At 67.1% G+C, this 55,482-nt stretch carries 54 protein-coding genes and 1 pseudogene (2 of these 55 running past the window's edge); 32 read left to right on the top strand and 23 right to left on the bottom strand.

Going from position 1 to position 55,482, the window contains the following annotated elements; translation table 11 throughout:
• From sufC to AC0IXR_RS08290, 4 genes are all read left to right on the top strand, one after another.
• Positions 1–608: the 3' portion of a Fe-S cluster assembly ATPase SufC gene (sufC, locus tag AC0IXR_RS08305; protein WP_056423930.1), read on the top strand. Its footprint begins 145 nt before the window's first position; only the last 608 of its 753 coding nucleotides appear in the window; the start codon falls outside the window, past its left edge; its stop codon occupies positions 606–608.
• A gap of 2 nt (positions 609–610) precedes the next feature.
• Positions 611–1,933: a Fe-S cluster assembly protein SufD gene (sufD, locus tag AC0IXR_RS08300; RefSeq protein ID WP_056423931.1), complete on the top strand. Its 1,323-nt coding sequence runs from the start codon at positions 611–613 to the stop codon at positions 1,931–1,933.
• A gap of 75 nt (positions 1,934–2,008) precedes the next feature.
• Complete coding sequence (locus tag AC0IXR_RS08295; protein ID WP_461223287.1) at positions 2,009–3,253, top strand: cysteine desulfurase; 1,245 nt, start codon at positions 2,009–2,011, stop codon at positions 3,251–3,253.
• A gap of 109 nt (positions 3,254–3,362) precedes the next feature.
• The gene (locus tag AC0IXR_RS08290) at positions 3,363–3,743 is read left to right on the top strand and encodes an SUF system Fe-S cluster assembly protein (protein WP_056423936.1); all 381 of its coding nucleotides are present in this window, start codon (positions 3,363–3,365) and stop codon (positions 3,741–3,743) included.
• Positions 3,744–3,749: 6 nt separating this feature from the next.
• On the opposite strand, the gene AC0IXR_RS08285 is transcribed toward AC0IXR_RS08290, so the two are convergent.
• Positions 3,750–4,331: a Uma2 family endonuclease gene (locus AC0IXR_RS08285; RefSeq protein ID WP_471760387.1), complete on the bottom strand. Its 582-nt coding sequence runs from the start codon at positions 4,329–4,331 to the stop codon at positions 3,750–3,752.
• A 178-nt stretch (positions 4,332–4,509) separates the two neighbouring features.
• On the opposite strand from AC0IXR_RS08285, the gene AC0IXR_RS08280 reads away from it, so the two are divergent.
• On the top strand, positions 4,510–4,887 hold the full coding sequence (locus tag AC0IXR_RS08280; RefSeq protein WP_056423941.1) for a HesB/IscA family protein: 378 nt from the start codon (positions 4,510–4,512) through the stop codon (positions 4,885–4,887).
• A 51-nt stretch (positions 4,888–4,938) separates the two neighbouring features.
• Here the strand turns inward: AC0IXR_RS08280 and AC0IXR_RS08275 are convergent, their stop codons facing one another.
• Positions 4,939–6,006 carry a GGDEF domain-containing protein gene (locus tag AC0IXR_RS08275; RefSeq protein WP_207412044.1) on the bottom strand — a complete coding sequence of 356 codons (1,068 nt, stop codon included), beginning with the start codon at positions 6,004–6,006 and terminating at the stop codon, positions 4,939–4,941.
• Between the two features lie 117 nt (positions 6,007–6,123).
• Positions 6,124–7,743, bottom strand: coding sequence for a DEAD/DEAH box helicase (locus tag AC0IXR_RS08270; protein WP_471760386.1), 1,620 nt, complete (start codon positions 7,741–7,743; stop codon positions 6,124–6,126).
• A 319-nt stretch (positions 7,744–8,062) separates the two neighbouring features.
• Between AC0IXR_RS08270 and AC0IXR_RS08265 the strand changes: the two genes are divergently transcribed.
• From AC0IXR_RS08265 to AC0IXR_RS08245, 5 genes are all read left to right on the top strand, one after another.
• A complete protein-coding gene (locus AC0IXR_RS08265; RefSeq protein ID WP_471760385.1) occupies positions 8,063–9,565 on the top strand; it encodes an NCS1 family nucleobase:cation symporter-1 in 1,503 nt (500 codons plus the stop codon).
• Between the two features lie 17 nt (positions 9,566–9,582).
• Positions 9,583–10,311 carry an aspartate/glutamate racemase family protein gene (locus AC0IXR_RS08260; protein ID WP_311275259.1) on the top strand — a complete coding sequence of 243 codons (729 nt, stop codon included), beginning with the start codon at positions 9,583–9,585 and terminating at the stop codon, positions 10,309–10,311.
• 99 nt (positions 10,312–10,410) lie between these two features.
• Positions 10,411–11,022 (top strand): hypothetical protein, encoded by a 612-nt coding sequence (locus tag AC0IXR_RS08255; protein ID WP_471760384.1) that lies wholly within the window; start codon positions 10,411–10,413, stop codon positions 11,020–11,022.
• On the top strand, positions 11,015–11,395 hold the full coding sequence (locus AC0IXR_RS08250; RefSeq protein WP_056423950.1) for a transcriptional regulator: 381 nt from the start codon (positions 11,015–11,017) through the stop codon (positions 11,393–11,395). The genes AC0IXR_RS08255 and AC0IXR_RS08250 overlap by 8 nt, the downstream gene beginning before the upstream one ends.
• Before the next feature lie 38 nt (positions 11,396–11,433).
• Positions 11,434–12,144, top strand: coding sequence for a di-trans,poly-cis-decaprenylcistransferase (locus AC0IXR_RS08245; RefSeq protein WP_471760383.1), 711 nt, complete (start codon positions 11,434–11,436; stop codon positions 12,142–12,144).
• A 172-nt stretch (positions 12,145–12,316) separates the two neighbouring features.
• Here the strand turns inward: AC0IXR_RS08245 and AC0IXR_RS08240 are convergent, their stop codons facing one another.
• Positions 12,317–12,514 carry a hypothetical protein gene (locus AC0IXR_RS08240; RefSeq protein ID WP_471760381.1) on the bottom strand — a complete coding sequence of 66 codons (198 nt, stop codon included), beginning with the start codon at positions 12,512–12,514 and terminating at the stop codon, positions 12,317–12,319.
• Between the two features lie 132 nt (positions 12,515–12,646).
• On the opposite strand from AC0IXR_RS08240, the gene AC0IXR_RS08235 reads away from it, so the two are divergent.
• Both AC0IXR_RS08235 and parE read left to right on the top strand, forming a co-directional pair.
• Entirely contained in the window at positions 12,647–14,635 is a 1,989-nt protein-coding gene (locus AC0IXR_RS08235; protein WP_311275255.1) for a PhoX family protein, read from the top strand.
• A gap of 298 nt (positions 14,636–14,933) precedes the next feature.
• Positions 14,934–17,024, top strand: coding sequence for a DNA topoisomerase IV subunit B (parE, locus tag AC0IXR_RS08230; protein WP_471760380.1), 2,091 nt, complete (start codon positions 14,934–14,936; stop codon positions 17,022–17,024).
• Positions 17,025–17,212: 188 nt separating this feature from the next.
• Here parE and AC0IXR_RS08225 read toward each other — a convergent pair whose 3' ends face one another.
• The 5 genes from AC0IXR_RS08225 to AC0IXR_RS08205 all read right to left on the bottom strand — a co-directional run bounded on the left by AC0IXR_RS08225 (position 17,213) and on the right by AC0IXR_RS08205 (position 23,268).
• Positions 17,213–18,043 carry an outer membrane protein gene (locus tag AC0IXR_RS08225; protein ID WP_056423958.1) on the bottom strand — a complete coding sequence of 277 codons (831 nt, stop codon included), beginning with the start codon at positions 18,041–18,043 and terminating at the stop codon, positions 17,213–17,215.
• Positions 18,044–18,748: 705 nt separating this feature from the next.
• A complete protein-coding gene (locus AC0IXR_RS08220; RefSeq protein WP_311275253.1) occupies positions 18,749–19,546 on the bottom strand; it encodes a formylmethanofuran dehydrogenase subunit C in 798 nt (265 codons plus the stop codon).
• Positions 19,543–20,499: a formylmethanofuran--tetrahydromethanopterin N-formyltransferase gene (gene fhcD, locus AC0IXR_RS08215; RefSeq protein WP_419952569.1), complete on the bottom strand. Its 957-nt coding sequence runs from the start codon at positions 20,497–20,499 to the stop codon at positions 19,543–19,545. The genes AC0IXR_RS08220 and fhcD overlap by 4 nt, the downstream gene beginning before the upstream one ends.
• 52 nt (positions 20,500–20,551) lie before the next feature.
• Positions 20,552–22,195 carry a formylmethanofuran dehydrogenase subunit A gene (locus tag AC0IXR_RS08210; protein WP_056423966.1) on the bottom strand — a complete coding sequence of 548 codons (1,644 nt, stop codon included), beginning with the start codon at positions 22,193–22,195 and terminating at the stop codon, positions 20,552–20,554.
• Positions 22,189–23,268 carry a formyltransferase gene (locus AC0IXR_RS08205; RefSeq protein WP_471760379.1) on the bottom strand — a complete coding sequence of 360 codons (1,080 nt, stop codon included), beginning with the start codon at positions 23,266–23,268 and terminating at the stop codon, positions 22,189–22,191. Before AC0IXR_RS08205 ends, AC0IXR_RS08210 begins: the two co-directional genes overlap by 7 nt.
• 330 nt (positions 23,269–23,598) lie before the next feature.
• Between AC0IXR_RS08205 and AC0IXR_RS08200 the strand changes: the two genes are divergently transcribed.
• The 7 genes from AC0IXR_RS08200 to fae all read left to right on the top strand — a co-directional run bounded on the left by AC0IXR_RS08200 (position 23,599) and on the right by fae (position 30,643).
• Entirely contained in the window at positions 23,599–24,585 is a 987-nt protein-coding gene (locus tag AC0IXR_RS08200; RefSeq protein WP_471760378.1) for a beta-ribofuranosylaminobenzene 5'-phosphate synthase family protein, read from the top strand.
• A 125-nt stretch (positions 24,586–24,710) separates the two neighbouring features.
• Positions 24,711–25,604: an NAD(P)-dependent methylenetetrahydromethanopterin dehydrogenase gene (locus AC0IXR_RS08195; RefSeq protein WP_471760377.1), complete on the top strand. Its 894-nt coding sequence runs from the start codon at positions 24,711–24,713 to the stop codon at positions 25,602–25,604.
• A 194-nt stretch (positions 25,605–25,798) separates the two neighbouring features.
• Complete coding sequence (locus AC0IXR_RS08190; protein ID WP_471760376.1) at positions 25,799–26,968, top strand: ATP-grasp domain-containing protein; 1,170 nt, start codon at positions 25,799–25,801, stop codon at positions 26,966–26,968.
• Complete coding sequence (gene mch / locus AC0IXR_RS08185) at positions 26,965–27,951, top strand: methenyltetrahydromethanopterin cyclohydrolase (RefSeq protein WP_056423976.1); 987 nt, start codon at positions 26,965–26,967, stop codon at positions 27,949–27,951. The genes AC0IXR_RS08190 and mch overlap by 4 nt, the downstream gene beginning before the upstream one ends.
• Positions 27,952–28,114: 163 nt before the next feature.
• A complete protein-coding gene (locus tag AC0IXR_RS08180; protein WP_056423978.1) occupies positions 28,115–29,029 on the top strand; it encodes an ATP-grasp domain-containing protein in 915 nt (304 codons plus the stop codon).
• Positions 29,026–29,871: a triphosphoribosyl-dephospho-CoA synthase gene (locus AC0IXR_RS08175; RefSeq protein ID WP_471760375.1), complete on the top strand. Its 846-nt coding sequence runs from the start codon at positions 29,026–29,028 to the stop codon at positions 29,869–29,871. The genes AC0IXR_RS08180 and AC0IXR_RS08175 overlap by 4 nt, the downstream gene beginning before the upstream one ends.
• A 259-nt stretch (positions 29,872–30,130) precedes the next feature.
• Positions 30,131–30,643 (top strand): formaldehyde-activating enzyme, encoded by a 513-nt coding sequence (gene fae / locus AC0IXR_RS08170; protein ID WP_018043473.1) that lies wholly within the window; start codon positions 30,131–30,133, stop codon positions 30,641–30,643.
• Positions 30,644–30,796: 153 nt separating this feature from the next.
• Here the strand turns inward: fae and AC0IXR_RS08165 are convergent, their stop codons facing one another.
• Entirely contained in the window at positions 30,797–31,480 is a 684-nt protein-coding gene (locus AC0IXR_RS08165) for a HisA/HisF-related TIM barrel protein (RefSeq protein WP_471760374.1), read from the bottom strand.
• Positions 31,481–31,507: 27 nt separating this feature from the next.
• On the opposite strand from AC0IXR_RS08165, the gene AC0IXR_RS08160 reads away from it, so the two are divergent.
• Together AC0IXR_RS08160 and AC0IXR_RS08155 are read left to right on the top strand one after the other, a co-directional pair.
• Positions 31,508–32,569 (top strand): hydantoinase/oxoprolinase family protein, encoded by a 1,062-nt coding sequence (locus AC0IXR_RS08160; protein WP_471760373.1) that lies wholly within the window; start codon positions 31,508–31,510, stop codon positions 32,567–32,569.
• Between the two features lie 18 nt (positions 32,570–32,587).
• On the top strand, positions 32,588–32,788 hold the full coding sequence (locus tag AC0IXR_RS08155) for a hypothetical protein (RefSeq protein WP_018043476.1): 201 nt from the start codon (positions 32,588–32,590) through the stop codon (positions 32,786–32,788).
• Between the two features lie 13 nt (positions 32,789–32,801).
• On the opposite strand, the gene ruvX is transcribed toward AC0IXR_RS08155, so the two are convergent.
• The 4 genes from ruvX to AC0IXR_RS08135 form a co-directional block, all read right to left on the bottom strand.
• Positions 32,802–33,302, bottom strand: coding sequence for a Holliday junction resolvase RuvX (gene ruvX, locus AC0IXR_RS08150; RefSeq protein WP_018043477.1), 501 nt, complete (start codon positions 33,300–33,302; stop codon positions 32,802–32,804).
• Positions 33,299–33,838, bottom strand: a complete 540-nt coding sequence (locus AC0IXR_RS08145; protein WP_471760372.1) for an SMI1/KNR4 family protein — start codon at positions 33,836–33,838, stop codon at positions 33,299–33,301. Before AC0IXR_RS08145 ends, ruvX begins: the two co-directional genes overlap by 4 nt.
• Positions 33,839–34,015: 177 nt before the next feature.
• Positions 34,016–34,894 (bottom strand): SphA family protein, encoded by an 879-nt coding sequence (locus AC0IXR_RS08140; protein WP_471760371.1) that lies wholly within the window; start codon positions 34,892–34,894, stop codon positions 34,016–34,018.
• A 101-nt stretch (positions 34,895–34,995) separates the two neighbouring features.
• Positions 34,996–36,477: an APC family permease gene (locus AC0IXR_RS08135; protein WP_471760370.1), complete on the bottom strand. Its 1,482-nt coding sequence runs from the start codon at positions 36,475–36,477 to the stop codon at positions 34,996–34,998.
• Between the two features lie 602 nt (positions 36,478–37,079).
• Between AC0IXR_RS08135 and AC0IXR_RS08130 the strand changes: the two are divergent.
• The 7 genes and pseudogenes from AC0IXR_RS08130 to AC0IXR_RS08100 all read left to right on the top strand — a co-directional run.
• Positions 37,080–37,274, top strand: a pseudogene (locus tag AC0IXR_RS08130) (winged helix-turn-helix transcriptional regulator); the annotation flags it as partial.
• Positions 37,275–37,480: 206 nt separating this feature from the next.
• Complete coding sequence (locus AC0IXR_RS08125; protein WP_471760369.1) at positions 37,481–39,169, top strand: methyl-accepting chemotaxis protein; 1,689 nt, start codon at positions 37,481–37,483, stop codon at positions 39,167–39,169.
• A gap of 638 nt (positions 39,170–39,807) precedes the next feature.
• Positions 39,808–40,095 carry an Asp-tRNA(Asn)/Glu-tRNA(Gln) amidotransferase subunit GatC gene (gatC, locus tag AC0IXR_RS08120; protein WP_056424141.1) on the top strand — a complete coding sequence of 96 codons (288 nt, stop codon included), beginning with the start codon at positions 39,808–39,810 and terminating at the stop codon, positions 40,093–40,095.
• Positions 40,096–40,188: 93 nt separating this feature from the next.
• The gene (gene gatA, locus AC0IXR_RS08115) at positions 40,189–41,670 is read left to right on the top strand and encodes an Asp-tRNA(Asn)/Glu-tRNA(Gln) amidotransferase subunit GatA (protein WP_419952501.1); all 1,482 of its coding nucleotides are present in this window, start codon (positions 40,189–40,191) and stop codon (positions 41,668–41,670) included.
• Positions 41,671–41,680: 10 nt separating this feature from the next.
• A complete protein-coding gene (locus tag AC0IXR_RS08110) occupies positions 41,681–41,980 on the top strand; it encodes a hypothetical protein (RefSeq protein WP_027173654.1) in 300 nt (99 codons plus the stop codon).
• A gap of 68 nt (positions 41,981–42,048) precedes the next feature.
• Positions 42,049–43,521, top strand: coding sequence for an Asp-tRNA(Asn)/Glu-tRNA(Gln) amidotransferase subunit GatB (gene gatB, locus AC0IXR_RS08105; protein WP_056424146.1), 1,473 nt, complete (start codon positions 42,049–42,051; stop codon positions 43,519–43,521).
• Positions 43,522–43,603: 82 nt separating this feature from the next.
• Positions 43,604–43,939, top strand: a complete 336-nt coding sequence (locus tag AC0IXR_RS08100; protein ID WP_471760368.1) for a hypothetical protein — start codon at positions 43,604–43,606, stop codon at positions 43,937–43,939.
• A gap of 655 nt (positions 43,940–44,594) precedes the next feature.
• On the opposite strand, the gene AC0IXR_RS08095 is transcribed toward AC0IXR_RS08100, so the two are convergent.
• The 6 genes from AC0IXR_RS08095 to AC0IXR_RS08070 form a co-directional block, all read right to left on the bottom strand.
• Positions 44,595–46,400: a methyl-accepting chemotaxis protein gene (locus tag AC0IXR_RS08095; protein WP_471760367.1), complete on the bottom strand. Its 1,806-nt coding sequence runs from the start codon at positions 46,398–46,400 to the stop codon at positions 44,595–44,597.
• A gap of 138 nt (positions 46,401–46,538) precedes the next feature.
• Complete coding sequence (locus AC0IXR_RS08090) at positions 46,539–47,564, bottom strand: efflux RND transporter periplasmic adaptor subunit (protein ID WP_471760366.1); 1,026 nt, start codon at positions 47,562–47,564, stop codon at positions 46,539–46,541.
• 35 nt (positions 47,565–47,599) lie between these two features.
• Complete coding sequence (locus AC0IXR_RS08085; RefSeq protein WP_471760365.1) at positions 47,600–47,794, bottom strand: DUF1656 domain-containing protein; 195 nt, start codon at positions 47,792–47,794, stop codon at positions 47,600–47,602.
• A 12-nt stretch (positions 47,795–47,806) separates the two neighbouring features.
• Positions 47,807–49,831 (bottom strand): FUSC family protein, encoded by a 2,025-nt coding sequence (locus AC0IXR_RS08080; protein ID WP_471760364.1) that lies wholly within the window; start codon positions 49,829–49,831, stop codon positions 47,807–47,809.
• A gap of 31 nt (positions 49,832–49,862) precedes the next feature.
• Positions 49,863–50,279: a DUF4345 domain-containing protein gene (locus AC0IXR_RS08075; protein ID WP_419952495.1), complete on the bottom strand. Its 417-nt coding sequence runs from the start codon at positions 50,277–50,279 to the stop codon at positions 49,863–49,865.
• A 65-nt stretch (positions 50,280–50,344) separates the two neighbouring features.
• Positions 50,345–50,572 carry a hypothetical protein gene (locus tag AC0IXR_RS08070; protein WP_348271046.1) on the bottom strand — a complete coding sequence of 76 codons (228 nt, stop codon included), beginning with the start codon at positions 50,570–50,572 and terminating at the stop codon, positions 50,345–50,347.
• Positions 50,573–50,826: 254 nt separating this feature from the next.
• Here AC0IXR_RS08070 and AC0IXR_RS08065 point away from each other — a divergent pair, with 254 nt between their 5' ends.
• Positions 50,827–51,462, top strand: a complete 636-nt coding sequence (locus AC0IXR_RS08065) for a glutathione S-transferase N-terminal domain-containing protein (RefSeq protein ID WP_471760363.1) — start codon at positions 50,827–50,829, stop codon at positions 51,460–51,462.
• 4 nt (positions 51,463–51,466) lie between these two features.
• Here the strand turns inward: AC0IXR_RS08065 and AC0IXR_RS08060 are convergent, their stop codons facing one another.
• Positions 51,467–52,006 (bottom strand): DUF2147 domain-containing protein, encoded by a 540-nt coding sequence (locus tag AC0IXR_RS08060; RefSeq protein ID WP_461233638.1) that lies wholly within the window; start codon positions 52,004–52,006, stop codon positions 51,467–51,469.
• 313 nt (positions 52,007–52,319) lie between these two features.
• On the opposite strand from AC0IXR_RS08060, the gene ndk reads away from it, so the two are divergent.
• Complete coding sequence (gene ndk / locus AC0IXR_RS08055; RefSeq protein WP_018043493.1) at positions 52,320–52,742, top strand: nucleoside-diphosphate kinase; 423 nt, start codon at positions 52,320–52,322, stop codon at positions 52,740–52,742.
• Between the two features lie 170 nt (positions 52,743–52,912).
• Positions 52,913–53,290, top strand: a complete 378-nt coding sequence (locus tag AC0IXR_RS08050; RefSeq protein WP_471760361.1) for a hypothetical protein — start codon at positions 52,913–52,915, stop codon at positions 53,288–53,290.
• Positions 53,291–53,338: 48 nt separating this feature from the next.
• Here AC0IXR_RS08050 and purN read toward each other — a convergent pair whose 3' ends face one another.
• A complete protein-coding gene (gene purN, locus AC0IXR_RS08045; protein ID WP_461223319.1) occupies positions 53,339–54,007 on the bottom strand; it encodes a phosphoribosylglycinamide formyltransferase in 669 nt (222 codons plus the stop codon).
• Positions 54,007–55,089, bottom strand: coding sequence for a phosphoribosylformylglycinamidine cyclo-ligase (gene purM, locus AC0IXR_RS08040; RefSeq protein WP_207412016.1), 1,083 nt, complete (start codon positions 55,087–55,089; stop codon positions 54,007–54,009). Before purM ends, purN begins: the two co-directional genes overlap by 1 nt.
• Before the next feature lie 246 nt (positions 55,090–55,335).
• Here purM and AC0IXR_RS08035 point away from each other — a divergent pair, with 246 nt between their 5' ends.
• On the top strand, positions 55,336–55,482 hold the 5' end (the start) of the coding sequence (locus AC0IXR_RS08035) for an AI-2E family transporter (protein WP_207412065.1). Its footprint extends 945 nt past the window's final position; 147 of the gene's 1,092 nt are visible here — the first part of the coding sequence; it begins with the start codon at positions 55,336–55,338; its stop codon lies off the right edge, out of view.

Raw genomic sequence — 55,482 nt, 5'->3', positions numbered from 1 at the left:
GTAAGGAGGATTATGAGGTCCTTGACGGCGAGATCCTGCTCGATGGCGTGAACATCCTAGAGATGAGCCCCGACGAGCGCGCCGCCTCGGGCGTGTTCCTGGCCTTCCAGTACCCGCTGGAAATCCCCGGCGTCGGCACCATGACCTTCCTCAAGGCGACGCTCAACGCCCAGCGCCGAGCGCGCGGCGAGGGTGAGCTCTCCACCCCCGACTTCATCCGCAAGGTGAACGGCGCGGCGGAGAAGCTTGAGATCAACAAGGAGATGCTCAAGCGCGCCCTCAATGTCGGCTTCTCCGGCGGCGAGAAGAAGCGCATGGAGATCCTGCAGATGGCTCTGCTGGAGCCGAAATTCTGCGTGCTCGACGAGACCGATTCCGGCCTCGACATCGACGCCCTTCGCATCGTCTCCGGCGGCGTGAACGCGCTGCGCGCACAAGGCCGCTCGTTCCTCGTCATCACCCACTACCAGCGCCTGCTCGACTACATCGTGCCGGACGTGGTCCACGTGATGTCGCAGGGCCAGATCGTGAAGTCGGGCGACAAGGACCTCGCCAAGGCGCTCGAGGCTTCCGGCTACGCCGAGTACCGCACGGGCGAGGCCGCCTGATCATGGCCGACATCACCCCGCTCCGCACGGCGGCCGAGACCGCACTGTCGAAACTCTTCGAAGCCACGAAGATGAAATACCCCACGGGCGTGTCCATCGCTCGCGAGGAGGCCTTCCGCTATTTCGAGGCGGTGGGCCTGCCGACCCGCCGGGTCGAGGCGTTCAAATACACCGATCTGCGCTCGGCGTTCCGCGATGCCGCTCACCCGGCCGAGATGCCCTCATCCGACACCGCCAAGGCGGCGGTCGAAGAGGCGAAGGGCTTTGCCGGGATCGAGGCCGTGCGCCTCACCTTCGTGAACGGCCACCTGATCGCAGACCAGTCGGATCTCGGCCGCATCCCGGCCGGCATCACCGTGACTCCGCTCAACGAGGCGCTGACCGTTGGGAACGCGCTTCTGGAGAAACTGACGCCCGTTCGTCAGGCCTCCGAGAACCCGATCTACCAGCTCAACACCGCCTTCCTGGCGGATGGCGCGCTGATCAGCGTGGAGGCCGGCGCCAAGGTCGAGACGCCGCTGCACCTGCGCTTCATCGGCACCGGCACGGAAGCCTACTCGACCGCCACCCGCGTGCTGGTGACACTGGGCGAGGGCGCGGAAGCGCTCGTGCTGGAGAGCCATGAGGGGCCGGACGGTATCTCCTACCAGCCCAACGATGCCATGGACGTGGTGGTGGCCGATAACGCCACCTTCCGGCATGCGCGCCTGAACGCGGAGGGCCGCGACGCCGTGGCCTTGTCGACGCTATCCGTGAAGCTCGGGGCCGAGGCCGCGGTGGAAACCGTGAACGTCGTGGTGGGCGCGGTGCTCTCCCGGCATCAGGTCTACCTGAACTTCGCCGGGGCCGATGCCCGCGCGGTGGTGAACGGCGCGGCCATGCTCAACGGCAAGCAACTCGCGGACACCACCTTCCTGGCCGACCATGCCGCCACCGGCGGCGTCAGCCGCGAGCTGTTCAAGACCGTGGTGGATGGCGAGGCCACGGGCGTGTTCCAAGGCAAGATCATCGTCCAGCAGGCGGCCCAGCAGACCGACGGCAAGATGATGTCGGCCTGTCTCATCCTGTCCGACGAGGGCCAGATGATGAACAAGCCCGAGCTCGAGATCTTCGCCGACGACGTCGCCTGCGGTCACGGTGCCACCTGCGGCGCGCTCGATGAAGATCTGCTGTTCTACCTGATGCAGCGCGGACTGCCGAAGGCCCAGGCCGAGAGCCTGCTGGTCCAGGCCTTCCTGGGAGCCGCCATCGAGTCGGTCAGCCACGAGGGCGCGCGAGAGGCTCTGGTCGGAACCGTCGAGGCGTGGCTCGCGGCGCGCGGCTGATCGCATTCCGACAGGCCCCTTCCCCTCGCACCGGGGGGAAGGGTTGCGCGCGCCGGACACCCAACAGGTATCGCCATGAACGCACCCGTCCTGAATACTCCCTACGACGTCGAGGCGATCCGGGCCGAATTCCCGATTCTGGCCCAAAAAGTCTACGGCCGGCCGCTGGTCTATCTCGACAACGCGGCCTCGTCGCAGAAGCCGCGCGCAGTCATCGACGCCATGGTGAATTGCATGGAGACCGGCTACGCCAACGTCCATCGCGGCCTGCATTTCATGGCGAATGCCGCGACCGAAGGGTTCGAAGGCGCGCGCGAGACCACGCGGCAATTCCTCAACGCCGACTCCACCGATGAGATCATCTTCACCCGCAACGCCACGGAAGCCTACAACCTCGTGGCCTCGTCCATGGGGCTACTCGGCCAGATCGGGGAGGGGGACGAGATCATCCTCTCGATCATGGAGCACCATTCCAACATCGTGCCCTGGCACTTTCTGCGCGAGCGGCGCGGTGCGGTGATCAAATGGGCGCCGGTGGACGACGAGGGCAACTTCCTCGTCGAGGAATACGAGAAGCTGTTCACGCCCCGCACCAGGATGGTGGCGATCACCCAGATGTCGAACGTACTCGGCACGGTGACGCCTGCGGCCGAGATCGTCCGCATCGCCCACGCGCACGGGGTGCCGGTGCTCCTCGACGGGGCGCAGAGCGCGGTCCACCAGCCCATCGACGTGAAGGCGCTCGATTGCGACTTCTTCGTCTTCACCGGTCACAAGGTCTACGGACCCACCGGTATCGGCGTGCTCTACGGCAAGAAGGAATGGCTGGAGCGCCTGCCCCCCTATCAGGGTGGCGGCGAGATGATCCGCACGGTGAGCCAGGACGCGATCACCTATAACGATCCGCCGCATCGCTTCGAGGCTGGAACCCCCGCGATCATCGAGGCGGTGGGCCTCGGCGCCGCGTTGGAATTCATGATGGGGGTCGGGCGCGACCGGATCGCGGCGCACGAAGCGTCCCTCCTGGCCTATGCCCAGGAGCGCCTCGGCGCGATGAACTCACTGCGGATGATCGGCACCGCCAAGGGCAAGGGCGGCGTCATCGCCTTCGAGATGAAGGGGGCCCATGCCCACGACATCGCCACGGTGATCGACCGCTACGGCGTCGCCATCCGGGCCGGCACCCATTGCGCCATGCCGTTGCTGACGCGATTCGGCGCGACCTCCACCTGTCGCGCGTCGTTCGGCCTGTATAATACCCGTGACGAAGTGGATGCGCTTGCCGAGGCCTTGGCCAAGGCCGAGATGATGTTCACCTGAGACGAGATCCGGCGGCGAAGCCGCCGCGAGTGCGATTGCGCGCCGCCGCGCCTGCGGCGGTCGTCGCGAGTCGGAGACGATCCGCGGCACTCACCATGAGGACGACACCATGAGCGACGCAGCCATCACCGGAGGGGCCAATACCCCCGCCATCGCCAGCGCCTCGGCGATCCCGCCGGAGGAACTCGACCGCCTGACCGACGATATCGTCGCCGCTTTGAAGAGCGTCTACGATCCCGAGATCCCGGCGGACATCTACGAGCTCGGCCTGATCTACAAGGTCGACATCGCCGATGACCGCACGGTCGCCATCGACATGACCCTGACGGCCCCCGGCTGTCCGGTGGCCGGCGAGATGCCGGGCTGGGTCGAGACGGCGGTCGCCGCCGTGCCGGGTATCCAGTCCTGCAGCGTCACGATGGTGTTCGATCCGCCGTGGGACCAGAGCCGGATGTCCGACGAGGCCCGCGTCGCCCTCGATATGTGGTAGCGCGGTTCAGAGGGGCGGCTCTTCGGCGGCGAGATCCCGGCGCCGCGGGAAGCTCAGCCCGTCATAGATGTCTGGCAGTGCCAATGCGGCACCGATCGCCGGGAGGGCGATGACGGCCTCCACACCTTCGAAGGTGTCTATCTCCCAGGCGTCCCCCTCACGCGCGTAGAGCAAAGCCTGCGGCTTCAGGGTCTCGACGAGGAGGATGTAGGCGAGGGTCGGATGCCGCTTGTATTCTTCCACCTTGCGGGTCTGATCGATGGAGGTGGTTGAGGGCGAAGCCACCTCGACCACCAGCTTCGGCTCCCGCGCCTCGTAGGTATCGGGCACCAGCGTTGCGCACCCGACCATCACGTCTGGACGACGCAAACCTTTGATGCTGGTGCAGATGGCAATATCGGCTCTCATCGGACGGCATGGCTTGCCGCGGAGCTGATTGCCGAGGCTGACGATGATGTTCACCGTCGCCCGGTCGTGCTGCATGCTCGCCCCCGTCATCATCCGGTGCCGCGGCACCGGGTGGCCGTCGACGAGTTCGTAGAGTTCGTCCTGACCGCTTTGCCAATCGAAGAACTCTTCCGGGGTCATGGTCCTCCGCCCCGCGTCCGCCATCGCTCCCTCAGCCTCGCAGTGCGAACGATATCATACCCATGCAGGCCTTGCTGCGTCCCACGGCAGTGGACCGCAGCCTTCGCCATCCTTATCTTAACGGCGTACTGCCATCCTCAACCGCCCGGGCCTTGAACCCGGCTGCCGGAGAGATCTCATGCTCAAGAATTTCAAGGTCCTGTCGCTGACGGATGCGGCGGCGGACCGGATCAAGGCCATCATCGCGGATGCGGACAAGCCGATCGCGGGCCTCCGCGTCGGCGTCAAGAACGGCGGCTGCGCCGGCATGTCCTACACGATGGAATATGCGGAAGGGCGCAACCCCGGCGAGGACATGGTGGAGGATCGCGGGGTGACGGTTTTCGTCGACCCGAAGGCGGTCTTGTTCCTCCTCGGCACCGAGATGGACTTCAAGACGACCAAGCTGTCGTCCCAGTTCGTGTTCAACAACCCGAACCAGACCTCGTCTTGCGGCTGCGGCGAATCCGTCGCGATCACGCCGGCCAATCCTGAAGTGCTGCGCGCCTCGGCCTGAGGCCGGGTTGGCCGGGACGCGAGGGTCCGGCCGGCATAACCGGCTCGGCCTTCATGCGACGGCGGTGAGCACGTCCAAGGCGACGCGGGAATCGTCCACGGTCCGGTTGCGGCCGTCGCGCTTGGCCATGAACATGCATTGGTCGGCGCGTTCGAGGAGCGACACGGCGGTGTCCCCCGGTCGCGAGGTCGCGACCCCGAGGGAGATCGTCACCTTGCCGAGGGACTCTCCCGTGGTCCGCTTCACCAGTTCACGCCCCATCACGCTGGCACGGACCTTCTCGCCGATGGCGACAGCCGCGTTCCGGTCGGTTTCGGGCAGGAGAATCCCGAACTCCTCGCCGCCGAAACGCGCGAGGGTGACGCGAGCCTTCAGGTGCTCGCGCATGACGATGGCGACGAGGCGCAGCACTTGATCGCCCGTGAGGTGGCCATAGACGTCGTTGAAGCGCTTGAAGAAATCGACGTCGATGACGATCAGGCTACAGGGAACCGCCTGGTTCGCCGCGGCCTCGACCATCTTGCGCAGACTCTCCTCGAAATGCTTGCGGTTAGACAGCCCGGTGAGCGGATCGGTGAGGCTCTCCAACCGAGTCGCCTCCAGCGTCTCGCGCAGGGTCTCGATCTCGCTGCGACTCTCGCGCATGCGGGCTTCGAGCGTACGGTTGTTGGCAGTGATCTCCCGGGTCGTCGCCACGAGCGTCGTAACGATCTCACGGACGCGGGCGCGGTTCTGGTCCGAGACGTCGAGATCGCGCGATAACGCCTGAAGTGACGCGCCATACTGCGCGGTCGATCCGAGGGAGAGGTCCATCACCTCCATGATGCCCTCGATTTCGGCCAGCATGTTCGCGTTCATCCGCTCGGTGGCGGCGACGAGACGGCGACTGTCGACATACGTCTCGTAGAGGGAATCCACATCGGAATCGGAGAGGCTGCCATTCTCCGTGGTCAGCCTCTTGATCGCGTCGTTCATCAGCGGCTGGGTGCCGGACACGTAGGCATACCAGACGGAATAGGCCTGGGGGGTCGCCGAGGAGCCGTAATCCCGCATCAGCACGTTGGCGCGGTCGGACAGTGCGAAGGTTCGCTCCCTGTCACCGTAGCTTCCGTGGCTCATCAACCCGCCTGCTTCCCGAACCGGCATTCAGGATGCTGAATGACGAGATGTTCCCGTTACCCCACTGATGGTGGAGATGCAGTTAAAAGGACAGGGAACAATTTGTGGCTCGGCGCGTTAGGTCGACTTTTTGATCACGGCCGGGCGCAGGAGGAAGGCTGGCACATGCTCGCCAAGACCGAGCGGCGTATCGCCATCGTCATCGTCTCGACGACGGGGTGACGGACGGCGTTCGTCGCGGCCGCGGTCCGACGAGCCTCGGCGGGAATCTTGACCGCGTGGATCAGGGTTGCGAGCCTCTTGCGGCGGACGAGAAGGCTCGCGCCGGCGCGGAGCCTGGACGATTGCCTCTGGCGTGGGCGACTCGGCCACAGCATCGACCTGTGCGGGCTCGGAACGCCGCGAGGGCTGGCGCTCGCGTGATGAGCGCCGGCCTTCCGACTTACCATTCTCGGACTTGCCGCTTTCGGACTTGCCGCTTTCGGACTTGCTTCCCTCGGATCTTCCGCCCTCGCCACCGCGTGAGCGCCGAGCGGAATCCCCGCTGCGTCCGCGATGACGTGTGCGGGTCTCTTCCTCGACCACCACCGGCGAGGGCTCGGCCAGGGTGCCGAGATCGCCCTCAGCCCAGGGGATCGGCTGACCGATCAGGCTCTCGATCGCGGTCACCGACCGTTCGTCGGAGCGGGTGACCAGGGTGAAGGCATGCCCGGCGCGACCGGCACGGCCCGTACGCCCGATCCGGTGCACGTAGTCTTCCGGGTGATGCGGCACGTCAAAATTGAAGACGTGGCTCACCGCGGGAATGTCGAGGCCGCGAGCCGCGACGTCGCTCGCAACCAGCAGCGGAACTTCACCGGAGCGGAATCCGTCGAGGGCGACCGTGCGCGCGCGCTGATCCATATCGCCGTGAAGGGCCGCGACGTTGAAACCGTGGCTCGCCAGCGACTTCTGCAGCAGCGCCACGTCGCGCTTGCGGTTGCAGAAGATGATGCCGTTGTTGAGTTCGGCCTCACCGCGGATGAGACGGCGCAGGAGATCGCGCTTCTCGTGCCCCTCCGACCCTGCGGCGACCAATTTCTGCACGATCGTCGTCGCGGTGGAGGCGGGGCGCGCAACCTCGATCCGCTGTGGGTTATGCAGGAACACGTCAGCCAGCCGCTCGATCTCGGGCGGCATCGTCGCGGAGAAGAACAGGGTCTGGCGCGTGAACGGCACCATCTTCACGATGCGCTCGATATCGGGAATGAAGCCCATGTCGAGCATCCGGTCCGCCTCGTCGATGACCAGGAGCTCGACCCCGGTGAGCAGCAGCTTGCCGCGCTCGAAATGGTCGAGCAGGCGGCCCGGTGTCGCGATCAGAACGTCGGCGCCGCGCATGAGCTTGGCATCCTGCTCGGCGAAGGAGACGCCCCCGATGATCAAGGCCACGTTGAGCTTGTGGTTGACGCCGTAGCGGTCGAAATTCTCGACCACCTGGGCCGCGAGTTCGCGGGTCGGCTCAAGGATCAGCGTGCGCGGCATGCGCGCCCGTGCCCGTCCATTCTCGAGCAGGGTGAGCATCGGCAAGGTGAAGGCGGCGGTCTTACCCGTCCCTGTCTGGGCGATACCAAGGACGTCACGGCGCGCCAGAACGTGCGGGATGGCTTGAGCCTGGATCGGTGTCGGGTCCGTGTAGCCCGCGGCCGTGACGGCCTGGAGGACCTTGTCGCTCAATCCGAGGTCGGCAAAAGACATATGCTGATGTGAACCGTTGCGCGCAGGAACTCGTAACGATCCGCGCGGAGAAGATCGTCGTGGGCTAGGCTCCACGGTCCGTTCGAAAAGGGTCGTTCGAATACAGGACCAGCCGCGCACACGCGTTGCGGGACACTTAGAGCCTTGAGGTGTCTTGTCAATCGACCACGGGCAAAGCACCGTCGTTTATCCGGTGCATACGGCGTCCTGCGAACGAGAAGCCGAAGAGTCAGGGGTACTGTCAAGCTGGCACACGCCCTGCTTGAGCGAGCGCCGGTAGGACATGGGCTTCGGCCCTCACGCGAAGGGGGACGAACTCATGTCACATAGCGCCTCGATCACCGAGCCGGCCGCGTCCGGAGGTGCCGTTCCCGATTCCAATGCGGATGTGGTGATCAAACCCGGCTACGACGACCGCCTCACCAACGAGGATCTGGCCCCGCTCAGGAAACAGAGCTGGGGCACCTACAACTTCTTCGCTTTCTGGATGTCGGACGTCCACAGCGTCGGCGGCTACATCACGGCGGGCAGCCTGTTCTCCCTCGGCCTCGTGAGCTGGCAGGTACTGGTCTCGCTGCTCGTCGGCATCCTCATTGTGCAATTCTTCTGCAACCTCGTGGCCAAGCCGAGCCAGGTCACGGGCACACCCTATCCGGTGATCTGCCGGGCCTCCTTCGGCGTGAAGGGCGCCAACATCCCCGCCATCATCCGGGGCCTCATCGCGGTCGCCTGGTACGGCATCCAGACCTACCTCGCCTCCAGCGCCTTCATGATCGTCGCCTTGCGCTTCTATCCTGAGCTGAAGCCCTATGCCGACGTGGCGCAGTTCGGCTTCGCCGGCCTGTCGAGCCTCGGCTGGGCGGCCTTCATGGCCCTTTGGGTGATCCAGGCCCTCGTGTTCTGGCGCGGCATGGAGGCGATCCGCAAATTCATCGATTGGGCCGGCCCCGCCGTCTACGTCGTGATGATCGCCCTGGCGGTCTACCTCGTGGCCAAGGCCGGCGTGGCGAATGTCGGCCTCACGCTGGGCGAGGTGAAGTACCGGGGCTGGGACGCCCTGCCGGTGATGCTCAATGCGGTCGCCCTGGTCGTCTCGTACTTCTCCGGGCCGATGCTGAATTTCGGCGACTTCTCACGCTACGGAAAGTCATTTCCCGCGGTGAAGGCCGGTAATTTCTGGGGCCTGCCGGTGAACTTCATCGGTTTCTCGCTGCTCACCGTCATCACCACCTCTTCGACCTTGCCAGTCTTCGGCCACCTCATCATCGATCCGGTGGAGACGGTGAGTAAGATCGACAACACCTACGCGGTGGTGCTCGGCGCCTTCACCTTCATGACGGCGACGATCGGCATCAACATCGTGGCGAACTTCGTCTCCCCGGCCTTCGATTTCTCGAACGTGGCTCCGCAGCATATCAGCTGGCGCATGGGCGGGATGATCGCGGCCGTGGCCTCGATCTTCATCACTCCGTGGAACCTCTACAACAACCCGGCCGTGATCCATTACACGCTCGACATCCTCGGCGCCTTCATCGGTCCGCTCTTCGGCATCCTGATCGCCGACTTCTTCATCGTGCGGAAGCAGCATGTCGTGGTGGACGACCTCTACACGATGAGCCCGACCGGAACTTACTGGTATGATGGCGGATACAATCGCGCCGCGATCTACAGCGTCATTCCCTCCGCCCTGGTGCCGGTGCTCTGCGCCGTCATCCCGGCCCTGGGAAGCGTGGCGAATTTCAGCTGGTTCATCGGCGTGGCCCTGGGCTTCTCGATCTATGTCGTCCTGATGCGTAAGAGGGCCGCCGCGGCCAAGGCCTGACCGGAGACCGATTCCCTTTGCGCATCCTGCTGATCAACCCCAACACGACCGAAACCGTCACCGATCTGGTCGCCGCGCATGCGCGGCGAGTGGCGGGCGACGCCGTCGAGATCGTCGCGGTCACCGGGCGCTTCGGTGCCCGCTACATCACCAGCCGGGCCGCGTCGGCGATCGCGGCCCATGCCGCCCTCGACGCGCTGGCCGAGCACGCCGAGGGTTGCGACGCGGTCTACCTCGCCTGTTTCGGAGATCCGGGGCTCGGAGGCCTGCGCGAGATATCCCCGCTGCCGGTGGTCGGCATGGCCGAGGCCTCGTGCCTCGCCGCCACGGCGCGGGGAGGGCGCTTCGCCATCGTCACCGGGGGCGCCCTGTGGGGACCGATGCTGGAGGAGTTCGTGGCGGGCATCGGCCTCTCCGACAAGCTCGCCGCCATCCGCACCATCGCCCCCACGGGAGACCGCATCGCACGGGACCCCGAGGCGGCCCTGGCGGATCTGGCCGCCGCCTGCACCACCTGCGCCATCCGCGACGGGGCGGATGTGGTGATCCTCGGCGGAGCGGCGCTTGCCGGCCTCGCCGAACGCATCCAGCCGCATGTGCCGGTGCCCGTCCTATGCTCGGTGGAAGTAGGGACCCGTGCGGTCCTCGCCGCCGCGATCTGCGGCTTGCCGCCGGGCCAGCCGGCGCCGTCCATCGAGAGCATCGGCCTGTCGCCGGCCCTGGCCGAGCGGCTGGCACAGGAGTGACAGAGCTCCGCACCCGCTGATTCCACGTGCCTGACGGCACTTGCGGACAGGCGCAGGATCAGCTTACTTTGCGATACAAAGCTGATCTGGGAGCATCGGATGTCCGATCTCGATAGAGCCCTCGCCGATATCGTGGCGATCCGCGCGCAACTCGCCCGCGGCGACGCGTTCTGCGGGTTCGGGCCCTCCGCCATCGCGGCCACGGGCGTTCTCGCCCTCGGCACCGCCCTGGCGCAGCATGTCTGGCTCGACGACCCGACCGGTCAGCCGCTGCTGTTCCTAGGCGGCTGGATCGCCACCGCCCTGGTCTCCGCCGGCCTGATCGGCGCCGAGATGCGAGCCCGTTCGCGTCGCGACCATGCGGGGCTCACCGACACGGCGATCGTGAACGCGGTGGAGCAGTTCCTGCCCGCCGGCGTGGCGGGCGCCTGCCTCGCCCTGGTCCTGGTACAGGTTTCGCCGGAATCCCTGTGGATGCTGCCGGGGCTGTGGCAGATGCTGGTGAGTCTCGGGCTCTTCGCCTCGGTGCGGTCCCTGCCGAAAGGCGTCGCGCTGCCCGGCACCTGGTACATGGTGGCGGGCCTCGCCGTGCTCATGCTGGCGAGCGCCGACCGCGTCCTCTCACCCTGGACCATGGGACTGCCTTTCGCCGTCGGCCAGTTTCTGATGGCCATGATCCTCTACCGCGCCCGGGAGGACAGTGATGCGTGATGCTCCCTTCGCGTATGACGGCCTCGACCGGGTCATTCACGAGAAGGCCCGGCTCGGCCTCCTCACCTCGCTGATGGCGGCTCCGAAGGGGCTGGCCTTCGGCGACCTTAAGCAACTCTGCGGCCTCACCGACGGTAATCTCAACCGTCACCTCCAGGTGTTGCAGGAGGCCGGCTTCGTCGAGATCAGGAAAGGGCAGGGCAAGAGCCATGGTGGCACCCGACCTCTGACGACCTGCCATCTGACGCCGACCGGCCGGACTCGCTTCCTCGATTACCTCGCCGTCCTCGAACAGGTGGTGCGGGACGCCGCAAAGGCCGCCGAGATGGCGGCCGAGAGCGCGGGCCTCCCCCTCGTCGCGCGTCCGGCCTGACGGCCAGGCTCCGTCTTTTTTTGCCAAGGAACTCTGCGATGCAAAGCGAACAGACGCCCGGCCTGCATGTGGGCATCATCATGGATGGCAACGGACGCTGGGCCTCGGGGCGCGGACTGCCCCGCGCGCTCGGTCACAAGGAAGGCGTCGAGGCGATCCACCGGGTCGTGGAGGCGGCGCCGAAACAAGCCATCGGCACCCTCACCCTTTATGCCTTCTCTTGCGACAACTGGAGACGTCCGGAGGCGGAGGTCTCCGCCCTGATGGGGCTGCTCCGGCTCTACCTGCGCAACGAGATCGCCCGTTTGGTCGAAAGCGGCGTACGTCTCAGCGTGATCGGCCGGCGCGACCGCTTGCCCGAGGGACTCGCCGCCGCCATCGGCCGAGCCGAGGCCGTAACACTCGAGGGGAAAGCCCTGCATCTGCGGATCGCCGTCGATTATTCCGCCCGCGATGCCATTCTCGCCGCCGCGCTCGCCAGCGCCAGCAATCCCGGCATGACCCGCACCACCTTCTCGACCCTGGTGACGGGCGATGCCTGTGTCCCCGAGGTCGATCTCGTGATCCGCACCAGCGGCGAGCAGCGGCTTTCCGATTTCCTGCTCTGGGAGAGCGCCTACGCCGAACTTCACTTCACCCGCCGCCATTGGCCCGATTTCGATGCCGGAGACCTCGAAGACGCTCTCGCCGCCTACCGCAATCGCGACCGCCGCTTCGGAGGGCTGGCTACCGGGTCCGTGGCGGCCTGAAAAGCTGAGCCGACGATTGGCGAGGCAGTGGCCTGAAGGGTCGGGTCAAGGGCTGCCCTTTCCCCCTTCGGCAGGCTGTTTTCCGCGCGATATGATGGTTCGGTCGGCTTGAACCAGGCATAGCTTCGTCCGCGCGCGGACGGCTCCCTCGACCTTTAGGGCTGCGCTGCCCTCAAACGAAGAAGAGGAAGGCTCCGAAGCTCGCGAGGAAGCCCGCAAGAGACACCGCCGAGAGAGAAAGAAATTTGGAGGATGCCGTCGATCCGTCGTCGGCTCCGTCCTCGATCGGCGAGAAGGCACGACCCGCAGCCTGCGACGCGCGGATGAGATCGTCGTGGCGCACCATTCTCAAGGCTGCAGACGGCGCCATGTCGCTCTCCCACCGATCGGTTCTATGTGCGGAAACGCACAAACCAGAGGTTGGTTCCCAACCCGACCCGTCATCGCCCCGCCATGTCCGGCTCCTAGGATTCTGTCACATAAGTCACAGGATGAGTTCACCATGACCGAGCCGCTGCGCACCCGCTCGCAGGCCGCCGAAGACGGCGAGGATGCAGGCACGAATACGAGCGGCAACGCCACGTTCGGCGATGTGGTCGCCGCGCGGTTCGACCGGCGCGACCTCCTGCGCGGTCTCCTCGGGGTCGGCGCCATCGCGGCGGTGGTGACGCCCCGCGCGCTCGCGGCCGCCCCGGCTGCGGCGGCGCAGGGACGGGCGACGCCGTTCCCGTTCAAGGAGATCGAAGCGGGTTCGGACACCCACCATCACGTGGCCGAGGGGCACGATGCCGACATCCTGATCCGCTGGGGCGATCCGGTCCTGCCTGGCGCGCCTGCTTTCGATCCGCGGAACCAGTCGGCGGAGGCCCAGGCCCGGCAATTCGGCTACAACAACGACTTCGTCGGTTATTTCCCGATGTCCGGTGCCGCCGATCCGGCGGCACACGGACTTCTCGTGGTCAATCACGAATACACCAACGAGGAGCTGATGTTCCCCGGCCTCGGCCGCCAGGATATCAAGACCGTCGCGTTCAAGGGCATGAACCGCGAGCTCGTCGATATCGAGATGGCCGCCCATGGCGGATCGGTGATCGAGGTGAAGCGAACGGACGGCAAATGGGCCGTGGTGCCGAACTCGCCTCACGCCCGGCGCATCACCGCGGAGACGGTGATGACTTTGTCCGGTCCCGCCGCAGGCTCCGACCGGCTGAAGACGACGGCCGATCCTGTGGGCCGTACGGTGAAGGGCATGATCAACAACTGCGCCGGCGGAACCACCCCCTGGGGGACGTGGCTCACCTGCGAGGAGAACATCAACTATTACTTCTCGGGCTCCCTCGCCGAGGGTTCTGCTGAGGCGACCAACCACAAGCGTCTCGGCCTGCCCGGCAACGCCTATGCCTGGGGACGCTTCCACGAGCGCTTCGACCTCTCCAAAGAGCCGAACGAGCCGAACCGCTTCGGCTGGGTCGTGGAGATCGACCCGTTCGATCCCGCCTCCGTCCCGACGAAGCGCACCGCCATGGGCCGGTTCAAGCACGAAGGCGCCGCCGGCATCGTTTCGAAGAGCGGCCGCTACGTGGTCTACCAGGGCGACGACGAGCGTTTCGACTACGTCTACAAGTTCGTGACGGACGCGGCCGTAAATCTCGCCGACCGGCAGGCCAACCGCGATATCCTCGATTCCGGCACGCTCCACGTCGCCCGGTTCGATGCCGACGGACGCGGCGCCTGGATGCCGCTGGTCTTCGGACAAGGCCCCCTGACAACGGAGAACGGGTTCCGCTCCCAGGCCGACGTGGTCATCGAGGCGCGGCGTGCCGCCGACCTCCTCGGCGCCACCAAGATGGATCGCCCGGAAGACGTCGAGGCCAATCCGAAGACCGGCAAGGTCTATGTCATGCTCACCAACAACGTGAAGCGCAAACCCGACGAGGTGAACGCCGCCAATCCGAGGCCCGACAACCGCTTCGGCCACATCGTGGAGCTGACCCCCGACGAGGGCGACCATGCGGCACCGGGCTTCGCCTGGGAGATCCTCGTCAAATGCGGCGATCCCTCCATCGCTACGGTCGGCGCCACCTTCTCCTCCGCGACGACGAAGGACGGCTGGTTCGGCATGCCGGACAATTGCTCGGTCGACGGACAGGGTCGGCTCTGGGTCGCCACCGACGGGAACTCGCCATCGAAGACGGGCCGGAACGACGGAATCTGGGCCATGGAGACGGACGGGCAGGGACGGGGAACCGGCAAGCACTTCTTCCGGGTGCCCAACGGCGCGGAGATGTGCGGCCCCTACTTCACACCGGACGACACCACGTTCTTCGTCGCCGTCCAGCATCCCGGCGAGGCCGACGAGGAGGATCCGAAGGCCGCCCCCGCCACGTTCGAGGCACCTTCGACCCGGTGGCCGGATTTCGACGATGCGATGCCGCCCCGGCCGGCTATCGTCGCCATCACGAAGCGAGGCGGTGGCCGGGTCGGAAGCTGACCGCTCGACCTTTCCAGCTGGACACTGGATCCCCCTCCGTCGCCGTCGAATGGCGGCCCTGTCGAACCGGCGTCGTGGAACTCGCCCCCATTGCGCCGCAACTCCTTCAGAGTGCCAGCAGGGGTACGGATAGCGACCCGGGAAAGGGCAGGGCGCAGCGACCGCGCCGGTCCCTCCGAAATCCAGACGACACAGCGTTAAGGGAATCGGCGCAAGCTGTGCAGGAACACGGGGAGAGACCTCCCGCGCCCTCATGGCGGCGCTTCACGTTTCCGTTTCGTTCCTGTATGGTTGGCACATGACTCAGCGCGAGACCTCACGCCAGGCCGTTGCGGCCCCCGCCGTCGGCCGGCCGAGCGATCTGTTCGCAGGCGGCCAGGCGCCGGTTCGCGGTGCCAAGGCTTCCTCGGCCGCCCGGGCGCCCCTCGACAAGGCGCCCATCGAAACAGCCGAGGCCGGCTACGACGCCTCGTCGATCGAAGTGCTGGAGGGGCTGGAGCCCGTCCGGCGCCGGCCGGGCATGTATATCGGCGGCACCGACGAACGCGCCCTGCACCATCTCTTCGCCGAGGTGATCGACAATTCCATGGACGAGGCTGTGGCCGGCCATGCCAGCTACATCGAGGTGGAACTGGAGGCGACGGGCCACCTCGTCATCACCGATAACGGACGCGGTATCCCGGTGGACCCGCATCCGAAATTCCCCGGCAAATCCGCCCTCGAAGTGATCATGACGACGCTGCACGCCGGCGGAAAATTCGACTCGAAGGTCTACGAGACCTCGGGCGGCCTTCATGGCGTCGGCATCTCCGTGGTCAATGCCCTCTCGGACAGCCTCGAAGTCGAGGTCGCCCGCAGCCAGACCCTGTACCGCCAGACGTTCTCGCGCGGCCACGTGCAGGGGCCTCTGGTGGAGGTCGGCCGGGTGCAGAACCGTCGCGGCACCCGGGTGCGCTTCCATCCCGATGCCGAGATCTTCGGAGCTCTGAAATTCGATCCGCGCCGGCTGTTCAAGATGGCCCGGTCAAAGGCCTACCTGTTCGGCGGCGTCGAAATCCGCTGGCGTTGCGCGCCGTCCCTGATCGAGGGGATGGACGACGTCCCGGCAGAGACCGTGCACCGCTTCCCCGGCGGCCTGCGCGATTATCTCGCCCGCGATCTCGAGGGCAAGGAACTCGTCACCGATGCGGTTTTCGCCGGCAAGGTGACGAAGCCCGGCGGCCATGGCTCCCTCGAATGGGCCATCGCCTGGATGGTGGTGGAGGACGGGGTCTCGCACTCCTATTGCAACACCATCCCCACCGCCGAGGGTGGCACGCATGAAAGCGGCCTGCGCGTCGCCCTGCTGCGGGCCCTACGCGAACATGCCGAACGCGTCGGCCAGGCTAAGCGCATGACCTCCGTCACAACGGATGATGTCATGGCGACCTGCGCCTCGATGCTCTCCGTCTTCATCCGCGAGCCGGAATTCCAGGGCCAGACCAAGGACAAGCTCGCCACCGTGGAAGCCTCGAGGATTGTCGAGACGGCAATCCGCGACGCGTTCGACCATTGGCTCGCCGCCTCCCCGGCCCAGGCCAACAAACTTCTCGACTGGGTGATCGACCGGGCCGAGGAGCGCCTGCGCCGACGCCAGGAGAAAGAGGTCGCGCGCAAATCCGCGACCCGCAAGCTACGTCTGCCGGGCAAGCTCGCCGATTGCTCCAAGGCCGGTACGGCCGGCTCGGAAATCTTCATCGTCGAGGGTGATTCCGCCGGCGGCTCGGCAAAGCAGGCGCGCGACCGCGCCAGCCAGGCGATCCTGCCCCTGCGCGGCAAGATCCTCAACGTGGCCTCGGCCAGTCGCGACAAGATGGGCGCCAACCAGCTCATCTCCGACCTGACCCAGGCGCTCGGTTGCGGCACGGGCAACAGCTACAAGGGCGAGGATCTTCGCTACGAGAAGGTCATCATCATGACCGACGCCGATGTCGACGGCGCCCATATCGCATCCCTGCTGATCACCTTCTTCTATCGCCAGATGCCCAAGCTCATCGACAAGGGCCATCTCTACCTCGCGATCCCGCCGCTCTACCGCCTCCAGCACGGCGCGAAGACGGCCTATGCCCGTGACGATGCCGATAAGGAGCGGGTCATCAAGACCACGTTCAAGGGTGCCAAGGTCGAGATCAGCCGCTTCAAGGGGCTCGGCGAGATGATGCCGGCGCAGTTGAAGGAGACGACCATGGACCCGAAGAAGCGCACCCTTCTGCGCGTCGCGGTCCTCGACGAGGCGCGCGTCTCCACGGGCGACGCCGTGGAGCGGCTGATGGGCAACAAGCCCGAAGCCCGCTTCGCCTTCATCTCCGAACGCGCCGCCTTCGCCGACGAGGCCGTGCTCGACATCTGATGCCGAGGGCGGGCTGAGGCGGGCTGATCGAGGTCTGGCATGAGACAGGGGAAGCACCGCTTCCCCGTCACTGTGCGACGAACTCATACCAACGCAAAAAACCCGGCCGCGAGGCCGGGTTTTTCGTTTGGACGATCCTGAGAGCCGCGCAATCCTCGAGGAGGACTGCGCGGAGATCATGGACGATCCTAGTAGGTGCCGAACTTGTAGTTCAGGCCGGCGCGGACGACGGCGAACTCGTCGTCGCGACGACCGCTGCTGATCGACTGCACGACAGCGTTGTTGGCGGCGGTGTTGATGATGAAGGCGCCCTGGTTGCGGGTGCCGCGATCGAGGTTCACGTACAGGCCTTCGACCTTCAGCGTCACAGCGGAAGCGCGGAAGAAGTTGAAGAACGAGTCGGTGGGGAGAGCGTATTCGATACCACCGCCGACGGCGTAGCCGGTGCGGAAGTCGTCGTTGCCCTGGAAGCCGCCGAAGCTACGGTCGGTGCTGCCAGCACCGTAAGCGAAGCCGCCGGTGCCGTACACGAGGGTGCGGTCGAAAGCGTAGCCGAGGCGACCGCGGACGGTACCGAAGAAGTCGAGGCTGGAGAGGCCACGCGGGTCGTTGATGGCGAAGCCGGGAGCGGCAACGACGCCCGAGTCACGACGCTTGGCGCCGAAATCGAGGTACTGGGCGTCGGCTTCGATACCGACGACCACGCCCGAACCCGGGGTGAACTGGTAGTTGTAACCGATCTGCGCGCCGCCGGAGAAGCCGTCCTGGCTGTCCTTGCTGAACGTGGCGACCTGCGGGGTGCCAGCGGCGGTGAAGCGGCTCGCCACCGGGAAGGAGTTGGGGCCTTCCTTGCCGGCGTCGAAAGCGTAACCGGCGTTGATACCGGCGTAGAAGCCCGTCCACGTGAAGACCGGGACCGGAACGAAGACCGGCGGAGCGGCGCGACGGGGAAGGTCGGCGGCCGAAGCGACAGCAGTCAGGCCGGCGAGAACGGTCGTAGCGAGAAGCAGTCTTTTCATTGTGTGTCTGGTCCTGATGGGCATTAAGCCTGAGCGCTTGTAGGCTTGGTCGGGCGTGAGGTCTGTCGCATTCCTGCAACAACATCCATCGAATACAGCAGCAGCCGTCAACGAAGGGTAAAGGTTAGACTCAGGTGAGGAATTGGGAATCGGCCACGTGTTCTGGCGCACCTGAGGGTATTTCTCCTTCAGAGCGACCGATGATCCAGATCCACCGGTGCGACATCCGCTCCACACCTTCTACAACCATTTGTTAATCAGAATAATTATGCATCATTCAGATCAGCAACAATGATCACTGTGATGTTCGCGAGAACGGTGTCCGGCTTTCAAGGGGACGACGCCGCTCCTGCATGGAAGCGGGGCCTGGCAAGTAAATGCAGGATTGGGAGTCGCGCAGGTGCGGCGGTCCCGAGGCTCGCGCCGTGGAACCCGGTTTTCGGGTCGCTGCGACGCCTAGGCGGCATGTCGCGAACGGAGCGATCGTACCGATCCGGCGTCTCGTCTCCGACGAAACGAACCTTGCGAGCCATGATCTGAGCGATCCGGGCTCCCCGGCCAGCGCCGTGGCCTATGCGTTCAGAGCCCCGGAGAATGAGGGCGGGGCGATCAACGGTCGATCAGCAGGATCGCACCGGGCTAACGTATACGTGATGACTCCGCCGACGGCGCAGAGCGCCGCCGGCAAGGGACCCGCCCGGTTTCTCAGGCGGCCGTAACCCAGAGCTCACCCTTGCCGAGGGTGGCGAGATCGCCGGAATAGCGCTTGAGCGCGCCCGCCGCGAGGTCGGCATGGGCGGGGCTGAGGGCGCGCAGTGATCGGGCGAGCAGGCGCAAGAACACGAGATCGTGCGTCCCAGTCTCGACGAAACTCGGGCTCAGGGCACCGTGTCCGCCTGCGAGGATCGTCCCACGCCGCATGCCGTAGCCCGGATGGTCACCCACCGAGAGGGCCGCGATCGTACCCGCGATCATCCGCGATCCGGCATGAGCCCCGGCGGATCCGACCAGGATCAGCCCGCGCCGCATGCGGTCGCCGAGATAATCTCCGGCCGAGCCTCGGATCACCAGCGTGGCGCCGTCGAGCCCGGCCTTGGCGGCATAGACTGCGCCGCCCGCATGATCGCCGGCATCCCCTTCGATGGTGATCGTGCCGCCCTTGGCACCCGATCCGGCATAGGGGCCGGCCGATCCCGTGACCGTCACCGAGCCCGATGCCATGCCTGCGCCGAGGCGCTGGCCGACATCGCCGACGACCCGGATCGAACCGCCGCTGAGCGAGGCACCAATGCTGTCGAAGCGGGATGACCCGCCCTCGATGGTCAGGCTGTCGGAGCCGTCGAGGCTGATCGCGAAGACGTCGCCCAGCGTCAGGCCGCGTCGGCTGGTGCCGATGGGGAGCCTGGCCGCTTCGGCCTCGGAGAGGCCGCTCAGGGAGAGCGGATTCACATGAAGGAAATCGAGCCGCTCCGGCGGCTCCTGGCGCAGGGTGAGGGTGCTCATGCCGCTCCAGCCTCGCTCGCCGGCTCCTTCGAGAGCAGGTCCTTCAGGTGATAATGGTGGCGGCCGAGATTGCCGCCGTAATTGCCCGCCGTCACTGCGACGAGCCCGTGCGCGGCACCCGCCTCGGTCGAGGCATGGAGCGCCGCGCGCATGGATTCGGCCACTGAGCGGGATGTGAGCCCGTCGATGACGATCTCCAGCACCACGCCGACCTCGGCCGCGAGTTCGGAGCCGGCCCGGCCCTTGAGGGTGGGGCAATAGGCGTCGTTGGTGGAGGCCATCATGCCCTTGGTGCGCGCGCCGACCTTCGAACCGGAGCGGACGATGCCGCCGGGGAAGGGCAAGATCACGTCCGCCACCGAGCGAGCGGCATCCACGGCGATCTCCGCGACCTTGAGGGTCTCGGCATGGTTGCGGCCGAGGAACAGCAGGTTGCCGCCGCCCACCGCGCCGTCCACCGCGCGGACGAAATCCTCACAGAGGAACTCGCCGTCCATCACCGGCACGCGCCAGTAGCGCCGCGCCTTGCCGGAGACGGGGTCGGTCAGACGCTTGGCCACCGCGAACCCGTCACCGAAATACCGGATCGCGCCGCCGAGCTTGATCTTGTGAGGCCCGTCGACGCCCGCATAGCAGGCGGTGCCAGGACAGGTGAGGATGCACTGGCCGACGCGCTTGAGGAGCTGGTCCTTGAGACCGTTCGGCTCGAAGCCGAACAGCAGTACGCGCACGCCGGGGCGGCCGTCCGGAGTCTCCTCCGGCGAGAGCTCGCAATCGATCCCGGCCTCGGCGCCGCAGCCGATCACCGACGTAGCGAACCCGGTCATGGTCACGGCGGCGATCATCGCCCATTTGGCGGTGTCGTTGGTGATGATCAGCGCCGTACCGGCGACGTCGAACGCCTCGGCGAAGGTGTCGATCACCGGAATGCCGTTGAGGGTGAGGTCAGCCATGGTCAGTCACCCATCCTCACGCGACGCATCGTCTTCGAGCCCTGCAGGATCTTCATGCGCGACATGCCACGTCCTCGAACACGTCGCCCGCGGGGAAGGCCGCGTCCGGCACGGTGAAGCTGTCGAGGCCGGTGCCGAAGCGAGCGTCGAGATAGGCGTCGGCGCGCGTCACCATCGCCTTGTCGGATTCGACGACGAGCTCCAGCGTGCGGCCCGAACGCCAGTTCACGATCTCGCCATCCTCGACGATGACCTCGCCGTCCTTCAGGACGAGCCGGGCACGGGCGAACATCGCGGTCCGGTTCTTGTCGTCCCGGTAGATTGCGACATCGGCGCGGGCGCCCTCACGGAGATGGCCGCGATCGGCGAGGCCGAGGAGCTTGGCCGGGCCGGACCGCGTCAGCTGGGCGATCTCGGAGAAGGAATATTCCCGCTCGATTCCGCACAGGCCGGACCGCTCGGCGATGACCTTGTGCAGGCCGGCGATCTCACGGTCGCGCTCCTCCTTGTCCATCAGCAGATGGATGATCCGCGGATATTCGGTGAAGGGGCCGCCATTGGGATGGTCGGTGGTGAGGATGGTGCGCTCCGGATCGCCCGACAGCAGCATCAATTCGAGGCCGATCGCCCATTGCAGGGAGCTGACCGGGCCGCGCGGCTTGTAAAGGAACGGCACGATGCCGCCGCCTTCCGCGTCACCTGCTGTAATGATCCACTTCTTCGGGTTCGCGCCCTTGCGGCCGGCGAACTGGCGGATCACGTCCAGCGAGATCGTCACGGTCTGGCCGAAGGCGACCTGACCCACGTCGAACGTTGCGTTGGGGTGCCGCTCCATCGCCTCCGTGATTCGCTCGGCCGCAGAGCGGAAGCCGCCGGTGGCCGGGTTGGCGGGATCGGCCGCGCCATAGGCATAGAATTGCGCATGGGCGAAGTGGATGCGCCGTCCCTCCGCCGCTTCCATCGTCGCCACGAACGAATCGTCGGCGCCGGGAATGCCGAGATTGTTGGCATGGACGTGGAGCGGGTGCGGGACACCGATCTCCTCCACCGCGTCGAGGAGGGCGTTCATGATCTTGCGGGTGGTGAGCCCGTAGACCGGGATCTCCTCGTCGAGGCTGAGATTGAGCATCCCGTCCTTGAAGGCCGATGCGCCTCCCGCATTGATGCACTTGACGCCGAGGCCCCGCGAGGTCGCCACCGAGAGGGCGACGAGGTCCCGCACCGCCGCCTTGCCCTCGCGCTGGCGCAGCAATTCGAGAAGCTGGTCATCGTTGCCCATCACCGTAAGGGCGCCGCGGTCGAGCAGCGGGATGTCGGCGAGTTCGAGCTGCGTCGCGAGTGCGTTGGTCGGCGGCATCGCCGGCTCGACGGCGACGGTGTAGCCCATCCGCGCGTAATTCGCGCCGATCCAGGCGGCGGAGCCGCCGGCATGAGCGAAGGGATGGCCTTCTGGCGCGGCCTCGCTGGCATAGAGATCGGGCAGCAGCAGGCGGCTCATCACCACGTTGCCGCCGGCGATATGCGAATGCACCTCGACGCCGCCCGCCATCACGACGCAACCGGAAGCATCGATGGTCCGGTCGGGCTTGCGCTCGGAGGCGGCGACGACATGGCCGTCCTCGATCCAGACATCACCGATACCGTCGCGGCCGGCGGTAGGATCGACGACCCGGCCGCCCTGGATCAGGATCAGCATGAGACGCCCTTCTTCTGCGTGAGGCGATCTTGGATGGCGGCGAGCACGCCGGCCGCCGTGAGGTCGGCCGGTTGGCCGACGGGGGGCGAATAGGTGATCGCCGCGCGACGCTCGTTCCACAGGGCGCCGCCGGCAGTCTCGCCGGGCACGCCCACCGCGATGACGATGTCGGCGACGTCGCCGGTAGCCTCGGGGCTGCCCTCGCCAACAATGGCGATGGTCGGCAGGCTGCCGAGCCAGTCCGGGCGTGGGGCAGGGATGGCGGCGAGCCAAACGGCGGCATCGACTTCACCGGCGGCCACCTGGCGCGCGCTATCGAACCGCCAGGGATCGTGCTCGGGCAGGTCGCGTCCGAAACCGACCCGCGGCGGCTGGCCGGTGGTCCAGGAGGCGAGCTGGGTCACGGCACGCCCCTGGAACCCGTCGGAGATGGAGAGTGCGAAGAAACGCGTCAGGTCGTTGAGGTCGCGGACCAGACCCTGCAGCATCTCCACGCCGAGCTCACCGAGCTCGGCCGCATCGTAGAGAACGACGCCGTATTGCGCGGTCGTGAGGCGACGGGCGAGGTCGGCAAAGGCCGCTTCGCCGGAGAGGTTGCCCTTCACGTAAGCGCGCAGATGCGCCACCGAGACGGCGAGCCCGCCGGTATCGGCGGGATAGGCCACGTGCCGGGTGGCTCCGTTGCCGGGACCGCCGAGGGAGAGCAGCGTCCGCTCGGAGCCGGCAGCGCGACCGCGCACCGGCGCAGAGGAGGCGATCTCCTGCACGATCGGGCGGTCCCACGGCCGAAGGCCGACGACCAGTACGGCATCGGCCCGGCCGATCGCCTCGGCCGGCGTCGTGTTGAGGTTACCGAACTGACTGAGAGGACCAAGCTCCGCATAGAGTCCGTCGCCACCGGCGGGATCGACGGAGGCACCGATCAGTCCAGCCAGATGATAGGCCGCCCTCACCGCGCTCGTATCCGCACTCAACCCCGTGACGATCGGGGTCTTTGCTGTGGCGAGGAGCGTCGCGGCGGCCTCCACCGCCGCGCTCACGTCCACCGCACCACCCTTTACCCAGGCAGCCATGCCTTCACCTTGGAGAACGAGGGCCCGGCACGCGCTGTGTTCAGCGTCGCGCACGGCGGGACTGCGCCAGTCCATTCCTAGTGGGCCGGCACGTTTGCATCGCGGAGACGTCGCAAGCAACCCCCCACGCTCGCCGCTTCGGGGCAATCGCATGGAGGCAATGGCGATCGCGATGGCGGGCGGTGCTTGCGAGCGGTCGGCCCTCCGTGGGAGAAGCCGGCAACCGGGCCGTCGTCTCGAGCGCGGTTTTGCTCCCGCCACCGACCGACGGGACGAGGATGCGGCTGACATGCGCCAGGACGGGAGCGTGTCACGATAAAGGAGCTCGCCGTGGACCGGATCGCCGACGAACGGCCTCTCAGCCAGGAAGCGGCGACACGCGGCGCGGTCCGGGTGCATGCACCCGCGCGCCTGCATTTCGGGTTTCTCGATCTTCATGGCGGCCTCGGCCGGCGCTTCGGGAGCATCGGCCTCGCGGTCGACGCCCCCTCCATCGATCTCACCGCGAGGCCGGCGGCGGCGCTCCGGGTGGACGGGCTCGAGGCCGGGCGCGCCAGGGGCTATGCCGAGGCGGCAGCGCGCCATCTCGGCATCGCAGGGCACGCCGCCTTGCAGGTGGACCAGGCGATCCCCGCCCATGCCGGTTTCGGCTCGGGCACGCAGCTCGCGCTGAGTGTCGCCGCAGCGCTGGCCGCCCTCGACGGCCGTCCCTTCTCGCCCGACGCCTTCGCCGATGCCCTCGACCGTGGCAACCGGTCCGGCGTAGGCCTCGCCGCCTTCACCCAAGGCGGGCTGATCGTCGACGGGGGCCGAGACGCCAGCAATGGCCCGCCGCCCCTGATCGCGCGTCTCGCCTATCCTGAAGCGTGGCGGGTGCTGCTCATCCTCGACGAGGGCATGACGGGAGTGCATGGCACCCGTGAGGTCGAGGCCTTCCGAGACCTGCCGCGCTTCCCGGAGGCGCAGGCGGCCGAGATCTGCCGCATCGTACTGATGCAGGTGCTGCCCTCCGTCGCCACGGCGGAGCCCGAAGGATTCGGGGCCGGCATCACCACCATCCAGCGGTTGATCGGCGACCACTTCGCGCCGCATCAGGGTGGGCGCTATGCGAGCCCCGCCGTGGCGGAGGCCCTTGCGGCGATCGCCGCCAGAGGGGTGGCCGGCTACGGCCAGAGTTCATGGGGGCCGACCGGCTTCGCCCTCCTGGCGTCGGAGGCCGAGGCCCAGGCGCTCAAGGCCGACCTCGAACGTCCCGGTTCCCTGCGCTTCGTGATCGCGCGCGGACGCAACAGCGGCGCCTCGGTCACGCGACTTTAAGGGAACCTGGCGCATGAGCGACGCTTGACCATGCCGGCCCAGGCCGGTTCTGGATGTAGACGTGAAAGAAACCATGCGAGAGGCGACCCCGCGAGGGAGTCGGACACTTGCGGAGGAGACAGACGATGGCCCGTTCGATTCTGCATATGCTGACGCCCCTCAAGCATATGAGCCCGTTCGACGTGAACATGGCTGTGGATGCTGGCTTCGAGACGATCGCGACCTATACGGACGTAACCCTGCCGGACGTGACCTCCCTGGTGCAGGATTCGATCTTCTCCCGTTCGCCCCAGGACGGCGCCCGCACGACCATCTTCATCGGCGGCAAGAATGCCGAGGACGCCCTCGACATGATGGACCGGGCGAAGAAAGCCCTGGTACCGCCCTTCGCTAATCACATCGTGGCCGATCCGGCCGGGTCCTTCACCACCGGTGCCGCCATGGTCGCCGAGGTGACCCGCGCCCTCAAGGCGAAGTTCGGCACCGACCTGAAGGGCAAGCGCATCGTCATCTTCGGCGGAGCCGGCGTCGTGGCTTATGTGGCGGCGGTGATCGGCGCGCTGGAAGGCGCCAAGACCGTCCTCGTCGGGCATGATGGCGAGGAGCGTGTCAGCAAGATCGCCTTCACGATGAAATGGCGATTCGGCATTGATGTCGGCGCCGTGGACGGCTCGACCGGCGATGCGCGCCGCGCCGCCATCGCCGAGGCCGACGTGATCCTCTCGGCCGGCCCGGCCGGCGTCCCGATCCTGTCGGCGACGGATCTCGAATCGGCCCCGAAGCTCCTGGTCGCCTCCGACGTGAACGCAGTACCGCCCGCCGGCATCGCCGGAATCGACGTGAACGCCAAGGACGTGGCGCTGCCCACGGGCAAGGGTATCGGCATCGGCGCGCTCGCGGTCGGCAACGTCAAGTACCAGACCCAGTCGCGCCTGTTCCGCCAGATTCTCGCTGCCGACGAGCCCCTCTGCCTCGATTTCCGCGACGCCTACAAGGTCGCCGTCGAGGTGGCGGGCTGACGGGCACTCATCTGCTCGCTCGATCCTACCCATGACCTCATCCTGAGGTATCCGCGAAAGCGGGCCTCGAAGGAGGTCTCCAGCTCCCGCCGAGCAAACTGGAAGCCTCCTTCGAGGCCTTCGCTTCGCTCGTCGCCTCAGGATGAGGCAGGGTGGTGGGAGCAGCGTAGGAGTGATCCGAAGCGATCGCCGCAATGGCAGCATCATCCGAACGGCGTCCGTCCCAGGGTGACGCACTTCTCATCGCCGCCCAGTCCGGGCGCGCCCTGGCGCAGGCCGCGCGCAGGGCGGGCCTGCGCCCCTATGTCCTCGACCTCTTCGGCGATGCCGACACCCGCGCCCTCGCCGAAGGCTATCGCCCCGCCGAGGGCCGTTTCGGCGAAGGGCTGACGGGGGAGGGCGTTTTGGCCGGGCTCGATGCCCTGGCCGCCAAGACGGACAAGCCACCGATCGGACTGGTTCTCGGCAGCGGCTTCGAGACCGCCCCGGATCTGATGGAGGAACTGGGCCGGAGCCACAGGCTGCTGGGGGCCACGCCCCGCTCGGTCCGGGCCCTGAAGGATCCGTTCGCCTTCGCCGCCCTCTGCGCGCGGCACGCGATTCCCCATCCCGAAGTGACACGGGACCTTCTGGCTGACCGGTCGGGCTGGCTGGTCAAGCGTGCCGGCGGGTCCGGCGGCAGCCATATCCGCCCCGCGGGCATGGGCCGGGCCCCACCCGGCGCCTACTTCCAGAGACGCGTCGATGGAACAGCCCATGCGGTCGCCTTCCTGGCCGACGGGCGCGAGGTGGCGATCCTGGCGGTGAGCGAGCAATGGAGCGCGCCGTCTCCCTTACGCCCCTTCCGCTATGCCGGTGCGCTGGAACGGGCGGCCCACGAGCCGCCTTTCCTGGCCGCCCCCGCCCTCGACGCGATCACGGCGGCGATTGGTAGCCTCGTCGCAGCGACGGGGCTTCGCGGCCTCGCCAGCGCCGACCTCCTCGTCTCCGAGGCGGGATGGTGGCTCACCGAGATCAACCCGCGCCCAGGAGCCACGCTGGACATCCTGGACCGACGCGACACGCCACTGCTGACCGCGCATATCGACGCGAGCCTCGGCGTTTTGCCGCGAATCGAACCAGCACCGGTGGATGCGGCGGCCACGGAAATCTGGTACGCGGCAGCCGGCTACGCGCCGATGCCGCCCCTCGACTGGCCGGATTTCGTTCGCGACCGCCCACAATCCGGCGCCCCCGTGGCACGCGATGCACCGTTATGCACCGTGTTCGCCCAAGGTCCGGACTCGGCCGCCACCCGAGACCTATTGCGTGTCCGGGCCGCCACTCTGCGGACCCTGCTCGCCCCGACGGAGGAAGCCCGATGACCACCCATCCCCCCGCCACGCTCCGGACCACGCCGAGCCTGAACGCCCTGTCCGCTCCCCTCGTGGAGAAGCTGGTAGCGGACGCCGAGGCCCTGCGCCTTGCCGTCACCACCGAGAACGGCGCGCGCATGGTCGATGCCGGCGCCACCGTGCGCGGCTCCATCGAGGCCGGACGGCGCATCGCCGAGATCTGCCTCGGCGGCCTCGGCACCGTCTCGATCGTTCCCACAGGACCGATCGCGTCCTGGCCCTATTCCGTCGTGGTGCATTCCGCCGATCCGGTTCTGGCCTGCCTCGGCAGCCAGTATGCCGGCTGGTCGCTTGCCGACGAGACCGGGGATTCCGGTTTCTTCGCCCTGGGTTCCGGCCCCGGCCGTGCCGTCTCGGTGGTGGAGGACCTCTACAACGAGCTCGGCTACCGTGACACGGCCAGCCGAACCGCCCTGGTGCTCGAAGCCGCCGGCGGACCGCCCGCCTCCGTCATCGCCAAGGTCGCCGAGGCCTGCGGCCTGTCGGCCGAGGCCCTGACCTTCATCTACGCACCGACCCAGTCGCTGGCCGGCTCGACACAGGTCGTCGCCCGCGTCCTCGAAGTCGCCCTGCACAAGGCCCATACCGTGGGCTTCGACCTGCACAAGATCGTCGACGGCATCGGCTCGGCCCCGCTCTCGCCGCAGCATCCCGACTTCATCCAGGCCATGGGCCGCACCAACGACGCCATCATCTATGGCGGCCGGGTGCAGCTCTTCGTCGAGGCCGACGAGGCGGATGCCAAGCAGCTGGCCGAGCAGCTTCCCTCCACCACCTCCGCCGATCACGGGGCGCCCTTCGCCGAGATCTTCGGCCGGGTGAACGGCGATTTCTACAAGATCGACGGCGCGCTCTTCAGCCCGGCCGAGGTCATCGTCACCTCGGTGACCACCGGCAAGAGCTTCCGCGGTGGCCGGCTGATGCCGGAACTGGTGGAAGCCTCCTTCAGCTGAGGCCCATCACGCAACCCTCCCCCCTCCGCGGGGGAGGGTGGTCGCGGAGCGACCGGGAGAGGGGAAGCCCTGTCCGGAACCGGCGCTCCCCTCTCCCGACCCGCTTCGCGGGCCACCCTCTCCCGCAAGGGGGAGAGGGATCGACGTCGAGGTTGCGAACAACATGCGCATCGGGCTCGCGGCCGATAACGGCAACTGGCACAAGGCCCGATTGAGGGCCGCCCTGGAACATCTCGGCGCCGAGCCGGTGCTGTTTTCGCTCGCCGACGTGGCGGTGGTCACCGGCGCGGGTGAACCGCTCCGGGTGCCGGGCTTCTCCGACGGGTTGCCCGACGGCGTCCTCCTGCGCACCATCGCTGGGGGTACCTTCGAGGCCACCACCATGCGGCTCGGCGTGCTCCACGCCCTCGTCGCATCCGGGGTCACGGTGTGGAATTCCCCCGGTGCCATCGAGCGCTCGGTGGACAAGGCCATGACGAGTCTCCTCGTCGCCAGGGCGGGCCTGCCCACTCCCGACACCTTCGTCTTCTCCAGCCGTGAGGCCGCCGCCGCCTGCGTCGCCCGCGAGGCGGGGCCGGGCCGGCCACTGGTGCTCAAACCGCTCTTCGGCTCACAGGGCGAGGGTTTGCAGCTGATCGAACGGCCGGAAGACCTGCCCGCCGAGGAGGCAGTGTCGCGGGTCTATTATCTCCAGCGCTACATCGCGCGGAACGACGGCCTCTGGCGCGATTACCGCGTCTTCGTCTGCGAGGGCCGGGCCATTGCCGCCATGATCCGCGAAGGCGACGGCTGGATCACCAACGTCCACCGCGGGGGCCGGCCATTGCCCTGGGCGATGCCGGAGAAGGCTGCCGAGCTCGCCGAGCGGGCCGCCGCCGCCATCGGCGTCGACTATACCGGCATCGACCTCGTGGAAGACGGGGAGGGCGGATACCTCGTCCTCGAAGTGAATTCCATGCCGGCCTGGTCGGGCCTGCAGCAGGTCACCGAGGTCGACGTCGCGGCCGCCGTGGCCCGGGGCTTCCTCAACGCCGTACGGGCAGCGAGGCCCCCCCGGCTCCTCGCGGCATCGGGATGAGTGGGCCTTCGCCGGAGGCGATCGCCACGGCCTACCGGGCGTGCTGCTTGGCCGAGCTCGATGCCCTGAAACCCGGAAACGTCCACGTCTTCGGCGACGGCCACCGCATGGCGGTGGCCGATTTCGTCACGAGCGCCGAAATTTCCGCTCCCCATCTCGCGGAACCCGGCGCGCGGATCGGCCGGCGCGTCCGCACCGCCATGGAGGCGACCCTCGGCGCGGTGGGCCAGAACACCAATCTCGGCATTCTCCTCCTCTGCGCGCCCCTGGCGCTCGCCGCCGAGGGCGGCGGCCCTCTGCGCGAGGCGCTGAGCCACGTTCTCGATACCCTCGACGCTGCCGATGCGACCGACGTCTTCGCGGCGATTCGCGCCGCCAATCCGGGCGGCCTCGGCCGAGTCGAACGGCACGACGTGACCGAATCGGTAGCGCCCGCCAGCCTCGTCGCTGCCATGGCAGAGGCGGCCCCGCGCGATCGGATCGCCCGCGCCTACGTCACCGATTTCGCCGACATCTTCGGCATCGGCCTGCCCGCATTGGCGGCGGCGCGCGGCAAGGGTCTCACGCCCCCCTGGAGCACGACCGCGGTCTTCCTCGGCTACCTCGCGGCCGTCCCCGACAGCCATGTAGCGCGCAAGCACGGGCCAGACCGCGCCGACGCCCTGCGCGCCGAGGCGGCGGAGCTTCTCTCTCTCGATCTCGCCACGCACCCCGTCACCGAGCTCTTGGCACGGGACCGCTCGTGGAAGGGCCAGAACCTCAATCCGGGCACCAGCGCGGACATGACGGTGGCCACCCTCTTCGCCGACCGATTGCTGGCGGCCGGGATGGAACAGCCGTGACACCGGCCACCCGGTGCCGGCGGAGTGCGCCATAATTCATGAAACGGCGCGTTCAACCCCCCGTTAGACAAAGATTTTGCTCGAATCCGCCCCCCCTGCAGGGTTGTTCCGGCAGAGACCCCAGAGTAGGGTCCGCGCCGCGATCCGGGCAAACCGGTCCGGTCCTCATGGGACTGGACGCCGTGAACAAGGATGGCTTTCGGCCGCGCCAAACTACGGGGCGGTCATGCTTTTTCAAGACTCCTGGGAGAAACCCCACATGGCGAAGATCAACAAAGTTCTGGTCGGCGAGGCTCTCGTCGGCGATGGCAACGAGGTCGCCCACATCGATCTCATCATCGGACCGCGCGGTTCGCCGGCCGAGACGGCTTTCTGCAACGGCCTCGTGAACAACAAGCACGGCTTCACCAGCCTGCTCGCGGTCATCGCGCCGAACCTGCCCTGCAAGCCGAACACCCTGATGTTCAACAAGGTCACCATCAACGACGCCCGTCAGGCCGTCCAGATGTTCGGCCCCGCCCAGTACGGCGTTGCCAAGGCCGTGCAGGACGCCGTTGCCGAAGGCATCATCCCCGCTGACGAAGCCGACGACCTGTTCATCCTGGTCGGCGTGTTCATTCACTGGGAAGCTGCCGACGACGCCAAGATCCAGAAGTACAACTACGACGCCGTGAAGCTGTCGATCCAGCGCGCCGTCAAGGGCGAGCCCACCGCTGCCTACGCCACCGAGCAGCGCAACTCCGCTTCGCACCCCTTCGCGTCGAACGCTTAGATCGGGGACAGTCCTGGGCAGAGCGCGCCTCCGCCCGCACCGCGGGGCCTGCTCCAGCGACTGGCTTCCATCTTCCTCGGACGATGAAACATGAAACGAGGCGGCTCCGGCCGCCTCGTTTTTTTATGGCCTCGACACTCTTGGATCGCCCCTCTACCGCCGCAGCGTCCCGTCGTGGATCGCGGTGGCCACCAGGGCGCCCGTGACGCCGATCTCCTCCAACGCGGCGACATCCCCCGGTCCGCGCACGCCGCCCGCCGCGTAGAGCCGCGTCGCGGGGCTGACCCTGCGGATCTCGGACAGGCGGTCGAGATCCGGCCCGGTCCCCGCGCCGACACGGCTCAGGGTCATCACAATGACCTCGGAAGGCCAGTGCGCCGGCTCGTCGTGGAGTTCCGCCGGCCCCATCCTCTCGGCCCCCCGGCTATCGAGGGAGAAGACCGCGCGGTCTCCCAGCGCTCGCACCAAGCCGGCATCGTGCTGGCTCTCGCTGCCGATCACCGGGCGGCCCAACCCCTCCGCCAGGAACGCATCGACGCCGGCGCCCCCTGAGAATCCCGCATCGACCCAAAGCTGTACGCCGGGACAGGCGAGAGCGACCTGCGTGAGACTGCCGAGATCCGGAGGCCTGCCATCGATGATCGCATCGAGATCGGCGACATAGAGGATGCGCGCGGCAATCGCGTCCGCGAGACCCCGCGCGACCTCCCCGGGCGACGATCCCTTTGCCAAGGGCGTCACGATCGGGGCATAGGAGTCGCGATCCCCGGCCCTGGCCCGCACCACCTCTCCGTGGCGCAGGTCGATCACCGGAACGATCCGAAACCCATCCTTCATCGCGTTCCTCCCTGTACGGACTTGCCCGTGACATCTGCCGCATCCACGCACAACCCGGTGATCGGCTGGGATCTCGGAGGGGTCCATGTCAAGGCGGCCCTGGTTCGGGGCGGCCGGGTCGAGGCAGTGGTGCAGGCGCCCTGCCGTCTCTGGCGCGGCCTTCCCGCCCTCGACGAGACGTTTTCGCAGCTGCCGGATTGGGCGCGCGGCGAGGCCGAACACGTCGTCACCATGACGGGCGAACTCACCGACTGCTTCTCCGACCGCACCGATGGCGTGGCGCAGCTCTCTGCCTGGGCGAGCGCGAATCTTGCCGGTTCGGTGCGGATTTATGGTGGCCGGGCCGGGCTCCTCGCGCCCCGCGAGGCGACGGGCGCCGCCATCGACGTGGCCTCGGCGAACTGGCACGCCACGGCGGCCCTGGCTGGCCGCCACGTGGCGAACGCGCTCCTCGTCGATATCGGCTCCACCACGGCCGACCTGATCCCCATCGTGGACGGCCACCCCGCCGCCACCGGTTACAGCGACGCCGAGCGCCTGGAGACGGGCGAGCTGGTCTATTCCGGCGTGGTGCGCACGCCCGTCCTCGCCTTCACCGCCTCCGCGCCGTTCAAGGGCCGACGCACGGGCCTGATGGCCGAGACCTTCGCCACCACGGCCGACGTCTACCGTCTCACCGGCGATCTGCCCGAGGGGGCCGACCAGCAGCACAGCGCCGACATGAAGGGCAAATCGATCCCAGAGACCGAGATCCGCCTCGCCCGTATGATCGGCCGCGACCATGCGGAGGGAGGCTCAGCGGATTGGCGCGCTCTCGCGGCGCATTTCGCCGAATGTCAGCTCCGTCCCCTCCACGATGCGGCGGCGATCCTGCTCTCGCGCCCCGACATCGCGGCGGATGCACCTCTGATCGTCTGCGGGGCGGGGCGATTCCTGGCAGAGCGGCTGGCCCGGCGCCTGGGACGCCCAGCCGTGGCGCTCACCGACCTCATCGCGCCGTCGCTCGCGGAGGAGGGCGCCGACTGGGCCTCCACCTGCGGCCCGGCCGTGGCGGTGGCCCTGCTGGCCGCCGAAACCATCCAACACTGAACCGAACGGGAGACCCGCATGAGCGCCACGCACAAACTCGCCCGTATCCTCGCCACGCGCTCCGGCGCGGGAATCGAGCTCGCCCTCGCTACCGAGAGCGGCCAGACCCTCAAGGTGCTGGCGAGCCAGGACCAGATCGACATGCTGGTGGACGAGTTGGAGGACATCCTCAATTCGCCGGTCGAGCCCGGAGACGACGAGCCGCCGGCGGCGGCGTGACGCGCCGCTCCCCTCAGTAGGCGTCGCGCTCCTCGCGCTCCTCGTCCCCTAGCAGACCCCGGATCTGGTCGAGGCAGCCCTGGAGGATGTAGGCGGCCGCCAGCATATCGACGACCTCGCCGCGCTTGGCCCGCGAGGCATCCGCCGCGATCAAGGCTCGCGTCACTGCCGCCGTGGACAGGCGCTCGTCGCAGAAGAGCACCGGCAGGTCGAGCAGGGGCTTCATGTTGCGCACGAAGGAGCGCGTGGCCTGGACGCGCGGCCCTTCGCTACCGTCCATGTTGAGGGGCAGCCCCATGACGAGGCCGCCGACCTGGTGAGCCTCGCACAGGAGGCGCAGGCGCGCGACGTCGGGGGTGAACTTCACCCGGCGGATGGTCTCGAGGGGCGAGGCGATCTGCCGGCCCACATCCGACAGGGCGAGTCCGATCGTCTTGGTGCCGAGATCGATCCCGATGAGGCGCCGGCCGCCCGCGGACGCCGCGACGAACGCCCGGACCTCATCTTCCGTCACGAGACCTGACCCAGGAAGCTGGAGGGCAGGGGCTCGGCGCCCATGCCGAGAATGCCGCGCACTGCGGGCCCTTGAAGCCGGTGCATGAGATCGGGGAGGTCGGCGCCCCCGAACCGCACCGATTCGAGATCGGCGCCCATCACCCAGATCTCGTATTCCCGGCGCTCGGTCTGGTCCGTGCCGACGACCACGTCCCAGAACAGGAACTCGCCCGCTTCGGTCTCACCGAAGAAACAGGCGCGCTCGACAACGCTCGGATCGTCCCCCTCGATATCGAAGCGATGGCCCTCCCGCATCTCGATCACGGAGGCGATGCTGTGCGCGATCAGTTCCGAGCGGGTGACGAGGTCAGCGCTCTCGGTGGAACTCGGAACCGCGATGCGGATGGAACCGCAGGCGAGCCCTGCGCCGCATTCGAGGCAGAAGCTGCGGTAGCTTTCCGGCAGCGGGAAACCGAGTTCGGCCTCGGCACGGTCGAGATCGGCCGGATCGGCTTTCGGCCCGGCAGTGAATTCGGTGAACACCGTCTGCCACATGATGTCTGTCCTCGACGCGCTAGACCCTACTCCGGAGGGAATAGCCGCGTGGGACGTAAATGCGCCAGACGTCCATGAAGGATTCCTCGACGTGACGCCGCTGGGTTCGCTCGATCCCGCTCCCCGGCTCGACGCCATGCGTTGCCCGGGCCGCGACCGGGAACCCAGCGCGTCCTCTCATGCACCCCGAGGCGAGATCGCGATGGTCAGCCACAGATTCCATCCGGCCGGGCGGTTCTCCGCTTCGAACTCGCGGTAGAATTTGAGGTTGAGGTACCCTTGGGCGTCGCCTACCGGAAACAGGTAGCCGACCTGGGGTCCCGCCGCGAAGACCCTGCCCTTGAACGGGCCAAATGTAGCGCCGCGTCCGCGATCGCCGGTCAGCTGCTGATAGACGTAGCCGACCAGCCCGAGCTGGTATTGGTCGCCGATGAACTTCGACGCCGAGAAGTCGATATGTGCGTCGATACCGTTCTGATACTGTGTCTTGGTATTCTCGAAATTATACGTCATGCCGGCGACGGCCGAGAGTTCGTAGCCCAAGTCCTTATCGTAATAGGTGTAGCCGAAACCGGCGTCCTGGCCCCAATGCCCGATGCCGAAATTGGCCAGGCGTGATGAGTTGTAGGTGCCGGACGGGACGTTCGTAAGGGTATAGACGAGGTAGTTGTGATTTCCGGCGCTCCAGCGCATCGAAGCGGCTGGCGTCAGGTCCATGATTCCAACCCGGGAATCGTTCCTCACATCGGTGATGGCGACGGCCATCCCGCCGAATGCGCCGAACAGGCTGAGGGACAATTGCCCGTCGAGCACCGGCGTTGGGAGGGAATAGGTGATCCCCGCATAGGCGAGGTCCGCCCTCTCGGAGACGTTCTGAACCCTTGCGGTCGAGTGGTAGTAGGTCAGGCTCGTCGACCATCCCGGCATGCCCGGCACCGCCGCCATGCTGGCGAAGGAGCCTGCCAGATACAGGTTTGCTCCCCCTTCGTCCGCCCGTGCCGGAGCGGTGAGGAAGGTCGCCGTGATGGAGGCCAGCAACGCAGCCAGCACGTGCATGGTCCTGATTCTGGTCGCTGACTTTGCCACGGCGCTCACTTTCTGGTTGTCCCGAAGCGAAAGAGTCGCCGGACGCACATCTCGGTCGGTCGGTTGTGGCGTCACGATGTGGGCAGCGAGACCGTGGGCAGAGTGGCCGTGGGCGGTTCGACCTGAAGGACCGTGCGATTGAACCTGAGAAGGTAGAGAAAATAGACGCCGCCCGTGACGAGTAGCCCCACCACGATCAAGTCGGGGACCAAAGCTGCATCGGGCGTGACCAGCACGAACAGCGCGCCCATCAGCCAGACGAGGGCGATGACGGCGACGGGTACCTCGAAAGCGCCCAGGTCGAAGGCGCCGACCCGTCGGTCGAGCTTCTTTCGCACGGCCAGATAGAGAATGACCGTGACGCCGTAGCTGAGGATCGGCAGGATCGTGGATGCCGTGATCAATTGCAGAAGCGCCTCGCCCGGAAGCGCAAGCATGAGAAGTATGCCCCCGACGAGGACCAGGATCGTCGCCGGAATCGGCGTCTGCGTCCGCGGGTGGACCTGGCTCATCAGACGCGACGCGGGAAAGCGGCCGTCCCGCGACATCGCGTAGACCAGCCGTGCCGCGGTCGCCATCACGACCATTCCGCAGGCGAAGAAGGCGAATGTCACCGCGGCCATCATGATCGTCTTCATCATGGGGCCGAACTGGTCGTGGAGGATCTCGGCCACCGGCGAGTCGCTCAGGGTGATCCGCTGGACATCCGGAATGGCGACGGTGAGCGCGATCAGGAAAAGCAGCCCCAGCACTCCCGCGGCGACGACGGATCCGACGATGGCGCGAGGAACGCTGCGAAACGGGTCCTTGGCCTCCTCGGCGACATTGGCCGCGGCGTCAAAGCCCACGAGGGTGGAGAGGCCCATCAGCATGGCGAGCATCAGGCCCCCGCCGACCTTGAAATAATCGGGGTCGGCGGCGGCCGTCCCGCGGGAGGTCAAGTTGGCGAAGGAGCCCATCCCGTTCATTGCGATCGCGATCGGCAGAAGGATCACGAGCAGGATGACGATCATCACCTCGATGCCGACGGCGGTCCCGTTGATCAGGCCGACGAGGCGCGTGGACACGATGGTCAGCACGGCCTGGACCAGCAGGATCGCCAAGGTGATCCACCGGGCCGTCTGCTCGTCGGGCGCCATGCCGAGCAAGGGCATGAGCGCTTGGCTGGCAAGTGCGTTGTCCACCGCCACCACGCCGATGCCGAGGTAACAGAAGCTCAAGAGACCGAACCACCAGCCGATTGCCGGATTGGCGAGGCGCGACGCCCATTGATAGGACGAGCCCGTCAGGGGAATGCGGGCCGCGAACTGTGCGATGACGAGGGCGACGAAGGTCTGCCCGATCGCCACGATCGCCCAGAGCCAGATCCCGACCGGGCCTGCACTGCGAAGGACGTCGTCGAAGGTACCGAAGATCCCGACGGCTACCGAAATGAAGGCAAAGGAAACGGCGAAGACTTGAAACGAACCCAAAGTTCGCTTCAGTTCCTGGCGGTAGCCCCCAAGCTCTGCGGAGGTTTCTTCCCCACGCAGCCCATGCGGAAACTGTTCCATGATCACCTGCCGCCCCTCGCAGCGATGATTTGCCCCCACCGCATGCTTTGGCGTTAAGCGGAAAAAGCGTCCCTCAACAATTGAGAAATTGGCGCGGTCACAGTGTTGGTGAGTGCCTCGCAGCCCACAGCTTTGATAGAAACGACAAACACGGCATTCGATCTCTGAATATTCAGACACACCGAATCTCAGAACGGCAGCTTTTCCCGATTAAATCGCCACCGCACAAAGACCACTCATGACTTACATGACGGAGTCTGAGCTCTATCTGGCAGCACAGGTCGTCTGGTTCTCACCAGAAGAGTCATATCCGACCGGATATGGTCTGGCCCGATACGACTCCCGGTTGTTGTCGTGACGCGTCTTGTTTCGACGAGCCGGTTTCCGCGTCGTCGGAATGCGCTCTTGTTGGCAGAGGCTGGGAAGCTGTGCCGACCGTCCCATGAGACGGAGCGTAAAGACAATCCGATGGGACGCGTATCGCCCGGCCTCGGCGACGGCATTGCTGGAGCGAACATGCAGTTGCTTGCCGCCTCGCTCATCTGACGATTCGTGTCGAGCCGGCACCCTCGTTCGAATCCGTTTGGATTGAATGTGCCGGGCGGCTCATGCGGGGACGCTGTTGGCGTGAGGAATATGTGCTGACGGCAGCAGGGCGCGACTTCCTCCCCGTCCTGATGATGGGAGCCTGGGCGCAGCGGAACCGCGGCGTCGATCCCGCTCGCTTCGTCGACGATACGACGGGCCTGGAGATCGAGCCCATTGCCGTCGATGCGCCCAGTCACGAAGCCGATTGATCCCCACGGTAAGGTTGGGCGGCACGCGGACGGCATCCGCAAGGCCATAGGTATAGCGCTCCTGCTACGGCCCCCGCCTATTGGCTCAGGGATGTCGAGCGCCGCTTGGTATTCGCAACACCAATGGGTGTTAGTTTAACGATTTCCAATGATGATCCCTACACGGCTGCCTATGGATTCTTGAGTGGCAGCGTTCGGAGATCATCGTGTCTTTCCAAAATCTTTCCATCCGCACGAAGCTGGTTGCGGCTTTCTTGATCCTGACCCTCCTTACCGTCGGGCTGGGCGTGCTTGGCCTGCTCGGGACACAACGCATGCGCGAGCAGGCGCTCAAGATCGAGACCAACTGGCTGCCGAGCGTACGTATTCTCGGTGAGATCGATACGCTCACAGCGCGGACGAGCGCGCTCGTTCTCCGGCACACGCAGGCCACCGACCCGGCACTGGTCGCCAGTATCGAGAAGGATATGGAGCGTTTCGGTAAGAAGCTCGACGAGAAGAAGGCCGCCTACGAACCGATGATCGCTTCACCGGAGGAGAAGGCCCTTTACGAAACGTTCACCCGTGAAGCCGGGAACTTCGAGGCGGTGCGCCGGTCCATTCTCGATCTCTCGCGCGCCGGTCAGAAGGCACAGGCCTACGACCTGTATGAGCAGAAAGGCATCATTCCGCGCCGCGCGGCCTCGGCGGCTCTCGATAAGCTGGTCGCGATGAATAACGAAGGGGCCAGCGCCGCCGAGACGGACAGCAAGGCCGTGTTCGAGACGACGCGTGCCTGGGGGATCGGTGCCATCGCGCTCAGCCTCGTCATCTCCGCGCTCTCGGCGGCATTGATCGTTCGCGGGGTCACGCGCGGCATCGGATCGGTGGTTCAGCCGATGCAGGCCCTCGCGGCCGGCGACCTCTCGGTGACGATCCCGCATCAGGGCGCCCGGACCGAGATCGGCACCATCGCCGACGCGGTGCAGGTGTTCAAGGACGGGTTGATCAGGATGCGGGCCCTCGAGGAGGAGACGGTCCTGGCGCGGGCCGGGGCGGAGGCACAGCGCAAGGCGGCCATGAAGGCCATGGCCGACCGTTTCGAGGACGCGGTCGGAGGCATCATCTCCATGGTCACGAGTTCGGCCACCGAGCTGCAGGCAACCGCGCAGAGCATGGCCGGCACCGCGACCCAGACCGCCAACCAGACCACGAGCGTCGCGGCGGCGGCGGAAGAGGCCGCCTCCAACGTCAACACCGTCGCGGCGGCGGCCGAGGAACTCGGCTCGTCCGTTCTCGAGATCGGGCGCCAGGTGAGCACCTCCGCCACGATGGCGCAGAGTGCCGTTCAGGAAGCGGCCGAGACCGCCGAACTGGTCCAGCAACTGAACACGGCGGTGTCCCGCATCGGCGACGTCGTGACGATGATCACTTCCATCGCCGGCCAGACCAACCTGCTGGCGCTCAACGCCACCATCGAAGCGGCGCGAGCCGGCGAGGCGGGGCGAGGGTTCGCCGTGGTGGCGGCCGAGGTCAAGGAACTCGCCAACCAGACGGCGCGGGCCACGCAGGAGATCGGGGAGCACATCAACCAGATCCAGGGCTCCACCGACCGTGCCGTGTCGGCGATCGGCAGCATCGCCTCGCGCATCCAGGACATCAGCGGCGTCGCGACGACGATTGCGGCCGCGGTCGAGGAACAGGGAGCGGCGACCCAGGAGATCGTGCGCAATGTGGCCCAGGCCGCGATGGGCACGAGCGAGGTGACGAGCAACATCTCGGGCGTGGCGGGAGCGGCCGAAGAGACAGGAGCGGCAGCAAGCCAGGTTCTCGGCGCCGCTTCGGATCTGTCGCGTCAATCCGAACACCTGAACGCCGAGGTCGACAGGTTCCTGGCCACCGTGCGCGCGGCCTGACGCAACCGATCACGAGGGTGGGGCGACGTTCCGGAGCCCCCCCCGGAGAGCGGAGTACCCAGGCGGACTTCAAGTCCACCTCTGCATCAGGTGGCCATCCGAACTGCCGGACGAAGAGGAGGCATCGCCTCGACCAGCACCACCTGCGCTGCGGTTTGTAACCGCACCGGCCCCGAACCGCATCGTCGTTCCGCCGACAGGCCACCGCAAGACGAACCGGCAACGGGTGGTAACCCGCTTTGGCAATTGCAACGCGTTCATGCCCTCCGTAGTTAAGGATTTCTTAACGATACGGAGAAACCATGCGTCGGCTTGGCCGAATATCCCTATGCCTCGACATGGTGCGACCGGCGCCCACGGGTCCGCGAACCGGACCTGCCGACGGCGAGGGCCGGTTGTCGTTCCGGCACAAACTCATGCTCGCCTTGGCTCTCGAAATTCTGGTCCTTGGCTTCCGGCAGTCGGAAATCGTCCGGCAGGACAAAGGTATCGTCGTCGAGACTCCCTCTCATCCCGGCAATGCCATCGTCTGAGTTGGGGCTTCCGCCCGCCCCCGGCGTTGCGGCGCCGCGAAGCCCGGTGCTATAGCCCGGCCTCTGACGCGCGTTCCGGCGCAGGTCCCGAGGTCCGAAGGCAGCATGTCGGTCGACGCAACCACAGTGAGGCGCATCGCGCATCTGGCGCGTATCGCGGTGAGTGACGACGAGGTCGCGCCGCTGCAGGGCGAACTCAACGCCATTCTCGCCTTCGTCGAGCAACTCTCCGAAGTCGATGTGAGCGGCGTGGAGCCGATGACCTCGGTCACCCCGATGGCGATGAAGAAGCGGACCGACGTGGTCACCGATGGCGGTCACGCTCGCGACATCGTCTTCAACGCTCCCGAGACCGAGGACCATTATTTCCTCGTCCCGAAGGTGGTCGAGTAGCTCCGTCGATTTCGTGATTCTTGCCCGCTGAGAGGGACCGCGCGGCGCCGGAAACGGGCGACGGGGTCCGGCGGGCTTTGGAGGACAGGCCCCATGACCCAGATCAACGAACTCACCCTGGCCGAGGCCCGCGACGGGCTGAAGGCCAAGGACTTCTCCGCCACGGATCTCGCCAAGGCGCATCTGGCCGCCATGGAGAAAGCGCGGGGCCTCAACGCCTATCTGCTGGAGACGCCGGAACGCGCCCTGCAGATGGCGGAGGTCTCAGACGCCAAGATCGCCTCCGGCGAGGCACGGCCCCTCGAAGGCCTGCCGCTCGGCGTCAAGGACCTGTTCTGCACCCACGGGGTCGCCACCACGGCAGGCTCCAAGATCCTCGAAGGATTCCAGCCGCATTACGAATCGGCCGTGACCCATAATCTGTGGCGCGACGGCGCCGTGATGCTGGGCAAGCTCAACCTCGACGAATTCGCCATGGGCTCCTCGAACGAGACGTCCGCCTATGGCGACGTGGTCTCGCCCTGGCGCCGGAGCGGCTCCGAGACCAAGCTGGTTCCGGGCGGCTCGTCCGGCGGTTCGGCGGCGGCGGTGGCGGCCCATCTCTGTCTCGGAGCCACCGCCACCGATACCGGCGGCTCGATCCGTCAGCCCGCCGCCTTCACCGGCACCGTGGGCATCAAGCCGACCTACGGCCGCTGCTCGCGCTGGGGCACCGTCGCCTACGCTTCGTCGCTCGACCAGGCCGGCCCCATCGCCCGCACGGTGCGCGATTGCGCGATCCTGCTCGGCTCCATGTCCGGGCCGGATGCCCGCGACACCACCTGCGCCGACCTGCCCGTTCCCGATTTCGAAGCGGCGGTGGCGCGGGGCGTGAAGGGTCTCACCATCGGCATTCCGAAGGAATACCGGGTGGAGGGCATGTCCGCCGAGATCCAGGCCCTCTGGGACCAGGGCGCCGCGATGCTGAAGGATGCGGGCGCGACGATCCGTGAGATTTCGCTGCCGCATACCCGCTACGCGCTCCCGGCCTATTACATCGTCGCCCCGGCCGAGGCCTCCTCGAACCTCGCCCGTTATGACGGCGTTCGCTACGGCCTGCGCGTGCCCGGCAAGGACATCGCCGGGATGTACGAGAACACCCGTGCTGCGGGCTTCGGCCGCGAGGTGAAGCGGCGCATCATGATCGGCACCTACGTGCTCTCGGCGGGCTATTACGATGCCTATTACGTCCGCGCGCAGAAGATCCGCACCCTGATCAAACGCGATTTCGAAGAGGCCTACGCCTCCGGGATCGACGCGATCCTGACGCCCGCCACCCCGTCCGCCGCTTTCGGCATCGGCGAGAAGGGCTCTGGCGACCCCGTCGAGATGTACCTCCAGGACGTCTTCACCATCACGGTGAACATGGCCGGCCTGCCCGGCATCTCGGTGCCGGCCGGCCTCGACGCGCAGGGGCTGCCATTGGGCCTCCAACTCATCGGCCGTCCCTTCGACGAGGAGACGCTGTTCGCCGCCGCCCAGGTGATCGAGGAAGCCGCAGGCCGGACCAAGCTGCCCGCCGCGTGGTGGGCATGAAAGCGCGACCATGACCGTCCCGGTCTATCCTTTCGACGTCTGGATCTGGGCCGCGTTCGATCCCGTCCTGATCGCCATCGCGCTGGTCATGGGCTGGAAGTCGGATCAGTTCGTGAAGGTCATCCTGGTCTCGCTGATGGCTTTCGCCATCTCGGTGCTGGTGTCCTGGGCCGTTACCGCCATCGGCATCCCCTGGCCGGCGCCGGTGAGCCATGACGGGCCGACCTTCTTCCCCATTCGCTGGATGGCGGGCTTCCTGTGGGGCACCCTGGGCTTCATGGCCCACCAGCTCTACCGCCTGCGCGCTTGACCGCGCCGGCTGGTCCTTCCACCTTTCCGGCGCGGTTTCGCGCCGCGCAACACTGAATCCGGGCCATCATGACCGCTGCCGTGAACCCTAAGAAGCTCATCAAGGGCGGCCTGCACGACTGGGAGGTCGTGATCGGCATGGAGATCCATGCTCAGGTCACGAGCCGCTCCAAACTGTTCTCCGGCGCTTCCACCGAGTTCGGCGGTGAGCCGAACGACCACGTCTCCCTGGTGGACGCGGCGATGCCCGGCATGCTGCCCGTCATCAACGAGGAATGCGTGGCCCAGGCCGTGCGCACCGGTCTCGGGCTGAAGGCGCAGATCAACCATCGCTCGGTATTCGACCGGAAGAACTACTTCTACCCGGACCTGCCACAGGGCTACCAGATCAGCCAGTTCAAGGACCCCATCGTCGGCGAAGGCGAGGTGTTGGTAGACCTGCCCGAGGGCGAGACCATCACGGTGGGCATCGAGCGCCTGCATCTCGAGCAGGATGCCGGCAAGTCCCTGCACGACCAGAACCCGACCCAGAGCTTCGTCGACCTCAACCGCTCGGGCGTCGCCCTGATGGAGATCGTCTCGCGGCCGGATCTCCGCTCGTCGGAGGAGGCGCGCGCCTACGTGACCAAGTTGCGCACCATCCTGCGTTATCTCGGCACCTGTGACGGCGACATGGAGAAAGGCTCCCTCCGGGCCGACGTGAACGTCTCGGTGCGCAAGCCCGGTGACCCGCTCGGCACCCGCTGCGAGATCAAGAACGTCAACTCGATCCGCTTCATCGGGCAGGCCATCGAGGTCGAGGCCCGTCGCCAGATCGCGATCATCGAGGATGGCGGCACGATCAGCCAGGAAACCCGGCTGTTCGATCCGGGCAAGGGCGAGACCCGCTCCATGCGCTCTAAGGAAGAGGCGCACGATTACCGCTACTTCCCCGACCCGGACCTGCTGCCGCTGGAATTCGACCAGGCCTATGTCGACGCACTGGCCGAGGGACTGCCGGAACTGCCGGACGCGAAGAAGGCCCGCTTCATCGAATCCTACGGCCTCTCGCCCTACGATGCCGGTGTGCTCATCGCCGAGCGGTCCTCGGCCGATTATTTCGAGGCGGTGGCCAAGGGCCGGGACGGCAAGGCCGCGGCGAACTGGGTGATCAACGAGCTGTTCGGGCGCCTCAACAAGGAAGGCCACAGCATCGAGACGAGCCCGGTCTCGGCGGACCAGCTCGGCGCCATCGTCGATCTCATCGGCGAGGGCGTGATCTCGGGCAAGATCGCCAAGGACCTGTTCGAGATCGTCTGGTCCGAGGGTGGCGACCCGCGTCAGGTCGTCGAAGCGCGCGGCATGAAGCAGGTCACCGATACCGGAGCCATCGAGGCGGCGGTGGACGAGATCATCGCCAAGAACCCCGACAAGGTGCAGCAGGCCAAGGAAAAGCCGACCCTGCTCGGCTGGTTCGTCGGCCAGACCATGAAAGCCACCGGCGGCAAGGCCAACCCGGCGGCCGTGAACGCATTGCTGAAGGCGAAGCTCGGAATCGAATAAGGCTGGGCTGATCCTGGACGCGGACCGGTTCGTCCCTAGGAGGGACACGGCCGCGGCCGCGCCCTACACCGACCTCCGGCATTTGGACGCCAGCGCCATTCCGGGGTGTCTCACGAAAGGCGGCCTCGATCTCGTCGTGCGGGTGGATGCGGCGGAGTTTGACCGCGCCGAGGCTGCCCTCGCGGCCTCGTTCCGGATGATGAAGCCCGGCTCGATCCAAACGGACGATTTCGCAGCCTTCGCGGACGAGACACGCGCGATTCCGCTGGGCCTCCAACTCACCGTCGAGAATGGCCGCTATTGGCGCAGTCCGACACGTTCAAGATGGGGTGCGACGGGCTTTCCATGGCGGCGTATCACGCCGAAGAAGGCGGCCTTCATCGACGCGGTGTTGACCACGCGGGCGCGACGAGGGTGATCGTATCGAAGAGAGCGATCGCCTAACGCGCTCGGTCATCGTGAGACCGTGCAGCCGAGCCACGGCTCACGGCTTCTGCGAGCGGCTTCCGGCACGACGCTCAGATCTGCGAACGCCCTTCATGGAAGGAGAGGGAGCTGCGCCAGCCGAAAGCGATGCTTTCATGGGTTATCCCGCTCGCGCAGATCGCGCAGCGGGTGGGCCCCGAAACCAGACGATCCACCACGAACCATGGCCGATCCTGCAAGGACATAGGCGGCGGAAGCGGTCGAGTTGGGGCATTCTGCGTATTCGAAGTCGTGCCGTGTCGGCCGCTTCTGCACCCCGGAGACCGCCTCCGTCCCGTAATTCGTATTTGTGCTGCTCAACGTCCGGACCGAATTAAACCCGGATGATCGTCACAGCATCCTGCTGGGGTGGAGTCATTCCCGTCTCCTGCGGCTAAGTTGGTCGCGATCGACAAACGATCAGCGCCTCCTCGTTGCTTGAGATGTGCTTTGCTTCGAAGCACATGATCAAGGTGCGACTGGATTTGACCCGCGTCAAGTCCCTATCTCCACTTTCTCGAACCTGTATTCATTCCCATCTGGACGGTTCGGGAAAAGCTATGGACCTTCAGGCGCTTGGCGCCTCGCGGCCGCCGCGAAGGACCGCCTCAGGCGACGTTTCGCAGGGCGCCGCTCCCGGTCGAGGGGGAAAGGCTCGGCGCCTTGCCCGTCGCCGCCTCGTAATCGGCGGCCAGATCCGCAGCGCCGCGCAGACGCCCCGGCTCGTCGCGGTAGCTGCCCGTTCCGGCCACGGGTGCTCCCTGCCATTGCCTCTCGATCGCCAGACGCTCGGGTGTGCCGGCGAAGGCAGCGATGAAAGCATCCGCCGCCATGAGCAGGCGGCAGGCGCTCGGATGGTCGGCGACGGTGGCGGTGTAGTACCAGGGTGCGGGTGCGATGTTGCCGGGCACGATCTCGATGCGGCCGCGCCACGGGCTGTCGGCGCCGGTGCAGGCCCAGTGCATGATCGGCGCGTCCACGGCGAAGGCATCCACCACGCCCTCGGCCAGAGCGTCGTGGATGCGGCCCTGGTCGGTGATCGGCACGAGGCTGCCGAGCACGGCCACGCGCCGGCCCTTGGTCTGGAGGTTCTCGGCCCAGCGCAGTCCGGCTGCCTCCAGCGTGGCGTAGGCGCTCGGATCGTTGATGATGCCCAGGGTCCGCCCTTCGAGGTCGGACAGGCTGCGGATGCGCGTGTCGCCGGTGCGGCGGGCCAGCACGTAGTGGAGATGGGTATAGGCCTGGGAATAGGCGATGGCGCCGAATCCCGGGCTCGGCGGCAAGGCCGACCAGACGATGTCGGCGGGTGCCTCGGCGGCGGTCCGGCCCGCATCGAGCAGTTCCGTGCACTGGTCCCAGGGGCATTCGACGAAGACCGGCGTGACGCCGAGGGACCGCGCGAAGGCCGTGGCATAGGCGATGTCGAGGCCGAGCAGGGCGCCGCCGGCGGACTTGCGAAAGGACAAACCCTTGAAATCGGGTTCCACGGCGATCCGCAGGGTACCGCGTGCCCGGATGTTGTCGAGGAGATCGAAGCCGTCCGGACGGCGAGCGAGACCGTGCCGGGCCATGTCCGGCGCAGGCAGGCCCGAGGCGGCCGCCTGGAGCGTGGCATCGGCGAGGGCCAGGGCGCGAGACGTCTTGGCCTCGGTCCGGTCGATACTGCTCTGCATGGCGCCGAGAGCCTCGCCGATGGAGGCGTTGCTGGCGCTGATCGCGGACAGTTCGACGCCAACACCGCCGAGCAGGGTCTCGATCCGGTCGGCGGTGGCCCGGACGGCGCCGGCGAGCCCGTCCAGGGCATGGTCCGTCGAAACCCACAGGGCGGAGAGATCGGCGCGGACATCGGAGAAATCGATGATGCCGGCCGCGTTGCGCGCACTCTCCCGGGTCTGGTCGGCCAGGGCGCGGACCTCGGCGGCAACGACGGCGAAGCCGCGCCCATGCTCACCGGCTCTCGCCGCCTCGATCGTCGCGTTCAACGATAGCATCCGGATCGTCGCGCCGATCCCATCGATGGCGGCGACGATCCGGCTCGCCTCGGCAGCCTTGGTGTCGATGCGTACACCGATGCGGGCAATCTCGGCATTGATCTCGCGCATGGCCTGCCCGACCGCACCCACGAGTTCCCCGCGAAGGCGATCGGCCGTCCCCGCCGCCGTATCGCGGCCGACGCTGCCGAGCGTGGCTGCCAGGGAACGGTCGACGCCTGTGGATTGGCGACGGATCTCGCGGGTGAAGCTGGCGGCCTGACCATTGGCGCGGGCGGCGTGGCGCATGAGTGTCGCCATGCCGACCACCGCGTCGGTGACGCCCCCGTCTTCGGGCGCCGCGGTCAGGTCGTTCTCAAAGGCGTCGATGGATTTCAGCACGTGACCCGACCCAGCCGAGAAGATACCGGAAGAATCGCTCATGGCCCTTAAGCGCTGTTGAAACCTCTTCGCGATCCGTGCTCAACTTCGCGCCAATACTGAAGAAGTTTTCACCTCTTCATCGCCGGGGCATGCTGCCCCGAGGCATTCGGCGAGCGCGACGTCTTCCCGGCCAGGGCTTCAGCGGGCCGCCGCCCCCGGAACACGCTCCTGCCCGGAGGAGGCGGAGGGTCCCGTTAAGCGGTCGCGCAGAGTCTTCCAGAACGTGCCGCCATGGGCACCGGGCTCGCCCACGGAGACGGTGGCGTTCATGCCGGCCACCAGGGTGACGCCGTCGGGAACCCTCTCGATGCGGATGCGCACGGGGACGCGCTGGGCGAGGCGCACCCAGGTATAGACCGGGTCGACATTGGGCAGGCCCTGCGTGCTCGGCGAGGCATTGGCGTTGCTGATGCCAAGCGTGATGCTTTCCACCCGGCCATCGATGAGAGCCGAGTAGCCGAGGAGTTCGGCCCTCGCCACGTCACCCACACGGATATGGGCCAGCTTCGTCTCCTCGAAATAGCCGTCGATCCAGAATGAATCGGTGTCGATCACCGCAACGTTCACGGTGCCGGCGGTGGCGTAGTCGCCCGCACGCAGAAGGAGGTTGGTGACACGCCCGTTCACCGGCGAGCGTACTTCCGTGCGCCCTCGGTTGACCCTGGCCTGATGCAGCTGCGCCTTCGCGGAAGCCAGCGCTGCTTCCGCGATCTTGGCGGTGCCCGCATATTGCTGCTTCTCCTCCACTGAGGTGGAAAGGGTGGTCAGGGCCTCGCGCCGGGCGGCCTGGGTCCGCTTCACCTGAAGATCGGCCTCGCGGTTCTCCAGCTCCGCCTGGGCGGTGGCGATGGAAATGTCGAAATCCACCGGGTCGATCACGTAGAGCACGTCGCCCTTGGCGACGTTCTGGTTGTCGGTGACGCGAAGCTCGACGATCTGGCCGGAGACCTGGGGCGCTACGCTGGCCACCTGCACGCGGACGCGCCCGTCGCGGGTCCAGGGCGCGGTGACGTAGAATTGCCAGACCAGGGCGGCGGCCAGGCAGGCGCAGGCCAGGATCACAACGGTCGCCAGGAGCCGCACCACGCGCCACCATCGGCGCCTGGCGAGGGACGGCGCGCGCTCGCGGGACGGGCGAGCATCGGAGAGATCGTCGTCGGCCATTGTCAGGCAAGATCCATGTCGGCGGTACACATTGCTCAGAAGAGAACGATGAGAAGCGCGAGGATGCAGACGAAGATCCCCGCCTCGGCCAGCGGCGGGTTGGCGACGTAGCGGCTGAAGCGGATGCGGCTGAAGCCGAACCGCAGGAGCACCATGATGGTCAGGGCCGCCACCACATAGGCGACGAAGGGCGAGATCAGGACGCCGCCGAGATCGATGTCATGCCGCACGGGGCGCCTCCATCAGGCCGGTCGCAGGATGCCGAGGCGGCGCAGGAGGCGGTGCTGGCTCTCCATGATGCCGCCCGCCGTCACCAGGTCGCTGACGAGGCGGGCGATGTCGAGCCGCGTCGGACCGCCCACGGATCGGCCGTGCCGGAGGAACGCACGAACGGACCGGGCGAGCGTGGCCGCGTCCGCCGCCTCCAGTCCCTCCCGCGCCTGCCTCGCGGCATCGTTCAGAGAAGGCTCGTCGGGGAGGCGGCACAGCTGGGCATGGGCGCGGGCGGCGGCCGATTCGAGGCGGGCTAGGTCGAAGGCACGGTCCAGGCTCGCCGCGCGGACGGCGCCGCTGCCCGAACTCCATTGCGAGAATTGCAGCAGCCGATCGCTGTTGAGGCTGGTGCGGGTGGTGGCGTCGCCGCCATCGCCGGCCAGCGCGTCCAGCACCGAATCCCGAGCCGAATCGAGGGCGAAGGCGCGGCGCTGGGCGGGCGAGATCGGCAGTACGATCCGCACCGCGACGAAGAGGATACAAGCCGCCATCGTCACCAGGAACGCGTTCGCGAGGAAGGTCTGCGCGTCGTAGGTCTGCGGGTTGGACGGCGACAGGAGGACCATGAAGAACACGAGCAGGATGAAGCCGATTCCGAATGTCGGCGGGTTCAGGCTGAGAAAACATGCCACGAAGATCACCGGCGCGATGGCGATGGCGAGCAACGGGAAGCCCTGCTCGCCCCCCAGCACGCCGAAGAGCACGATTCCGGCGCAGAGCGCCGCGACAGGCATTCCGATGAGGACGCCGCGGGCGAAGGCCTTCGAATCCGGCGCGATGGCCGAGAGCGAACAGGTCGCCGCCACCTGTACCAAGGCGAAGGAGGTGGCGGGCCAGCCGGCGGCGATGAGGAGGAGGGCGGTGGCGCCAAAGGCGATCCCCACCCGTGCCGCCCCACGAAGGGCCACGGGCAGGTCGCGATGCGTCGGCAGGGCGACGTCGCGCTTCGGTCGGCAGCCGGTGGAGAGGGCGTTCAATCCATCCTCGGCAAAGGAGGCGGCGCGCGCGAAATCGAGGCCGCGCTGCAGCGCCAGGATCTCCAGGGGCGCGCTCGTCTCACTCTGGATCGCCTCATCCACCAGGGCACCGAGACGATGCGAAGCCGCGTCGGCATCGGGCTTCCCGTCGTCGGTCAGGCCCAGGCAGATCCGGCGGGCCTCGGCGACAGCCTCACTCTCGCGGTCCAGCAAGGCGGCGGCGGCCGTGAAGGCACGGCTCGCCGCCGCCATGGCGTAGAGCGCGGCGATGGTGCTGCGCGCCCCGGCGGCCCGGCGGGCGCCGTCGTCGAGTTCGCCGCCGATGGCGCTTGCATCGGCGCGCATCACCGCGATCTGCCGGATCAGGGCCGCCGCGCGCTCCGAGCCTGGATCCGCCCGGGACAGGGTCTCGCGGGCGAAAGCCTGGGTGGCCGACAGGGCCTCCGAGAGCGGCTTGCGCAGGGTGCGCCACGTGCTGGGCGAGGCCAGCGCGTCGTTGATGAAGGTGATGGCGACGATGCCGATGGTGATCGCCGCGACACGGTCGATGGCGGCCTCGAAGACCGCCTGCGGCGTGTCGATATGGGCGACGGCGACGATGGCGACGGTGAAGCCCGCGAGCATGGCGCCATAGGCCCGCGTGTCCTGCAGGAAGTGGGCGACGAAGACGCAGAGGCCGAGCCAGGTCGCCACGGAGACCAGGAGGAGAACCCTGTCCTGTCCGAACGCACCGATCAGCAGGATCGATATCGCGCCCCCCGCCAGGGTGCCGAGAAAGCGGTACAGTGCCTTGGACAGGGCCTGGCCGCGTTTGGGCTGGGCCAGGATCGCCACGCAGACGGCGGCCGACGAGGCACCGGAGAGCTGAAGCCAGAACGCGGCGTAGAGGGCCAGCACCATGGCGAGCCAGATCCGCAGGGCGAAGGCCCAGGCGGAGGGCGGAGGAACGATGCGCTCGACGAACGAGAGCACGCGGTCGGCCGGGGAGGGGCGTGTTTCGGCGGACAGCCCGCTCATCGGCAGGCTCCGCTCACAGGGCCTGCCCCGCTCACAGGGAAGGCTCGCCCGCCGCCGCATCCGCGGCCTTGCCGGCGACCCGCATCTGCCAGAGGCAGAGGAGGGGCGTCACCACCAGCTCCATGATCAGCGCCCCCAGCATGACCGCCGAAGGCAGCCCGGTAAGATAGAGACCGAGCAGCCGCGCCAGACCGCCGAGCGCGACGACGAGGGTCAGGAAGCGGAACAGGCGCGATTTCGTCTCGATGGCCGGGACGCAGCTCCAGAACAGGATGCCGATGCCCATCAGCAGACCCGACAGGTAGCGGAAATGGCTGTCGGCGGAGATCTGGGCCAGGCTGTTGCCGCCGACTCCTCCAAGCCCGAACAGGATTCCGAAGAGGCCGGACGCCACCGGTATGATCGCGGCCACCGCCACGACTCGTTGCAGCGCCTCGCGCTCCCGCATGCGTCCGTTCCCCGTTCAGGCCCGGCTGATCCCGCGCCCGCGAGCCGGCTCCCAGCCGAACTAGATCAGGCCTTGATCTCCTTCAAGCGCTTGACGCATTTGCTATAATATTGCGGCCATTTCGGTCCTTGCGCGGCCTTGTCGGCGACCGAAAGGGCGCGCCATTCGGCACCGCACTTCTTCTGCCGCTCCCTGGCAGCGTTCTGCCCCACGCTCAATTCCTTCGCGGCGGCATCCGGGGAAGCGGCCACAGGGGCCTGGGCGGACGCGGCCGTGGCGAAGCCCAGGACCATGGACACCGCGATCACCATGGCTGGAAAACAACAAACCCGCATGATTGCAACCCCAGATCGTTACCCTGCACTCACGAAACGGAGGCAGAGACGACCTCATCACAGCCAGAAGTCGGGGGGAGAGCAAGTCTCTTCGTCGCGCCGCCCCATGCCGTCCACCGTTGGATGTCGGCGTGAAACCTGCAACCATCCGCTTTCTCGTCCGGTTTGAATCGGCGATATGACGCGACCCTGACAGGAGCGGGACGTTTCCCATGGCCGCCGCCACCCAGAACCCCATCGACGTCCATACCTGGGGCACGCCCAACGGTTGGAAGATTCCCATCATGCTGGAAGAGTGCGGCCTGCCCTATCGGGTGGTGCCGGTGAATATCGGCAAGGGCGACCAGCTGGCCCCGGACTTTTTGACGATCTCTCCCAACAACAAGATTCCGGCCATCGTCGATCCGGACGGCCCCGGCGGGAAGCCGATCTCGATCTTCGAATCGGGGGCGATTCTGCAATATCTCGGTCGCAAGACCGGGTGCCTCTACCCGGCCGACGAACGCGCCAGAGCGGCGGTGGACGAATGGCTGTTCTGGCAGGTCGGCGGCTTCGGGCCGATGCTTGGCCAGACGCATCATTTCCGCATCTACGCGCAGGAGAAGATCCCCTACGCCATCGAGCGGTTCACCACCGAATCGCATCGGCTCTACGGCGTGCTGGATCGCCGCCTCGCGGATCGCGACTACGTGGCCGGCGAATATTCCATCGCCGACATCGCGATCCTCACCTGGGCCAAGCATCACGAGAAGCAGGATATCGACCTGTCGAGCCTGCCGAATGTCCGGCGCTGGCTCGATCTGGTTCTGGCGAGACCCGCCGTGAAGCGAGGCTTCGCGGCGATCTGATCCGCTACTTCTTGGCTTCGGCCTGAGCGGCGGCCGGCTTGGCGGCCGCCTTCGTAGCGGGCTTCGGCGCGGCCTCGGAAGCCGGAGCGACAGCGGCCTGCTGGTTCACGTCGGGCACGCGAGTCCAGGTCTCCGAACCGCACAGGACCTTGAGCAGGCATCCCGACACGCTGAGCTCGGAGCCGGATTCGCGCTCCAGGCTGACCTGATAGATCTTGCCCTCGTCGATATTGTAGATGTCGCCCGAAAACTTCTCCTCGTCGGGGGCGAGCCCCTCGATGAGTTGCAGGCCGATCACGGGACGCGAGCGCTTCTTCGGGTCGGGGTTCTTGGCGTCGGTGCGCGGCGCACCCGTCTCGGTGGTCGGCGTCTTCAGCCACACGACCTTACCGCAGATGTTCGCGCTGTTCGGGCCGCAATGATCGATGCGGATCTTGGCGCGGCCATCCTTCGTGAGCCAGGTGCCGGACGGGTCCTTCGACGGAGCCGCAGCGGCGGCGACGAGTCCGGAAAGCAGGAAGGCGGAGGTCAGGGCAACGCGCATGGCTTTTGGTCTCCTGGTGCCTGTGAAGGGCCGCGGCGCATCGGCGGGAGCGTCGCGAAGGGTCGTGAGCCTGAGGTCGAGAGCTTGGCCTTGGCCGTGCCGGACGTCGAGGACGGTCCGGGCCGGCGTCTTCTGGTGCGAGAAGACACCAGCAATCGGGCGAATTTCCGGCACTGTTGCGCCGAAGCCATGGCCAAGGGAATTCCGCTGTGGATGCGCCGTCTTCGTCCTTCGGGTTGAGAGGACGGGGCGTGCCCGCTATAAGCCGGCCGCCGAAGCCGTTTTCGGCTGAGCGAACATAACCGGACTGAACATGGCCACCGAGCGCACTTTCTCCATCCTGAAGCCCGACGCGACCAAGCGGAACCTCACCGGCGCCGTGAATGCCGTGATCGAGAAGGCGGGCCTGCGCATCGTCGGCCAGCGTCGCATCCAGATGACCCAGGCCCAGGCCGAAAAGTTCTACGAGATTCACAAGGAGCGCCCGTTCTTCGGTGAACTCGTCTCCTTCATGACCTCGGGCCCCGTGGTCGTGCAGGTGCTCGAGGGCGAGAACGCCGTCGCCGCTTACCGCACCGTGATGGGCGCCACCAACCCGGCCAATGCCGACGAGGGCACCATCCGCAAGACCTTCTCCGAGTCGGTCGGCGAGAACACCGTGCACGGCTCTGACAGCGCCGAGAACGCGAAGATCGAGATCGCGCAGTTCTTCCAGGATTCCGACATCGTCGGCTGAGCCCGACCGGCTTTCGCGCCGCCAACGGGTTCGTGATCGCATCGTCGTCCGGTGAACCGGAAGCGTGGCGCGGAACGATGCCGGGTGTGGCGCGAACGCCCTTGCGCGCGAGTCCTGCCGGGCGTGAAAGGAATTCCCTCATTGAATCCCTTTCACGGACCCCACATTCCATGCGCTCCATCGCTTCGCGCACCGGCCGGATCCTGCTCGCCGCCGGCCTCGTGTCCCTGCTCGCCGCCTGCAATGCGAACAAGGGTGCGCCCACGGCCTCCCTCGAAGGCTATACGCCCGACCCCGCGTTGAAGACGGCCTCCCCCAGCAACCTCACCGGACGCGTGCGCCACGCCTGCACGGTGACGCAGTCCCGCCTGCAGAGCGTCCCCGAGGCGTCGCTCGCCCGCCCATGCGGCTGCTACGCCAAGCAGACCCTGGCGAGCCTCAACCCGGCCGAGCTCGAATCCTACCGCACCACCGGTTATTTCAACGATTCCGCCCGCGCGAAGGCTCTCTCGGCCCTCGACAGCTGCAGCCTGCCGCGCCCGGCGTAAGCCGTCATCATCGCCGATCTCGATGTTTCGGGATCGGCGATTCGGGCCTCAGCCTTGCGCGGACAGGCTGAGCAAGGCCCCCTCGGCCGGCCTGATGTCGCCGGCGAACACCACGCGGCCGCTCTCCAGCCTGGCCCGTCCGCCGGCGATCAGCGCCAGGGCACGCGGGTAGAGGAGGTGTTCCTGCACGAGAATGCGCGCGGCGAGACTGTCGGCATCGTCGCCCGGCAGGACCGGGACGGCGGCCTGGGCCACGATCGGCCCGGCATCGAGTTCCGGCACCACGTAATGCACCGTGCAGCCATGCAGGCAGACGCCGGCCGCCAAGGCCTGCTCGTGGGTATGGACGCCGCGAAATAGCGGCAGCAGCGACGGATGGATGTTGATCATCCGCCCGGCCCAAGCCTCGACGAAGCCCGCGGAGAGGATCCGCATGAAGCCGGCCAGCACGACGAGTTCGATCCCGGCCGCTTCGAGTTCCGCGTTCAGGGCGGCATCGAAGCTCGCCCGGTCGGGATAGGCGCGGTGATCGAGCGCCGTCGTGGCGATCCCGACACTCGCCGCATGGGCGAGACCACCGGCGTCGGGCCGGTTGGAGGCGACCAGAACGATCTCGGCCGGATAGTCCGGTGCCCGAGCGGCCTCGATCAGCGAGACCATGTTCGAGCCGCGTCCCGAGATGAGGATCGCGACCCGCATCTTGGGCCGGGGAGCCATCACAGGGCGAGCTTGCCCTGGAAGGTCACCGGCTCGGGTCCGCGCTCGGTGATGAGGCCGAGGCGGATGGGCGAGGCCCCGGCAGTGTCGAGCGCACGGGTCACCGCCGACACGCTCTCGGGTGAGACCACCGCCACCATGCCGATACCGCAATTGAAGGTGCGCAGCATTTCGGATTCCGCGACCCCGCCGACCTTCGAGATCCATCCGAAGACGGGCGGCGGAATGATCGCGTCGAGGTCGATGCTGATGCCGACGCCGTCGGGAAGGACGCGAGGCAGGTTGTCGGGAAAGCCGCCGCCGGTGATGTGAGCGAGCGCCTTGATCCCGTCGGTGGCCCTCAGCGCGGCGAGGAGCGGCTTCACGTAGATCCGGGTCGGCTCCAGCAGGGCGTCGCCGAGCGAGCGCGACGGCTCGAACGGGGCCGGGTCGTCGTAGGAGAGGCCGCTTGCCTCGACGATCCGGCGGACCAGCGAGAAGCCGTTGGAATGTACACCGGAGGACGGCAGGCCGAGCACCACATCGCCGGGCGCAATGCCGGGACGCGGCAGAAGCTTGCCACGCTCGGCGGCGCCGACGCTGAAGCCTGCAAGGTCATAATCCGACCCGTCGTAGAGGCCGGGCATCTCGGCGGTCTCGCCGCCGATGAGGGCGCAGCCCGCGATGCGGCAGCCCGCCGCGATCCCGCGGACGATATCGGTGCCGACACCCGGCACCAGTTTGCCGGTGGCGTAATAATCGAGGAAGAACAGCGGCTCGGCGCCCTGGACGATGATGTCGTTCACGCACATCGCCACGAGATCGACGCCGATCGTGTCGTGGCGGCCGGTCTCGATGGCGATCTTGACCTTGGTGCCGACGCCGTCATTGGCCGCCACCAGGATCGGGTCGGAGAAGCCGGCGGCCTTCAGGTCGAACAACCCGCCGAACCCGCCGATCTCGGCATCCGCCCCGGGCCGGCGGGTGGAGCGCACCAGCGGCTTGATCGTCTCGACCATGGCGTTGCCCGCATCGATATCGACGCCCGCATCCGCGTAGGTCATTCCGTTCCGGCTTTCGCCGTTCTTGCTCTCGGCCGTCATCGGCGCCCCGTCTCGCAATCCACGTCCTGCATGGCCGGCATCGGGATGTCGGCCAAAGTCATTCCGCTCCTCTAGCCGCTTGCACCAATCTCGGCGAGTCGTGATCGGGAAATTAGCGATTCGCAACAGATCCGGCCCTCCAGGGAGAATGCCATGCGGGATACGACCGGCCACCGCCATGCCTTGACCGTAGACGCTGCCGTTCCCACTCTCCGCAACGGCGGACACGACGAGGGGGGACGGCCGATGCGCGGCAGGGCGGTGATCGGACTGGCGGGCCTCGGCATCGTCGCGTTGCTGCTCTACCTGCTTTCGGGGGTGATGCTGCCCTTCGTGGCAGGGCTGGCCCTCGCCTATCTTCTCGACCCCATGGCCGACAGGCTCCAGCGCCTG

It is taken from the genome of Methylobacterium sp. AC832 (genome assembly GCF_979256025.1).
The sequence above is the reverse complement of the archived record's forward strand: the minus strand, read 5'-3'. Positions and strand labels throughout refer to the sequence as shown.

What these genes read in the sequence shown, in the direction of transcription:
- AC0IXR_RS08225 (WP_056423958.1), bottom strand. Translation starts at nt 18,043, where the DNA reads ATGAAAAGACTGCTTCTCGCTACGACCGTTCTCGCCGGCCTGACTGCT.
- AC0IXR_RS08190 (WP_471760376.1), top strand. Translation starts at nt 25,799, where the DNA reads ATGGCAGCATCATCCGAACGGCGTCCGTCCCAGGGTGACGCACTTCTC.
- AC0IXR_RS08180 (WP_056423978.1), top strand. Translation starts at nt 28,115, where the DNA reads ATGCGCATCGGGCTCGCGGCCGATAACGGCAACTGGCACAAGGCCCGA.
- AC0IXR_RS08205 (WP_471760379.1), bottom strand. Translation starts at nt 23,268, where the DNA reads ATGGCTGCCTGGGTAAAGGGTGGTGCGGTGGACGTGAGCGCGGCGGTG.
- AC0IXR_RS08245 (WP_471760383.1), top strand. Translation starts at nt 11,434, where the DNA reads ATGCAAAGCGAACAGACGCCCGGCCTGCATGTGGGCATCATCATGGAT.
- AC0IXR_RS08265 (WP_471760385.1), top strand. Translation starts at nt 8,063, where the DNA reads ATGTCACATAGCGCCTCGATCACCGAGCCGGCCGCGTCCGGAGGTGCC.
- purM (WP_207412016.1), bottom strand. Translation starts at nt 55,089, where the DNA reads ATGACGGCCGAGAGCAAGAACGGCGAAAGCCGGAACGGAATGACCTAC.
- AC0IXR_RS08235 (WP_311275255.1), top strand. Translation starts at nt 12,647, where the DNA reads ATGACCGAGCCGCTGCGCACCCGCTCGCAGGCCGCCGAAGACGGCGAG.
- AC0IXR_RS08070 (WP_348271046.1), bottom strand. Translation starts at nt 50,572, where the DNA reads ATGGTCCTGGGCTTCGCCACGGCCGCGTCCGCCCAGGCCCCTGTGGCC.
- AC0IXR_RS08270 (WP_471760386.1), bottom strand. Translation starts at nt 7,743, where the DNA reads ATGTCTTTTGCCGACCTCGGATTGAGCGACAAGGTCCTCCAGGCCGTC.
- AC0IXR_RS08280 (WP_056423941.1), top strand. Translation starts at nt 4,510, where the DNA reads ATGCTCAAGAATTTCAAGGTCCTGTCGCTGACGGATGCGGCGGCGGAC.
- AC0IXR_RS08295 (WP_461223287.1), top strand. Translation starts at nt 2,009, where the DNA reads ATGAACGCACCCGTCCTGAATACTCCCTACGACGTCGAGGCGATCCGG.
- AC0IXR_RS08090 (WP_471760366.1), bottom strand. Translation starts at nt 47,564, where the DNA reads ATGGCCGACGACGATCTCTCCGATGCTCGCCCGTCCCGCGAGCGCGCG.
- AC0IXR_RS08140 (WP_471760371.1), bottom strand. Translation starts at nt 34,894, where the DNA reads ATGCACGTGCTGGCTGCGTTGCTGGCCTCCATCACGGCGACCTTCCTC.
- AC0IXR_RS08250 (WP_056423950.1), top strand. Translation starts at nt 11,015, where the DNA reads ATGCGTGATGCTCCCTTCGCGTATGACGGCCTCGACCGGGTCATTCAC.
- AC0IXR_RS08060 (WP_461233638.1), bottom strand. Translation starts at nt 52,006, where the DNA reads ATGCGCGTTGCCCTGACCTCCGCCTTCCTGCTTTCCGGACTCGTCGCC.
- gatB (WP_056424146.1), top strand. Translation starts at nt 42,049, where the DNA reads ATGACCGCTGCCGTGAACCCTAAGAAGCTCATCAAGGGCGGCCTGCAC.
- AC0IXR_RS08075 (WP_419952495.1), bottom strand. Translation starts at nt 50,279, where the DNA reads ATGCGGGAGCGCGAGGCGCTGCAACGAGTCGTGGCGGTGGCCGCGATC.
- AC0IXR_RS08050 (WP_471760361.1), top strand. Translation starts at nt 52,913, where the DNA reads ATGCGCTCCATCGCTTCGCGCACCGGCCGGATCCTGCTCGCCGCCGGC.
- AC0IXR_RS08240 (WP_471760381.1), bottom strand. Translation starts at nt 12,514, where the DNA reads ATGGCGCCGTCTGCAGCCTTGAGAATGGTGCGCCACGACGATCTCATC.
- purN (WP_461223319.1), bottom strand. Translation starts at nt 54,007, where the DNA reads ATGGCTCCCCGGCCCAAGATGCGGGTCGCGATCCTCATCTCGGGACGC.
- AC0IXR_RS08175 (WP_471760375.1), top strand. Translation starts at nt 29,026, where the DNA reads ATGAGTGGGCCTTCGCCGGAGGCGATCGCCACGGCCTACCGGGCGTGC.
- AC0IXR_RS08275 (WP_207412044.1), bottom strand. Translation starts at nt 6,006, where the DNA reads ATGAGCCACGGAAGCTACGGTGACAGGGAGCGAACCTTCGCACTGTCC.
- parE (WP_471760380.1), top strand. Translation starts at nt 14,934, where the DNA reads ATGACTCAGCGCGAGACCTCACGCCAGGCCGTTGCGGCCCCCGCCGTC.
- AC0IXR_RS08290 (WP_056423936.1), top strand. Translation starts at nt 3,363, where the DNA reads ATGAGCGACGCAGCCATCACCGGAGGGGCCAATACCCCCGCCATCGCC.
- AC0IXR_RS08165 (WP_471760374.1), bottom strand. Translation starts at nt 31,480, where the DNA reads ATGAAGGATGGGTTTCGGATCGTTCCGGTGATCGACCTGCGCCACGGA.
- AC0IXR_RS08210 (WP_056423966.1), bottom strand. Translation starts at nt 22,195, where the DNA reads ATGCTGATCCTGATCCAGGGCGGCCGGGTCGTCGATCCTACCGCCGGC.
- AC0IXR_RS08135 (WP_471760370.1), bottom strand. Translation starts at nt 36,477, where the DNA reads ATGGAACAGTTTCCGCATGGGCTGCGTGGGGAAGAAACCTCCGCAGAG.
- gatC (WP_056424141.1), top strand. Translation starts at nt 39,808, where the DNA reads ATGTCGGTCGACGCAACCACAGTGAGGCGCATCGCGCATCTGGCGCGT.
- AC0IXR_RS08080 (WP_471760364.1), bottom strand. Translation starts at nt 49,831, where the DNA reads ATGAGCGGGCTGTCCGCCGAAACACGCCCCTCCCCGGCCGACCGCGTG.
- sufD (WP_056423931.1), top strand. Translation starts at nt 611, where the DNA reads ATGGCCGACATCACCCCGCTCCGCACGGCGGCCGAGACCGCACTGTCG.
- gatA (WP_419952501.1), top strand. Translation starts at nt 40,189, where the DNA reads ATGACCCAGATCAACGAACTCACCCTGGCCGAGGCCCGCGACGGGCTG.
- AC0IXR_RS08110 (WP_027173654.1), top strand. Translation starts at nt 41,681, where the DNA reads ATGACCGTCCCGGTCTATCCTTTCGACGTCTGGATCTGGGCCGCGTTC.
- mch (WP_056423976.1), top strand. Translation starts at nt 26,965, where the DNA reads ATGACCACCCATCCCCCCGCCACGCTCCGGACCACGCCGAGCCTGAAC.
- AC0IXR_RS08065 (WP_471760363.1), top strand. Translation starts at nt 50,827, where the DNA reads ATGGCCGCCGCCACCCAGAACCCCATCGACGTCCATACCTGGGGCACG.
- AC0IXR_RS08095 (WP_471760367.1), bottom strand. Translation starts at nt 46,400, where the DNA reads ATGAGCGATTCTTCCGGTATCTTCTCGGCTGGGTCGGGTCACGTGCTG.
- AC0IXR_RS08195 (WP_471760377.1), top strand. Translation starts at nt 24,711, where the DNA reads ATGGCCCGTTCGATTCTGCATATGCTGACGCCCCTCAAGCATATGAGC.
- AC0IXR_RS08145 (WP_471760372.1), bottom strand. Translation starts at nt 33,838, where the DNA reads ATGTGGCAGACGGTGTTCACCGAATTCACTGCCGGGCCGAAAGCCGAT.
- AC0IXR_RS08255 (WP_471760384.1), top strand. Translation starts at nt 10,411, where the DNA reads ATGTCCGATCTCGATAGAGCCCTCGCCGATATCGTGGCGATCCGCGCG.
- AC0IXR_RS08220 (WP_311275253.1), bottom strand. Translation starts at nt 19,546, where the DNA reads ATGAGCACCCTCACCCTGCGCCAGGAGCCGCCGGAGCGGCTCGATTTC.
- ndk (WP_018043493.1), top strand. Translation starts at nt 52,320, where the DNA reads ATGGCCACCGAGCGCACTTTCTCCATCCTGAAGCCCGACGCGACCAAG.
- AC0IXR_RS08285 (WP_471760387.1), bottom strand. Translation starts at nt 4,331, where the DNA reads ATGACCCCGGAAGAGTTCTTCGATTGGCAAAGCGGTCAGGACGAACTC.
- fae (WP_018043473.1), top strand. Translation starts at nt 30,131, where the DNA reads ATGGCGAAGATCAACAAAGTTCTGGTCGGCGAGGCTCTCGTCGGCGAT.
- AC0IXR_RS08155 (WP_018043476.1), top strand. Translation starts at nt 32,588, where the DNA reads ATGAGCGCCACGCACAAACTCGCCCGTATCCTCGCCACGCGCTCCGGC.
- fhcD (WP_419952569.1), bottom strand. Translation starts at nt 20,499, where the DNA reads ATGGCTGACCTCACCCTCAACGGCATTCCGGTGATCGACACCTTCGCC.